The 57,671-nt window shown below is 73.3% G+C and carries 49 protein-coding genes and 3 pseudogenes (2 of these 52 cut by a window edge); 43 read left to right on the forward strand and 9 right to left on the reverse strand.

Features of this window, described 5'->3' with window-relative positions:
• The 4 genes from GA0070564_RS19025 to GA0070564_RS19040 form a co-directional block, all read left to right on the forward strand.
• Positions 1 to 630: the 3' portion of an ABC transporter substrate-binding protein gene (locus GA0070564_RS19025; RefSeq protein ID WP_176730738.1), read on the forward strand. It extends 615 nt beyond the left edge of the window; 630 of the gene's 1,245 nt are visible here — the last part of the coding sequence; the start codon falls outside the window, past its left edge; its stop codon occupies positions 628 to 630.
• 7 nt (positions 631 to 637) lie between these two features.
• Positions 638 to 1,519: a branched-chain amino acid ABC transporter permease gene (locus tag GA0070564_RS19030; RefSeq protein WP_091610001.1), complete on the forward strand. Its 882-nt coding sequence runs from the start codon at positions 638 to 640 to the stop codon at positions 1,517 to 1,519.
• Positions 1,516 to 2,532 (forward strand): branched-chain amino acid ABC transporter permease, encoded by a 1,017-nt coding sequence (locus tag GA0070564_RS19035; RefSeq protein WP_091610003.1) that lies wholly within the window; start codon positions 1,516 to 1,518, stop codon positions 2,530 to 2,532. Before GA0070564_RS19030 ends, GA0070564_RS19035 begins: the two co-directional genes overlap by 4 nt.
• A 77-nt stretch (positions 2,533 to 2,609) precedes the next feature.
• Positions 2,610 to 3,224: a transcriptional regulator gene (locus GA0070564_RS19040; RefSeq protein ID WP_245670105.1), complete on the forward strand. Its 615-nt coding sequence runs from the start codon at positions 2,610 to 2,612 to the stop codon at positions 3,222 to 3,224.
• 45 nt (positions 3,225 to 3,269) lie between these two features.
• Here the strand turns inward: GA0070564_RS19040 and GA0070564_RS19045 are convergent, their stop codons facing one another.
• A complete protein-coding gene (locus GA0070564_RS19045; RefSeq protein ID WP_091610006.1) occupies positions 3,270 to 3,842 on the reverse strand; it encodes a TetR/AcrR family transcriptional regulator in 573 nt (190 codons plus the stop codon).
• Between the two features lie 54 nt (positions 3,843 to 3,896).
• Between GA0070564_RS19045 and GA0070564_RS19050 the strand changes: the two genes are divergently transcribed.
• The 3 genes from GA0070564_RS19050 to GA0070564_RS19060 all read left to right on the forward strand — a co-directional run bounded on the left by GA0070564_RS19050 (position 3,897) and on the right by GA0070564_RS19060 (position 7,328).
• Entirely contained in the window at positions 3,897 to 4,958 is a 1,062-nt protein-coding gene (locus GA0070564_RS19050; protein WP_091610008.1) for an FAD-dependent monooxygenase, read from the forward strand.
• 178 nt (positions 4,959 to 5,136) lie between these two features.
• Positions 5,137 to 6,708 carry an MFS transporter gene (locus GA0070564_RS19055; protein WP_091610010.1) on the forward strand — a complete coding sequence of 524 codons (1,572 nt, stop codon included), beginning with the start codon at positions 5,137 to 5,139 and terminating at the stop codon, positions 6,706 to 6,708.
• A gap of 11 nt (positions 6,709 to 6,719) precedes the next feature.
• Positions 6,720 to 7,328: a TetR/AcrR family transcriptional regulator gene (locus GA0070564_RS19060; protein WP_091610012.1), complete on the forward strand. Its 609-nt coding sequence runs from the start codon at positions 6,720 to 6,722 to the stop codon at positions 7,326 to 7,328.
• A gap of 21 nt (positions 7,329 to 7,349) precedes the next feature.
• On the opposite strand, the gene GA0070564_RS19065 is transcribed toward GA0070564_RS19060, so the two are convergent.
• Both GA0070564_RS19065 and GA0070564_RS19070 read right to left on the reverse strand, forming a co-directional pair.
• Entirely contained in the window at positions 7,350 to 9,269 is a 1,920-nt protein-coding gene (locus GA0070564_RS19065; RefSeq protein WP_091610014.1) for a helix-turn-helix domain-containing protein, read from the reverse strand.
• A 14-nt stretch (positions 9,270 to 9,283) separates the two neighbouring features.
• The gene (locus GA0070564_RS19070) at positions 9,284 to 10,066 is read right to left on the reverse strand and encodes a 3-hydroxybutyrate dehydrogenase (RefSeq protein ID WP_091610016.1); all 783 of its coding nucleotides are present in this window, start codon (positions 10,064 to 10,066) and stop codon (positions 9,284 to 9,286) included.
• Between the two features lie 172 nt (positions 10,067 to 10,238).
• Here GA0070564_RS19070 and ruvC point away from each other — a divergent pair, with 172 nt between their 5' ends.
• The 10 genes and pseudogenes from ruvC (at position 10,239) to GA0070564_RS19115 (ending at position 20,649) form a co-directional block, all read left to right on the forward strand.
• Positions 10,239 to 10,766, forward strand: coding sequence for a crossover junction endodeoxyribonuclease RuvC (ruvC, locus tag GA0070564_RS19075; RefSeq protein WP_091610018.1), 528 nt, complete (start codon positions 10,239 to 10,241; stop codon positions 10,764 to 10,766).
• Positions 10,763 to 11,365, forward strand: a complete 603-nt coding sequence (ruvA, locus tag GA0070564_RS19080) for a Holliday junction branch migration protein RuvA (protein WP_091610020.1) — start codon at positions 10,763 to 10,765, stop codon at positions 11,363 to 11,365. The genes ruvC and ruvA overlap by 4 nt, the downstream gene beginning before the upstream one ends.
• Positions 11,365 to 11,703, forward strand: a pseudogene (locus GA0070564_RS30500) (Holliday junction branch migration DNA helicase RuvB); the annotation flags it as partial. The gene ruvA and the pseudogene GA0070564_RS30500, both read left to right, overlap by 1 nt.
• Before the next feature lie 39 nt (positions 11,704 to 11,742).
• A pseudogene (locus GA0070564_RS30370) lies at positions 11,743 to 12,381 on the forward strand (LAGLIDADG family homing endonuclease); the annotation flags it as partial.
• 69 nt (positions 12,382 to 12,450) lie between these two features.
• Positions 12,451 to 13,437: pseudogene (gene ruvB, locus GA0070564_RS29940) on the forward strand (Holliday junction branch migration DNA helicase RuvB); the annotation flags it as partial.
• Between the two features lie 139 nt (positions 13,438 to 13,576).
• On the forward strand, positions 13,577 to 13,924 hold the full coding sequence (gene yajC, locus GA0070564_RS19095; protein ID WP_091610022.1) for a preprotein translocase subunit YajC: 348 nt from the start codon (positions 13,577 to 13,579) through the stop codon (positions 13,922 to 13,924).
• A gap of 227 nt (positions 13,925 to 14,151) precedes the next feature.
• Complete coding sequence (gene secD / locus GA0070564_RS19100; RefSeq protein WP_176730739.1) at positions 14,152 to 16,107, forward strand: protein translocase subunit SecD; 1,956 nt, start codon at positions 14,152 to 14,154, stop codon at positions 16,105 to 16,107.
• Position 16,108: 1 nt separating this feature from the next.
• A complete protein-coding gene (secF, locus tag GA0070564_RS19105; protein ID WP_091610026.1) occupies positions 16,109 to 17,299 on the forward strand; it encodes a protein translocase subunit SecF in 1,191 nt (396 codons plus the stop codon).
• A gap of 101 nt (positions 17,300 to 17,400) precedes the next feature.
• Complete coding sequence (locus GA0070564_RS19110) at positions 17,401 to 17,967, forward strand: adenine phosphoribosyltransferase (protein ID WP_091610380.1); 567 nt, start codon at positions 17,401 to 17,403, stop codon at positions 17,965 to 17,967.
• Between the two features lie 225 nt (positions 17,968 to 18,192).
• Positions 18,193 to 20,649: a RelA/SpoT family protein gene (locus GA0070564_RS19115; RefSeq protein ID WP_176730747.1), complete on the forward strand. Its 2,457-nt coding sequence runs from the start codon at positions 18,193 to 18,195 to the stop codon at positions 20,647 to 20,649.
• A 60-nt stretch (positions 20,650 to 20,709) separates the two neighbouring features.
• On the opposite strand, the gene GA0070564_RS19120 is transcribed toward GA0070564_RS19115, so the two are convergent.
• Positions 20,710 to 21,537, reverse strand: coding sequence for a peptidylprolyl isomerase (locus GA0070564_RS19120; RefSeq protein ID WP_091610030.1), 828 nt, complete (start codon positions 21,535 to 21,537; stop codon positions 20,710 to 20,712).
• A gap of 60 nt (positions 21,538 to 21,597) precedes the next feature.
• Positions 21,598 to 22,464, reverse strand: coding sequence for a peptidylprolyl isomerase (locus GA0070564_RS19125; RefSeq protein WP_091610033.1), 867 nt, complete (start codon positions 22,462 to 22,464; stop codon positions 21,598 to 21,600).
• A gap of 258 nt (positions 22,465 to 22,722) precedes the next feature.
• Here GA0070564_RS19125 and GA0070564_RS19130 point away from each other — a divergent pair, with 258 nt between their 5' ends.
• The 3 genes from GA0070564_RS19130 to GA0070564_RS19140 all read left to right on the forward strand — a co-directional run bounded on the left by GA0070564_RS19130 (position 22,723) and on the right by GA0070564_RS19140 (position 25,863).
• The gene (locus tag GA0070564_RS19130; protein ID WP_091610036.1) at positions 22,723 to 23,439 is read left to right on the forward strand and encodes an MBL fold metallo-hydrolase; all 717 of its coding nucleotides are present in this window, start codon (positions 22,723 to 22,725) and stop codon (positions 23,437 to 23,439) included.
• 86 nt (positions 23,440 to 23,525) lie between these two features.
• Entirely contained in the window at positions 23,526 to 24,854 is a 1,329-nt protein-coding gene (hisS, locus tag GA0070564_RS19135) for a histidine--tRNA ligase (protein ID WP_091610039.1), read from the forward strand.
• A 70-nt stretch (positions 24,855 to 24,924) separates the two neighbouring features.
• The gene (locus GA0070564_RS19140; RefSeq protein WP_091610042.1) at positions 24,925 to 25,863 is read left to right on the forward strand and encodes an acyl-ACP desaturase; all 939 of its coding nucleotides are present in this window, start codon (positions 24,925 to 24,927) and stop codon (positions 25,861 to 25,863) included.
• Positions 25,864 to 25,867: 4 nt separating this feature from the next.
• On the opposite strand, the gene GA0070564_RS19145 is transcribed toward GA0070564_RS19140, so the two are convergent.
• Entirely contained in the window at positions 25,868 to 26,383 is a 516-nt protein-coding gene (locus GA0070564_RS19145; RefSeq protein ID WP_091610045.1) for a PaaI family thioesterase, read from the reverse strand.
• Between the two features lie 56 nt (positions 26,384 to 26,439).
• On the opposite strand from GA0070564_RS19145, the gene GA0070564_RS19150 reads away from it, so the two are divergent.
• Positions 26,440 to 26,946 (forward strand): winged helix-turn-helix transcriptional regulator, encoded by a 507-nt coding sequence (locus GA0070564_RS19150; protein WP_091610047.1) that lies wholly within the window; start codon positions 26,440 to 26,442, stop codon positions 26,944 to 26,946.
• Position 26,947: 1 nt separating this feature from the next.
• Here GA0070564_RS19150 and GA0070564_RS19155 read toward each other — a convergent pair whose 3' ends face one another.
• Positions 26,948 to 27,850: a GDSL-type esterase/lipase family protein gene (locus GA0070564_RS19155; protein WP_245670106.1), complete on the reverse strand. Its 903-nt coding sequence runs from the start codon at positions 27,848 to 27,850 to the stop codon at positions 26,948 to 26,950.
• 172 nt (positions 27,851 to 28,022) lie between these two features.
• Here GA0070564_RS19155 and GA0070564_RS19160 point away from each other — a divergent pair, with 172 nt between their 5' ends.
• Together GA0070564_RS19160 and GA0070564_RS19165 are read left to right on the forward strand one after the other, a co-directional pair.
• Positions 28,023 to 29,078 carry a S1 family peptidase gene (locus GA0070564_RS19160; protein ID WP_091610050.1) on the forward strand — a complete coding sequence of 352 codons (1,056 nt, stop codon included), beginning with the start codon at positions 28,023 to 28,025 and terminating at the stop codon, positions 29,076 to 29,078.
• Between the two features lie 90 nt (positions 29,079 to 29,168).
• Positions 29,169 to 30,764, forward strand: coding sequence for an MFS transporter (locus GA0070564_RS19165; RefSeq protein WP_091610052.1), 1,596 nt, complete (start codon positions 29,169 to 29,171; stop codon positions 30,762 to 30,764).
• Positions 30,765 to 30,809: 45 nt separating this feature from the next.
• Here GA0070564_RS19165 and GA0070564_RS19170 read toward each other — a convergent pair whose 3' ends face one another.
• Positions 30,810 to 31,403 carry a DUF998 domain-containing protein gene (locus tag GA0070564_RS19170; RefSeq protein WP_091610384.1) on the reverse strand — a complete coding sequence of 198 codons (594 nt, stop codon included), beginning with the start codon at positions 31,401 to 31,403 and terminating at the stop codon, positions 30,810 to 30,812.
• 168 nt (positions 31,404 to 31,571) lie between these two features.
• Between GA0070564_RS19170 and aspS the strand changes: the two genes are divergently transcribed.
• From aspS to GA0070564_RS19190, 4 genes are all read left to right on the forward strand, one after another.
• Entirely contained in the window at positions 31,572 to 33,377 is a 1,806-nt protein-coding gene (aspS, locus tag GA0070564_RS19175) for an aspartate--tRNA ligase (protein WP_091610055.1), read from the forward strand.
• 66 nt (positions 33,378 to 33,443) lie between these two features.
• Positions 33,444 to 34,253, forward strand: a complete 810-nt coding sequence (locus GA0070564_RS19180; RefSeq protein WP_091610057.1) for an SDR family oxidoreductase — start codon at positions 33,444 to 33,446, stop codon at positions 34,251 to 34,253.
• Positions 34,254 to 34,338: 85 nt separating this feature from the next.
• Complete coding sequence (locus GA0070564_RS19185) at positions 34,339 to 34,962, forward strand: ArsR/SmtB family transcription factor (RefSeq protein ID WP_091610058.1); 624 nt, start codon at positions 34,339 to 34,341, stop codon at positions 34,960 to 34,962.
• On the forward strand, positions 34,959 to 36,260 hold the full coding sequence (locus GA0070564_RS19190) for an MFS transporter (RefSeq protein WP_091610060.1): 1,302 nt from the start codon (positions 34,959 to 34,961) through the stop codon (positions 36,258 to 36,260). Before GA0070564_RS19185 ends, GA0070564_RS19190 begins: the two co-directional genes overlap by 4 nt.
• 36 nt (positions 36,261 to 36,296) lie before the next feature.
• Here the strand turns inward: GA0070564_RS19190 and GA0070564_RS19195 are convergent, their stop codons facing one another.
• Complete coding sequence (locus GA0070564_RS19195; RefSeq protein WP_091610063.1) at positions 36,297 to 37,037, reverse strand: GNAT family N-acetyltransferase; 741 nt, start codon at positions 37,035 to 37,037, stop codon at positions 36,297 to 36,299.
• A 138-nt stretch (positions 37,038 to 37,175) separates the two neighbouring features.
• Here GA0070564_RS19195 and GA0070564_RS19200 point away from each other — a divergent pair, with 138 nt between their 5' ends.
• The 16 genes from GA0070564_RS19200 to GA0070564_RS19275 all read left to right on the forward strand — a co-directional run.
• Positions 37,176 to 37,400, forward strand: a complete 225-nt coding sequence (locus tag GA0070564_RS19200; RefSeq protein WP_091610066.1) for a hypothetical protein — start codon at positions 37,176 to 37,178, stop codon at positions 37,398 to 37,400.
• 75 nt (positions 37,401 to 37,475) lie between these two features.
• Positions 37,476 to 38,999: a replication-associated recombination protein A gene (locus tag GA0070564_RS19205; RefSeq protein ID WP_091610068.1), complete on the forward strand. Its 1,524-nt coding sequence runs from the start codon at positions 37,476 to 37,478 to the stop codon at positions 38,997 to 38,999.
• A 2,066-nt stretch (positions 39,000 to 41,065) separates the two neighbouring features.
• A complete protein-coding gene (locus tag GA0070564_RS19210; protein WP_091610386.1) occupies positions 41,066 to 41,764 on the forward strand; it encodes a hypothetical protein in 699 nt (232 codons plus the stop codon).
• A 149-nt stretch (positions 41,765 to 41,913) separates the two neighbouring features.
• Positions 41,914 to 42,375 carry a DUF948 domain-containing protein gene (locus GA0070564_RS19215; protein ID WP_091610070.1) on the forward strand — a complete coding sequence of 154 codons (462 nt, stop codon included), beginning with the start codon at positions 41,914 to 41,916 and terminating at the stop codon, positions 42,373 to 42,375.
• 31 nt (positions 42,376 to 42,406) lie between these two features.
• Positions 42,407 to 42,712 (forward strand): hypothetical protein, encoded by a 306-nt coding sequence (locus GA0070564_RS19220; RefSeq protein ID WP_091610072.1) that lies wholly within the window; start codon positions 42,407 to 42,409, stop codon positions 42,710 to 42,712.
• Entirely contained in the window at positions 42,709 to 45,387 is a 2,679-nt protein-coding gene (alaS, locus tag GA0070564_RS19225; RefSeq protein ID WP_091610074.1) for an alanine--tRNA ligase, read from the forward strand. Before GA0070564_RS19220 ends, alaS begins: the two co-directional genes overlap by 4 nt.
• A 72-nt stretch (positions 45,388 to 45,459) precedes the next feature.
• Positions 45,460 to 45,921, forward strand: a complete 462-nt coding sequence (ruvX, locus tag GA0070564_RS19230) for a Holliday junction resolvase RuvX (RefSeq protein ID WP_091610077.1) — start codon at positions 45,460 to 45,462, stop codon at positions 45,919 to 45,921.
• Positions 45,918 to 47,156 (forward strand): endolytic transglycosylase MltG, encoded by a 1,239-nt coding sequence (locus GA0070564_RS19235; RefSeq protein ID WP_091610080.1) that lies wholly within the window; start codon positions 45,918 to 45,920, stop codon positions 47,154 to 47,156. Before ruvX ends, GA0070564_RS19235 begins: the two co-directional genes overlap by 4 nt.
• The gene (locus GA0070564_RS19240; protein ID WP_091610082.1) at positions 47,153 to 47,965 is read left to right on the forward strand and encodes a shikimate dehydrogenase; all 813 of its coding nucleotides are present in this window, start codon (positions 47,153 to 47,155) and stop codon (positions 47,963 to 47,965) included. Before GA0070564_RS19235 ends, GA0070564_RS19240 begins: the two co-directional genes overlap by 4 nt.
• Before the next feature lie 281 nt (positions 47,966 to 48,246).
• Entirely contained in the window at positions 48,247 to 50,001 is a 1,755-nt protein-coding gene (locus tag GA0070564_RS19245; RefSeq protein ID WP_091610084.1) for a CBM96 family carbohydrate-binding protein, read from the forward strand.
• A 210-nt stretch (positions 50,002 to 50,211) separates the two neighbouring features.
• On the forward strand, positions 50,212 to 52,152 hold the full coding sequence (locus GA0070564_RS19250) for a hypothetical protein (protein WP_245670120.1): 1,941 nt from the start codon (positions 50,212 to 50,214) through the stop codon (positions 52,150 to 52,152).
• A 95-nt stretch (positions 52,153 to 52,247) separates the two neighbouring features.
• On the forward strand, positions 52,248 to 52,796 hold the full coding sequence (locus GA0070564_RS19255; protein ID WP_091610086.1) for an acyltransferase: 549 nt from the start codon (positions 52,248 to 52,250) through the stop codon (positions 52,794 to 52,796).
• Positions 52,789 to 54,510 (forward strand): lipopolysaccharide biosynthesis protein, encoded by a 1,722-nt coding sequence (locus tag GA0070564_RS19260; RefSeq protein ID WP_091610088.1) that lies wholly within the window; start codon positions 52,789 to 52,791, stop codon positions 54,508 to 54,510. Before GA0070564_RS19255 ends, GA0070564_RS19260 begins: the two co-directional genes overlap by 8 nt.
• Before the next feature lie 79 nt (positions 54,511 to 54,589).
• A complete protein-coding gene (locus tag GA0070564_RS19265) occupies positions 54,590 to 55,840 on the forward strand; it encodes an O-antigen ligase family protein (RefSeq protein ID WP_245670121.1) in 1,251 nt (416 codons plus the stop codon).
• Positions 55,837 to 57,426, forward strand: coding sequence for a lipopolysaccharide biosynthesis protein (locus GA0070564_RS19270; RefSeq protein ID WP_091610090.1), 1,590 nt, complete (start codon positions 55,837 to 55,839; stop codon positions 57,424 to 57,426). Before GA0070564_RS19265 ends, GA0070564_RS19270 begins: the two co-directional genes overlap by 4 nt.
• Before the next feature lie 7 nt (positions 57,427 to 57,433).
• Positions 57,434 to 57,671: the 5' portion of a sulfotransferase domain-containing protein gene (locus GA0070564_RS19275; protein WP_091610093.1), read on the forward strand. It continues 665 nt past the right edge of the window; only the first 238 of its 903 coding nucleotides appear in the window; its start codon is at positions 57,434 to 57,436; its stop codon lies beyond the right edge, outside the window.

Genomic DNA, 57,671 nt, shown 5'->3' on the forward strand with positions numbered 1-57,671 from the left:
GGAAAGATCGTCGGCAAGGACGCCACCCCGTTCCCGAACGACAACTTCTCCACCTTCCTGCTGAAGGCGCCGACGCTGAACCCGAAGCCGGACACCCTGGGCACCATGCAGGCCGGCGGTGACCTGGTCAACCTGGTGAAGCAGTACAACGAGTTCAAGCTGCGGGACAAGGGCGTCGGGCTGGCCGTCGGCCTGATGTTCCTCACCGACATCCACTCGCTGACCCCGGCCGCGCTGGCCGGCACCACCTACACCGACGCCTGGTACTGGAACTTCGACCAGCAGAACCGCCAGTGGGCGGACCGGTTCCTGTCCGAGACCGGTACCCGGCCCACCTTCGCGCACGCGGCCAACTACTCCGCCGCCATGCAGTACCTGGAGGCGGTGCAGGCGGCCGGCACCGACGACGCCGACACGGTGGTGAAGGGCCTGGAGGGCAAGGAGATCAACGACGTCTTCCTGCGCAACGGCAAGATCCGCGCCGAGGACCACCGGGTCGTCCACGACGCCTACCTGGCCCAGGTCAAGCCGCAGGCCGAGGTCAAGGAGGACTGGGACTACGTGAAGATCCTCAAGACCATCCCGGCGGCCGAGGCGTTCGCGCAGCCGTCCGGCGACTGCAAGATGTGACGCGACCATGACCGGTTTCCTTCAGCACACGTTCGACGGGCTGGTGAACGGGGCGTTCTACGCCCTGCTCGCCCTCGGCCTGGCGGTCATCTTCGGGATGCTGCGCGTGGTCAACTTCGCCCACGGCGCCTTCTACATGCTCGGCGCGATGGGGGCGTACGTCCTGCTGACCGAGTTCGGGGTGCCGTTCTGGTGGGCGTTGGTGATCATGCCGGTGCTGCTGGGGGCGCTGGGCATGGCGCTGGAGCGGGCCTTCGTGCACCGGTTGGCGCAGCTCGACCCGCTCTACAACTTCCTGCTCACCTTCGGCCTCACCCTCATCCTCCAGGACCTGGTGAAGTCCCGGTACGGCGTGCAGTCCATCCCTTACGCCACCCCCGGCGAGCTGGGCGGCTCGGTCGACCTGGGGCTGTTCGACTTCCCGACCTACCGGGTGTTCGTGCTGGTCTTCGCCGTCGCGATCTGCGTCGGGGTGTGGTGGCTGCTCACCCACAGCCGGGTCGGCATGGTGGTGCGGGCCGCGACCGAGCGTCCGGAGCTGACCCGGGCGTTCGGGATCAACGTGGGACGGTGGGTGACCCCGGTCTTCGGCTTCGGCATCGCGCTGGCCGGGCTGGCCGGGGTCCTCGCCGCCCCGATGCGGGCGGTGAACCCGCTGATGGGCGCCGACCTGATCATCGTGGTCTTCGCGGTGGTGGTGATCGGTGGTCTGGGCTCGATCTTCGGGTCGGTGGCCGCCGGGTTCGGCATCGGCCTGGTCCAGGCATGGGGGGTGGTCTACCTGGCCGACTGGCCGATCCTGTCGCAGACCCTGGTGTTCATCGTGATGGCGGCCGTGCTGATGTGGCGCCCGGCCGGGCTGTTCGGGCGTGAGGAGGCACCGGCATGAGCACTGCGGTCGACAGCGAACCCGGCGCGCGGCAGGGGCCGGCCCGCTCGGGGCTGGTCGCCGTGGCCCGGGCCCCCTGGTGGGTGCGGTACGCGCTGCTCGCGGCCGGGCTGGTGGTGGCCCTCTGGCTGCCCAACGGCCTGTATCCGGCGGTGGCGGTGGACATCCTGTGCTGGGCGCTCTTCGCGGTCTCGGTGGACCTGCTGCTCGGCTTCACCGGGCTGATGTCCTTCGGCCACGCGGCGTTCTGGGGCACGTCGGCGTACGTCGCCGGGATCGTGGCGATCGAGGCCGGCCTGCCGTTCCCGCTCGCGGTGCTGACCGGTGCGCTGGCCGCGGCGGTGATCGCCGTGCCGATCGGCTACCTCGCGGTGAAGCGGACCGGGATCTACTTCGCGATGGTCACGCTGGCCTTCGCCCAGATGATCTACTACGTCGCCAACAAGTGGGGCACGGTCACCGGTGGCGAGAACGGCCTCCAGGCGGTGCCGCGCGAGCTCGGCGGGATGGACCTGACCGACGAGTACTACTTCTACTACGCGGCGCTGCCGATCACCGTGCTCGGGCTCTGGGCCGCCTGGCGGATCGTGAACTCGCCCTTCGGTCGGGTGCTGGTCGGCATCCGGGACAACCCGGCCCGGGCCCGGGCGCTGGGCTACCCGGTGCACCGCTACAAGCTGACCGCGTTCGTGCTGTCGGCGTTCCTGGCCGGGCTGGGCGGCGGGCTCTACGTGATGGGCCACCAGTTCGTCTCGCTGGACGCGCTGCACTGGACCACCTCCGGCAAGGCGGTCGTCGTGGTGGTCCTCGGCGGGATCGGCACCCTCTGGGGCGGGGTGGTCGGCGCGGGACTGCTGGTCCGCCTGGAGGACTGGTTGTCGTTCTCCGGCTTCGAGCAGATCGGCCTGGTGACCGGCGCGATCTTCGTGCTGGCGGTCGTGCTGTTCCGCAAGGGCATCTGGGGCAGCGCGGCGGCCGTGGCCGCCCGGTGGTCGGCCGGTCGCGGCAAGTAGTCACCCGCCGGGCGCATCCGTTCCGCGCCCTCCGGACGAACCCCCTGGTAGTGGTCGTCTACCCGGGGGTACGTCTGGTGCTGACTCTTCCGCTGCCGGCCGAGGCCGCCGAGGCGGCGCGCAAGCGGCTGTCGCTGGCCGCCGAGGACCTGGACGGCAGCCGGGTCGCGGCGGAGGTCCTCGACCTGGCCGCCGGTCACGGCGTGCCGGCGCTCTGGGAGCAGGTCTGCCTGCCGGTGCTGGCCGCCCTGCCCGGGCACACCGGCGGTGAGGTCGCCGTCGAGCACGCGCTCTCCGAGGGGATCCGGGTCGGGCTCGACGTGCACCGCCGCGAGCCCGGCCGGCAACTGCCCACCGGTGGGGTGCTGCTCGCCGGCGCCGAGCAGGAGCTGCACTGCCTGGGCCTGCACGCGCTCGCCGCCGCGCTGCGCGAGCGGGGCCGGGGCTGCCTGCACCTGGGGGCGGCGCTGCCCTGGCCGGCGCTGGCCGACGCGGTGACGAGGGCCCGGCCGCGTACCGTCGTGCTCTGGGCGCAGACCCCGGTGACCGGGCGTGCGCACCGGCTGCTGCGCTTCGCCCGCGACGTTCCCGGGGTACGCGTGCACGCCGCCGGCCCGGGCTGGATCGAGCCCTTCCCGCCGCCGTCGCCCCGACTGACCTCCCTCCCCGCGGCCGTCGCCGCCTGCCTGTAAGGAAGGGCCCCCTCTTAACGCTTTTCGTATAGCAGGGGCCCCTTCTTAACGCCCGGGCCGGTCGGCGGGGAGCAGGCCGCGCAGCAGCGCGCTGATCGCCGCCTCGGGGGCGAAGTCCTCCTCCGGGTACGCCAGCTGGTTGCCGAGCAGCCCGTCGACCAGTGCCAGCAGCATCCGGAAGTGGGCGCCGGGGTCGGCCGAGCCGAGCGCCGCCACCACCGGTACGCCCCAGCGGGCCAGCCGGTCGCGGCCGGCGCCGATCTCCTGCCGCAGCTCGGGGTGGACGGCGGCCTCGACGAAGAGCGCGTGCCGCGCCTGCACCACCACCCTGCCCTCGGTGGTGAGATGGCGGATGAGCCCCCCGAGGACCGTGACGAAGGCGTCCGGGTCGCCGGGCGGCAGCTCGCCGGCGAGCTGGTCCCAGGCGGCCGTCTCCACCTCGACCAGCCGGCCGAAGACCCCGGCGACCAGTGCGTCGCGGGTGCGGAACTGGTTGGACGCCGAGCCCTCGGGGAGCCCGGCCTCGGCGTCCACGGCGCGGTGGGTGAGCTGGCGCAGCCCCCGGGTGCCGAGCACCCGGATCGCCGCGTCCAGCAGCAGCTGTCGTCGGTCGGTCACCCGGTCACACTACAGCCGTAGTCAGTGGCACTACATCCGTAGTAACATGCCGTCATGGGAACTCGGACGGCGGCGGTGGTCGGCGGTGGGATCGGCGGCCTGGCGGTCGCGGTCGGACTGCGCTGCGCGGGGTGGCAGGTCACCGTGCTGGAGCGGGCTGCGGGCCTCCCCGAGACCGGCACCGGGCTGGGCATCTGGCCCGCCGCGTTGCGGGCGCTCGACGCGCTCGGGCTGGGCGAGCGGGTCCGCCGGCGCGGCAGCCGCCAGGCCGACGGGGTGATCCGCCGGCCGGACGGCTCCCGGATCGCCACCATCGACGTCGCCCGGCTGCAACGCCGGCACGGCGAGCCGGTGCACCTGGTCACCCGGCCGGTGCTGCTCGCCGAGCTGGCCGCCGCGCTCCCCGGCGGAGTGGTCCGGTTCGACGCGCCGGTGCCCGACCTGGCCGCCCTCGACGGTTACGACCTGGTGGTCGGCGCGGACGGCATCCGCAGCACGGTCCGCGCCGGCCTGCACGGCGACCGCTACCCGCTGCGCTACGCGGGCACGGTCGCCTGGCGCGGCAGCGCGGCCGTCGAGGTCGCCACCGGCGGTGAGACCTGGGGCCGGGGCCGCAAGTTCGGCGTCACCCCGCAGGGCCCCGGCCGGACCAACTGGTACGCCGCGGTCGCCCTGCCCGAGGGCACCCCGCCGCCCCCCGACGACCTGGCCGAGCTGCGGGGGCTCTTCGGCGGGTGGCACGAGCCGATCCCACGGCTGCTCGACGCGCTCACCGCCGACGGGGTGCTCCGGCACGAGGTGCACGACCTGACCCCGCTGCCGAGCTACGTCACCGACCGGGTGGCGCTGCTCGGCGACGCCGCCCACGCGATGACCCCGGATCTCGGGCAGGGCGCCTGTCAGGCGCTGATCGACGCGGTGGCGCTGGCCGACCGCGTACGGGCCACGGACGATCTGCCCGCGGCGCTGCGCGCGTACGACCGCAGCCGACGTCGCCCGACGCAGCGGATCGCCGCGATGGCCCGGCGGGCCGGGTGGTTGTCCCAGGTCCGGCACGCGCTGCCGACGCGGGACGCCGCGGTGCGGCTCGCCCTGACCTTCGGTCCGCCCGGCTGAGACCCCGGCCGGTCCGGGCCCGGCACGGGGGCGGATCCGGGCCGGTCGGGCGTGACCTCGCCCACAAACGATACGAACCGGTTCCGTATCGAATATCGCTCACCTACGCTCCGGTTGTTACGAGCCTGACCCGTATCGTTTTTCGCGCCACGGGCGGACCGGGGGGAGAACCGGGCACATGGAACCGCACGAGAACACCGGACACCCGAGGAGGTGGGCGATCCTGGGGGTGCTGGTGATCAGCCTCCTCGTCGTCGTCCTCGACAACACCATCCTCAACGTCGCGCTGCGCACCCTCGCCGACCCGGTGCACGGCCTCGGCGCCAGCCAGGGCGAGCTGGAATGGTCGATCAACTCCTACACCCTGGTCTTCGCCGGGCTGCTGTTCACCTTCGGCGTGCTCGGCGACCGCTCCGGACGCAAGCGGTTCCTGGTGATCGGCCTGGTCCTCTTCGGCCTCGCCTCGCTGCTCTCCGCGTACGCGCAGAACCCCGGCCAGCTGATCGCGGCCCGGGCGCTGATGGGCGTCGGCGGCGCGGCCATCATGCCGGTGACCCTGTCGATCATCTCCAACGTCTTCGACCCGCGGGAGCGCGGCCGGGCCATCGGCGTCTGGGCCGGCGCGGTCGGCCTCGGCGTGGCCATCGGCCCGGTGCTCGGCGGCGCCCTGCTGGAGCACTACTGGTGGGGCTCCGTCTTCCTGATCAACGTGCCGGTGGTGGCGCTCGGCGTGGTGCTGGTCGCCACCCTGGTGCCCGAGTCCCGCGACCCGAATCCGGGCCGGGTGGACCTGCTCGGCGTGGTGCTCTCGGTGGTCGGGCTGGTTGCCCTCACCTACGGCATCATCGACGGCGGCGAGCACGGCTTCGACCGGCCGCTGGTCTGGGCCTCGATCGTCGGCGGGCTGGCCGTGCTGGCCTTCTTCGTCACCCACGAGCTGCGCAGCGACCACCCGTCGCTGGACGTCCGGCTGTTCCGGGTGCCCCGGTTCGCCGCTCCGGTCACCCTGATCGGCCTGGTCTTCTTCGCCGCCATGGGCGTGATGTTCTTCAACGCCTTCTATCTGCAACTGGTGCGCGGCTACAGCCCGCTGGAGACCGGCCTGCTCTTCCTGCCCTTCGCCGGCGCGCAGCTGATCTTCGCCCCGCGCAGCGCCGCGATGGTCCGCCGCTTCGGCGGTCGGGCGGTCGCGGTGACCGGCCTGCTGCTGACCACGGTGGCGCTCGGCGCGTTCGTCCTGGTCCAGGCGGACACCCCGATCTGGATGGTCACCGTGCTGACCTTCATCCAGGGCGCCGGCATGGCCAACATCATGCCGCCGGCCACCGAGTCGATCATGTCGGCGCTGCCCCGGGAGAAGGCCGGTGTCGGCTCCGCGGTCAGCAACACCGTCCGCCAGGTCGCCGGCGCGCTCGGCGTGGCGATCCTCGGGTCGGTGCTCTCCGCGGTCTACCGCGACGACATCGCCCCGGCCGTGGCGGCCCTGCCCGCCGCCGCCCGGGACGCCGCCAGCGAGTCCATCTCCGGCGCGTACGCGGCCGCCGGCCGGCTCGGTCCCGCCGGGCCCGCCCTGATCGGCTCCGCCAACGACGCCTTCGTCACCGCCATGCACTGGGCCGCCGGGATCAGCGCCGTGGTCGCCGCGCTCGGCATCCTGGTCGCGCTGCGCTGGCTGCCCGGACCGACCGCCGCCACGCCGACCACCCCCGCCCCGGCCGCGGCCGAGCCGGAGTTGGCCGGAACCGCCTAGGTTCGGGTTCAATGTCTGACATGACTACCACCGCCGATGCTCCGCGGTCGCCCGGGCGACCGCGGAGCGTTCGCGCGGACGAGGCGATCGTCAGCGCCACCCTGGACCTGCTCGCCGAGGGCAGCACCATCGAGGCGCTCTCCATCGAGGCGATCGCCGCCCGGGCCGGCGTCGGCAAGGCCACCATCTACCGCCGCTGGCCCGGCAAGGACGCGCTGCTGCTCGACGCCCTGCGCACCCTCAAGGGCCAGCCGCCCGAGCCGACCGGCCACTCCGTCCGCGACGACCTGGTCCTGCTGGTCGGCGCGATCGGGCAGAACGTCGACCCGCGCGCGGCCCGGATCATGCCCTGCCTGGTGCCCGAGGTGAACCGCAGCCCGGACCACTTCCAGCTCTACCAGAACATGATCGAGCCGCGCCGCAAGCTGATGCGCGAGGTGCTCCAGCGCGGTGTCCGCACCGGCGAGCTCCGCGCCGACCTCGACATCGACGTGGCGATGGCGATGCTCACCGGCCCGATGCTGATGCAGCGGATGCTGCGCTGGCACCCCGAGCTGGACGAGAGGATCCTGCCGGAGCGGGTCGTCGACGGGGTTCTGGACGGTCTGCGGCCCCGCTGACGCGGCCCGGACCGGTTCGGTTCAGCGGGCCGGCTCGCGCAACCGGTGCAGGCGCAGCGCCAGCTGCACCTCCAGCGCCCGCTCCGGGCGCTGCCAGTCCGCGCCGAGCAGCTGACCCACCCGCTCCAGCCGCTGCGTCACCGTGTTGACGTGCACGTGCAGCTGCTCCGCCGCCCGGGCCAGGCTGCCACCCACCCCGAAGTACGCCTCCAGCGTCCGCACCAGCGCCGTGCCCCGCCGCGCGTCGTAGTCCACCACCGGGCCGACCGTGGCGGTCAGGAACCGGGTCACGTCCCGGTCACCGGGGTCGCCCACCGCCCCCAGCAGCAGCCCCACGAAACCCAGCTCGGCCGTGCTCGCCCCCTGCCCGTTGCGGCCCAGCGCGCCCAGCGCGGTCAGGCAGCGGTCCGCCTCGGCGAACGTCGTCGCCAGGGCCTGCGGCCCGGTCGCCGGCCCGCTCGCCCCGGCCGTCACCGGCCGGCCGGTCACCCGGGACAGGTCCCGGGCCACCGCCCGCGCGCTGCCGCCGGCGTCCTGACCGGGCAGCATCAGCACCACCCGGCCGTCACGCGCCGCCGCCAGCCCGCCCCGGGTCGAGGCGTACGTGGTGGCCCAGGAGAGCACCCGCTGCCGCGCCGAACCGGTCGCCGCGATCGCGTCGTCGCCCACCGCCACCAGCACGTGCGGGGCGTCCAGGTCCACCCCGAGCCGGCGGGCCCGGCCGTACAGCGCGTCGGTGTCCCGCGACGGCCGGGCGATCAGGTCGTCGAGCAGCTCACCCCGGACCCGCCCCTCCGCCTCGGCCACGGTCCGGCGGAACAGCAGCAGCAACGCCGTCACCAGCGCGGCCCGCTCGAGGATCCGCTGGTCGGCGTCGACCAGCTCGCCCTCCGGTCGCAGCACCAACGCGCCGAGGTTCTCCGCGCCGGCGACCACCGCGGCGTACCAGAGCGGCCCCCGGCGTACGCTGCGCCCCTCGGTCCGAGACGCGGCCACCGCCTCCACCAGGTCCGCCCGGTCGGGCTCGGCGATCTCGCCCACCCGGGCCAGCCGCCGGCCCTCGGCGTCCAGCGCCAGCAGCGCCCCGCCCAGCACGTCGGTCACCGCCGCCGCCACGTCCTCCATCCCGCCGCCGCGCACCACCAGGCCGGTCATCCGGTCGTGGGCGGCGGCGGCCCGCTCCACCGAGCTGCTGTGCGCGCGGATGGTGCCGTTGGCAGCGGAGAGCTCGGCCAGCGCCGACCGGGTCTCGGCCAGCAGCCGGGCGGTGTCGATGGCCACCGCGGCGTGCGCCGCGAGGGAGACCAGCAGGGACACCTCCTCGCGGGCGAACGGCCGGGCCGACCGGTTCGCCGCGTACAGCACGCCGATCACGCTGGAGCCCAGCCGCAGCGGTACGCCGAGGATGGCCACCAGCCCCTCCTCGCCGACCCCGCCGTCGATCTCCCCGGTGTGCCGGAAGCGCTCGTCCTCCTGGTAGTTCGAGGTGACGTACGGGGTGCCGGTCTGCGCGACGAGGCCACCGAGGCCGTCGCCCATCTCCAGCCGCAGCCGCTGGAACCGGGCCGAGACCGAGCCGTCGGTGACCCGCATGTACGTGTCGCCGCGCTCGTCGTCGTTGAGCGTCATGTACGCCACGTCGGTGCCGAGCAGGTTCCGCGCCCGGTGCACGATGGCCCGCAGCACGTCGTCCAGGTCGCGCAGGCCGGCGAGGTCACTGGCGGTGTCGTACAGGCCGGAGAGCTCGATCTCCCGGCGCCGGCGGCGCTCCAGCAGCCCGCGGACCCGCAGCGCCACCACCTTCGCCTGCTCCAGCTCGGCCAGCCGGTCCGGCGGCAGCCCGGCCGCCCGGGCCGCCACCAGCGGACCCTCGAACTCGACCGGGGCAGCCTCGCGGGCCAGCAGCTCCAGGAACTCCACCGGCGACGACATGAGCGACATTGTGCGCGCGGCCACTAGTTGGCCGTCCAGCCCCCGTCGAGGGCGATCGAGGCGCCGGTGATGAACGCGGCCGGCGGGGCGCACAGGTACGCCACCAGCTCGGCCACCTCCTCCGGCTCGATCAGCCGCTTGATCGCCGCCCGGGCCAGCATGATCTTCTCCACCACCTCGTCCTCGCCGATGCCGTGGGTGGCCGCCTGGTCGGCGATCTGGCTCTCCACCAGCGCCGTCCGCACGTACGCCGGGTTGATGCAGTTGGCGGTCACCCCGTGTGCGGCCCCCTCCAGGGCCACCACCTTGGAGAGCCCTTCCAGGGCGTGCTTGGCCGACACGTACGCCGACTTGTACGGCGAGGCGCGCAGGCCGTGCACCGAGGAGATGTTGACGATCCGCCCCCAGCCGTGGGCGTACATGTGCGGCAGCGACCGCCGGATGATCCGGAACGGCGCCTCCACCATCACCCGGTGGATGTAGGCGAACCGGTCGGTGGGGAAGTCCTGGACCGGCGCGACGTGCTGGAGGCCGGCGTTGTTCACCACGATGTCCACGTCGGCGTCGAGCCGGTCCACCGCACCGGGGTCGGCCAGGTCGATCCCCTCGGCCCGGCCGCCGGCCTCGGCGGCGACCGCCTTGGCCGCCTCCACGTTGCGGTCCACCACCAGGACCGCCGCGCCGGCGGCGGCCAGCCGCAGGGCGCAGGCCCGGCCGATACCGCTGCCACCACCGGTCACCAGGGCACCACGACCGGAGAGGTCGACGTGTACGACGTGGGGGACCGCCACGGGTTCTGCCGTCATGGCGCAAGAAGTTACGAGCTGTGTGGCCGGCGGCACATGGGGCGGCGACACATACTCCGGTCCCGGACTGTGTGGCGTCCACCGCGGTCCGGCGTGTCCGCCCGGGCCGCCGTCGGAGCCGACCAGTAGGGTGTCGAACACACGTACTGCCGGCGGTCGGGGAGGAGGCGGCGTGCGCGTGCTCGGCGTCGATCCGGGGCTGACCCGGTGCGGGGTCGGCGTGGTCGAGGGCGTGCCGGGTCGGCCCTGCACCCTGGTCGCCTACTACGTCGTCTACACCGATCCGGGCGACGACCTGCCGCTGCGCCTGCTGCACCTGGACCGTTCGCTGACCGATCTGGTGGCCGAGCACCGGCCGGACGCGGTCGCCGTGGAGCGGGTGTTCGCCCAGCACAACGTCCGGACCGTGATGGGCACCGCCCAGGCCAGCGGGGTGGCCGTGCTCGCCGGCGCGCGGGCCGGGCTGCCGGTCCAGACGTACACCCCCAGCGAGGTGAAGGCCGCGGTGACCGGCTCCGGTCAGGCCGACAAGAAGCAGATGACCGCCATGGTGACCCGGTTGCTGCGGCTGGCCGAGCCGCCGAAGCCGGCCGACGCCGCCGACGCCCTCGCCCTGGCCATCTGTCACGTGTGGCGTGGCGGCACCCGGTCCAAGCTGGCCGCGGCGGCGGACCGGGCACGACGAGGAGGAACGCGATGATCGCCAGCGTGCGGGGCACCGTGACCGCGACCGGTCCGGATCAGGCCGTGATCGAGGTCGGCGGGGTCGGCCTGGCGGTGCACTGCGCCCCCGGCACCCTCGCCGACCTGCGGGTCGGACAGCCCGCCCGGCTCGCCACCAGCCTGGTGGTCCGGGAGGACTCGCTCACCCTCTACGGCTTCGCCGACGACGACGCCAAGCAGCTGTTCGAGCTGCTCCAGACCGCCAGCGGGGTCGGCCCCCGGCTGGCCCAGGCGGTGCTCGCGGTGCACACCCCGGACGCGGTGCGCAAGGCGATCGCCAACGCCGACACCGCCGCGCTGACCCGGGTGCCGGGGATCGGCAAGAAGGGCGCCGAGCGTCTCGTGCTGGAGCTGCGCGACCGGATCGGCCCGGTGCCGGTCGGCGCCGACGGGGCGGCCGGGGTCACCGGTGGGGCGTGGCCCGACCAGGTCCGACAGGCGCTGGTCGGCCTGGGCTGGACGGCCGCCCAGGCCGAGCAGGCGGTCGCCGCGGTCGCCGAGTCCGTCGACGGGGAGACCCCGCCGGTGCCGGTCCTGCTCAAGCAGGCCATCCGTCTCCTGGGCCGGACCCGCTGATGAGTGACGGCAACGTCGTCTCGGCGTACGTCAGCGACGCGGAGCTCGACGCGGAGGCGACCGTCCGGCCGAAGCGGCTCGACGAGTTCATCGCCCAGCACCGGGTCCGCGACCAGCTGGACCTGCTGCTCAAGGGCGCGATGCGGCGCGGCTCCCCGCCCGACCACATTCTCCTCTCCGGGCCGCCTGGCCTCGGGAAGCCGGTCTCCGTCGACGCCTTGGTGTTGCTCGAGGACGGCTCGCGGCGGCGGTTGGGTGACATCGTGGTGGGTGATCGGGTGATCACCCGCACCGGTGACGCGGCGAACGTCACTGCCGTTCACGAGCAGGGGGAACTCGACTCTGTCCGGATCCGTACGGGCAGTGGGCGGGAGGTCGTGGCCGCGCCGGACCACCCCTTCTGGACCCCGGACGGCTGGGCCAAGGCCGGAGACCTGACCGACCGCGACCTTCTCGCCAACGTCCTCTGCCCGGATCTGATCGCCGTCAGCAACCAGGACACGGCCGAGTACAAGCTCGCCGGGTACCTGATCGGTGACGGGTGCACCACCAATCAGGTGACCTTCACCGGCGGTGACGAAGACGTGCTAGCCGACTTCAGGGCTACCTGCGACGTACTGGGTCATCCGCACAAGACCGGGCCCAACAGCGCCCGAAGTTCGTTGATCAGGATTTCGGGACTCATCCCCTGGTTGGGCGAGCACGGCCTTCTGGGAAAGAACGCCTGGCAGAAGCGGGTGCCCGAGTTCGTCTTCCGAGGTGACAGTTGGCAGATCGCCGCCTTCCTCGGCGCCTACTTCGCCTGTGACGGGACGGTCAGCCGGCGGGGGCGGGACCGGTACGACGTGGTCGTTGAGTTCTACAGCGTCTCGCGGGAACTGCTCGCCGACGTTCAGCACCTCCTCCTCCGGCTCGGCATCCAATCGCGGCTGAAGCTCAAGCGTGGCCGGTACCAGGGCCGTCCCCACGAGTCCTGGCGGCTGAGTGTCACCAGCCAGGATGACGTCGCGCGGTTCGTGGAACGGATCACGGTGATCGGTGAGCGGGGCCGGCGGCTCACGGAGTGGGCGCCGCGCCGCGACCGGTTCGAGGAGCGCCTGGCGGCCGACCGGGTCGTGTCGGTCGAGCAGGCGGGCCTGCACGAGTGTCGCTGTCTGACCGTCGATGGCGACCATACGTTCACGGTCAATGACTTCGTGGTGCACAACACCACCCTGGCCAATATCGTGGCGGCCGAGCTGGGCTCGGGCATCCGGGTGACCAGCGGCCCGGCCATCGAGCGCTCCGGTGACCTGGCGGCGATCCTGACCAGCCTGGCCGAGGGCGACGTGCTCTTCATCGACGAGATCCACCGGATCGCCAAGCCGGCCGAGGAGCTGCTCTACAGCGCCATGGAGGACTTCCGGGTCGACGTGGTGGTCGGCAAGGGGCCGGGGGCCACCGCCATCCCGCTGGACGTGGAGCCGTTCACGCTGGTCGGCGCGACCACCCGGTCCGGCCTGCTGACCGGCCCGATGCGGGACCGGTTCGGCTTCGTCGCCCACCTCGACTTCTACTCCCCGACCGACCTGGAGGCGCTGCTGCACCGCTCGGCGCGGATCCTCGGGGTGCCGATCACCGACGACGGGGCGGTGGAGATCGCCGGCCGGTCCCGGGGCACCCCGCGGATCGCCAACCGGCTGCTGCGCCGGGTGCGGGACTTCGCCGAGGTGCGGGCCGACGGGGTGGTCACCCTGGAGACCGCCCGGGCCGCCCTGACCGTGTACGACGTCGACGCCCTCGGCCTGGACCGGTTGGACCGGGCGGTGCTGACCGCGCTGGTCGACCTGTTCCGGGGTGGGCCGGTCGGCCTCTCCACGCTCGCCGTGGCGGTGGGGGAGCAGCCGGACACCGTGGAGGAGGTGTGCGAGCCGTTCCTGGTCCGGGCCGGGCTGCTGGCGCGTACGCCGCGGGGACGGGTGGCGACGGAGGCAGCCTGGCATCATCTGGGGCGTAATCCGCCGAATGGTACATTTGGTGCGGCGACCGTCGCCGCGCCCGATCTGTTCTCCGCCGCGCCCGAACAGCCGTGATCCGAACGTGATCTGTGCCGCATTCGGCGTTCTCAGGAGCAGGGATTAGACTCGCCGCGGTCTGTACAGGATGTGAAAATCCGCCTCCGCTCCGGCACCCCCTCGTGCCGGGTGGGCGGCCAAGGGAAGGTCGACAAGCGTGTTCTACGCAGCAGCGAGCGGCGGGGGAGCCGGCGGCCTGACGCCGATCCTCATGATCGCTCTGCTCTTCGGCGTCATGTACTTCATGATGATCCGCCCCCAGCAGAAGCGCCGCCGCGAGGCCGAGCAGATGCAGTCGGCCCTGGCCATGGGCGACGAGGTGGTCACCATCGGTGGGCTCTACGGCACGGTCACCGGTGTGGACGACGACACCGTGCTGCTGGAGGTCGCCCCCGGCGTGCAGACCCGCTACGCCCGTCCGGCGATCGCCCGCGTGGTCACCCGGGCCGAGCGCGTCGAGGAGATCGAGTCGGCCGTCGAGGAAGCCGAACCGGTCAAGGAGTGAACCGTCGTCCCGGAAGGGGCAGCGGATTCACCGACACAAGTGGATAGTTGGGTCGGCGTTGCGGCGCCGGCACGCCAGTCACCCGCGCCCGACGCCGCCGCGTCGGGGCCGGCGGGGCGTGCCGGGCCTCGACGCCGGCCAGTCAGAACAGTCGGGCGGACACCCCCGGCCCGACCTTCGTCGCCGCTGCACAAGCGGCGCGACCGTTACAGGGAGACAGGACAGCCGTGGCACCACCTCAGGGACAGATGCGCCCCGGACGGCAGCTCGCCGTGCTCGGGCTCATCTTCGTGGTCCTCTATCTATTGGTGTTCTTCTCGGGCGGCGCCAGCGGTGGCTGGAAGGACCGGTTGGAGCCCCGGCTCGGGCTGGACCTGATCGGTGGCACCCGGGTCGCCCTGGAGGCCACCAACAGCCTCGACGGCAAGGCCCCGACCCAGGAGAACCTGGAGGAGGCCCGGCGGATCATCGAGAGCCGGGTCAACGCCTACGGCGTGGCCGAGGCCGAGGTGGTCACCGAGGGCAACCGGAACATCGTCATCTCCCTGCCCGGTGAGAACCGGGACCTGACCGACGTCGGCACCCCGGCGGAGCTGCGCTTCCGCAAGGTGCTCAAGGCCACCGACGGCAGTGGCGCGACCACCGCCCCGGCCCCGACGCCGACCGCCTCCGGAAGCCCCGCCCCCAGCCCGTCCGGCAGCGCCGCGCCGAAGCCGTCGGCGAGCGCCGCGGTCAAGCCGTCCGCCGGCGCGGCGGTGAAGCCGTCGGCCAGCGCCGCGGCCAAGGCGACCGCCTCCCCGTCCGCCGGCGGCCAGGGTGGTGGCGCCCCCGCGCCGACCGCCAGCGCCACCCCGGCGCCGTCGGCCACCCCGAGCGCCCCGGCCGCGTCGCCGAGCGCCAGCGCCGCCGGAGTGCCGCAGGGCATCGAGGCGCAGCGCAAGGCCGTCGAGCAGAAGGTCGGCCCGGCCGCCTGGGCCGCGGCGAGCGCCCTCCAGGCCCCGGCGGACCTGACCGCCGACCCGTCCCTGGCGGAGAAGCTCAAGCCGTTCGGCACGCTGACCCCGCAGCAGGTCGCGGTCCTGGCGCCGGAGATGCAGTTCAACGTCCCGACGGTCAGCTGCGCCCAGCTGGACGACCGGCCGGCCGGCTCGGTCAAGGACCCGAAGCAGAAGGCGGTCGCCTGCGAGAGCGGCGCGAAGTACCTGCTCGACGTGGCCAAGGTCGAGGGCACCGACGTCAAGAACGCCAGCGCCCAGCTCGACCAGACCAGCTCCTGGGTGGTCAGCCTGAACTTCACCGGTGACGGCCAGAACAAGTGGACCGAGCTGACCCGCGAGTCGTACCAGAACAACGGCAAGACCTGCGACGCCAGCGCGCTCGGCCAGGGCGGCAACTGCCGGGTCGCGGTGGTGCTGGACAACAGGATTGTCTCCTCGCCGGAGATCCAGGCGGTGCTGACCGGTGATTCGCAGATCACCGGCAACTTCACCAGCAAGGACGCCAACGACCTGGCCAGCCAGCTGCGCTACGGCGCGCTGCCGGTGACCTTCGTCCAGCAGGAGGCGCAGAACGTCACCGCAACGCTGGGCGAGAGCCAGCTGCGCGCCGGCCTGCTCGCCGCCGGCATCGGCATGCTGCTGGTCATCATCTACTCGTTCTTCTACTACCGGCTGCTCGGCTCGGTTATCTTCCTGAGCCTGGTGCTGTCCGGGCTGCTGGTCTTCGGCGCCCTGGTGGTGCTGGGCCGGCAGATCGGGTTCACCCTCACCCTCGCCGGCATCGCCGGCATGATCGTCTCGCTCGGTGTGGCGGCGGACTCCTTCGTCATCTACTTCGAGCGGCTCAAGGACGAGATCCGGGACGGACGCAGCCCGCGCAGCGCGGTGCCCCGCGCCTGGGTCCGGGCCCGTCGGACGATCATCTCGGCGAACGCCATCACCCTGATGTCGGCGGTCGTGCTCTACATCGTCTCGGTCGGCACGGTGAAGGGCTTCGCCTTCGCCCTCGGTCTGGCCACCGTGCTGGACCTGGTGGTGGTCTTCCTCTTCCGTCACCCGATCATGACGATGTTCGCCCGCACCCAAGCGTTCCTGTCCCCGCGGGTCAGCGGCCTCGGTCGCGCCCTCCCGGCCCGGTCCACCGAGCAGGCGACCGCCCGCAACGCGCGCGTCAAGGAGGCCTGAGATGGCTAAGAGTGGTCTGGCGTCCCGGCTCTACCGGGGCGAGGCCGGTCTCAACATCGTCGGCCGGCGCAAGCTCTGGTTCACCGTCGCGGCCGCGCTGGCGCTGGTCGCGGTGCTCAGCTTCGCGCTGCGTGGCTTCCAACTCGGCATCGAGTTCGCCGGCGGCACCTCGCTCCAGGTGCCGGCCAGCGTCGGCACCCTGGACGACGCCGAGCGGCAGGTCGACCAGGTGCTGGCGGCCAAGGCTGGCGGCGCCGAGGTGGCCACCGCCCAGAAGGTCGGTGGCAGCGGCGGCGACCTGTACGAGATGCGGACCTCGGAGCTGACCCCGGTCCAGACGAACGAGGTCAAGACCGAGATCGCCAACCGGTTCGGGCTGAAGTTCGACCAGGTCGGCGCCAACCAGGTCAGCGCGTCGTTCGGTGGCCAGGTGACCGAGCGGGCCCTGCTCGGCCTGCTGATCTTCCTGGCCGTGGTGGCGCTCTACCTGGTGGTGCGCTTCGAGTGGCGGATGGCGGTCGCCGCGCTGGCGTCGCTGTTCATGAACCTGATCCTCACCGCGGGCATCTACTCGCTGGTGGGCTTCGACGTCACCCCCTCGACCGTCATCGGCTTCCTGACGATCCTCGGCTTCGCGCTCTACGACGTGGTGGTCGTCTTCGACAAGGTCCAGGAGAACACCCGGGGCATCACCGCGAACAACAACCAGACCTACGGCGAGGCGGCCAACCTGGCGCTGAACCAGTCGCTGATGCGGTCGCTGAACACCTCGGTGGTCGCCCTGCTCCCGGTCGGCGGCCTGCTCTTCATCGGGGCGTTCCTGCTCGGCGCGGGCACCTTGAAGGACCTCGGCCTGGTGCTCTTCGTCGGTATGGCGGTGGCGTTCCTGACCTCCATCCTGCTGGCCACCCCGCTGCTGGTCTTCCTCAAGAACAAGGAGCCGCGCATCCAGGCGCACAACAAGCGGGTGGAGGCCCGCCGGGGCGCGATCGCCCGCGGTGAGCTCACCCCGCGCGGCACCCCGCGCCCCGCCGCCGACGGCGACGAGGCGATCGACCCGGAGGCGGCGGCCCTGGCCGGCAGCGCGCCGAAGGTGGGCGCCCGGCCGGCGGGCAGGCGCCCGACCGGCGCCCGGGGTGGCCGTCCCGCCGGTGGCGGCGGCAACCGCCCGGGTGGCGCGAAACGCCGCTGACCCCGGCCGGGGTGACCCGGTAACCATCGAACCGACGGCGTCCGCCATGCTGTGCGAGCAGCATGCCGGACGCCGTCGTCGTGAAGGGAAACGGGACAGCCGTGACGGAGACCCACAGCAGCGTGGTACGGGGAGACAGCGGCCCGCAGGTCGCCCGGCTGGTCGCCAGCCGGGTGCTGGACGTGCCGGACTTCCCGAAGCCCGGGGTGGTGTTCAAGGACCTGATGCCGCTCTTCGCCGACGGTGCGGTGTTCCGTGAGGTGATCGACGGGATCGTCGCGTACCACGGGCGGGAGTCGTTCGACGCGGTGGCCGGGATCGAGGCGCGCGGGTTCGTGATCGCCGCGGCGATCGCGTACGCCACCGGGGTGGGCGTGGTGCCGGTGCGCAAGGCCGGGAAGCTGCCCCGGGCCACCCACTCCGCCTCGTACGCGCTGGAGTACGGCGAGGCGACGCTGGAGGTGCACCAGGACGCCTTCACGGCCGGGCACCGGGTGCTGGTGGTCGACGACGTGCTGGCCACCGGGGGTACCGCCGAGGCGACCCTGGACCTGGTGGAGCGGGCCGGTGGCACGGTGTCCGGTTTCACGGTGCTGATGGAGCTGGCGTTCCTCAAGGGGCGGGAGCGGCTCGCGCCGCGTCCGGTGCATGCCCTGCTGACCGTTTGACCCGACCGCCGCGCGACGGAGGCGGCGGGGTCCGTCCGGCGGAAGGGCGGGGCACCCTGCGTACGGGTAGCATTGCCCTTTGCCGACCGGTCGGCTGACCGCCGAGGGCCGGCACGCGGAACAGATCCGGCCCCCGGGCCGGTTGGACAGGTACGTCGGCCGCACGGCCGGCGCATTCCCCGGCGAGCGGTGAGGAGGCCGGTGTCCCACGATGTCGTCCCTCCGGTGGAGGGCACGGTGCACCCGACAGGCGACGCGGACGGCTCGGTGACCGAGCGGAACGGCAACCCGCCGGCCCGGGTGACGGGTCCCGGCGAGAGCGGCGCGACCGCCGAGCCGTCGGCCGAGGAGAGTGGCGCCCTGGTGGTGCCGTTCGCCGTCGACGGTGCGGATGACCCGTCCCCGAGCGGTGGGTTCGCCCTGTCCAACGCCCCGACCGGCCGGCGGGTTCGGGCCCGGCTGGCGCGGTTCAACGCCCCCTGGCAGACCTCGCAGGTCAGCGAGGTGCTGGAGCCGCTGATCGCCACCCACCGGGACGCCCACCCCAAGGCGGACGCGCGGCTGCTCCAGCGGGCCTTCGACACGGCGGCGCGCTGGCACTCGGGTCAGTACCGCAAGTCCGGTGACCCGTACATCACCCACCCGCTGGCCGTGGCGACCATCCTGGGCAACCTGGGGATGGATACCACCACGCTGGTGGCGGCGCTGCTGCACGACACCATCGAGGACACGGAATACACCCTCGACGCGATGCGGGCCGACTTCGGTCCCGAGGTCACCCTGCTGGTCGACGGTGTCACCAAGCTGGACAAGGTCAAGCTGGGTGACGCGGCCAAGGCCGAGACGATCCGCAAGATGGTCGTGGCGATGGCCAAGGACCCGCGGGTGCTGGTGATCAAGCTGGCCGACCGACTGCACAACATGCGGACCCTGACCTTCCTGCCCCGCCCGAAGCAGGAGCAGAAGGCGAAGGAGACGCTGGAGATCCTCGCCCCGCTGGCCCACCGGCTCGGTATGAACACGATCAAGTGGGAGCTGGAGGACCTCGCCTTCGGGACGCTCTTCCCGAAGCGGTACGAGGAGATCAACCGGCTGATCGGGGAGCACCAGCCGCAGCGGGAGTCGCTGCTGCGCCAGGTGACCCAGAAGGTCGGCACCGACCTCAAGGCCGCCAAGATCAAGGCGGAGACCACCGGCCGGCCGAAGCACCTCTACTCGATCTACCAGAAGATGATCGTGCGGGGGCGCGACTTCAACGACATCTACGACCTGGTCGGGGTGCGGATCCTGGTCGACACGGTGCGGGACTGCTACGCGGCGCTGGGCGTGATCCACGCGAACTGGCAGCCGGTGCCGGGCCGGTTCAAGGACTACATCGCGATGCCCAAGTTCAACATGTACCAGTCGTTGCACACGACGGTCATCGGGCCCACCGGCAAGCCGGTGGAGATGCAGATCCGCACGTACGCGATGCACCGCACCGCGGAGTTCGGCATCGCCGCGCACTGGAAGTACAAGGAGCACAAGGGCACCCAGATCGTCGGCCCGCCGGCGCACATCGACGAGATGACCTGGCTGCGGCAGCTGCTGGACTGGCAGCGGGAGGCGGCCGACCCGAGCGAGTTCCTCGACGCGCTGCGCTTCGACCTGTCCAGCCAGGAGGTGTACGTCTTCACCCCCAAGGGTGACGTCATCCCGCTGCCGACCGGTTCGACGCCGGTGGACTTCGCGTACGCGGTGCACACCGAGGTGGGGCACAAGTGCATCGGGGCGCGGGTCAACGGCAAGCTGGTGCCGTTGGAGTCGACGCTGTCCAACGGCGACGTGATCGAGATCTTCACCTCGAAGTCGGAGACGGCCGGCCCGACGCAGGACTGGCTGGGCTTCGTCAAGAGCCCGCGCGCCCGCACCAAGATCAGGCAATATTTCAACAAGGAGCGGCGCGAGGAGGCGATCGAGGCCGGCAAGGACGCGATCGTCAAGGCGATGCGCAAGCAGGGCATGCCGTTGCAGCGGATGCTGACCTCGGACGCGTTGATGGCGATCGCCCGGGACCTGCACCTGGCCGACGTGGCGTCGCTCTACGCGGCGGTCGGCGACAGTCAGGTCTCCGCCCAGTCGGTCGTGCAGAAACTGATGGCCACGTACGGCGGCGAGGAGGGGGCGGCCGAGGACATCGCCGAGACCGCCGTCGCGACCCGGCCGCCGCGCAGCCGGCAGAGCAGCAGCGACCCCGGTGTGGTGGTCCGGGGCGTCAGTGACGTCTGGATCAAGCTGGCCCGGTGCTGCACGCCGGTGCCGCCGGACAGCGTCTTCGGTTTCGTCACCCGCTCCGGCGGGGTGAGCGTGCACCGCGACGACTGCGCCAACGCCGAGGACCTGCGTGCCCAGGCCGAGCGGGTGGTGGAGGTCAGCTGGAAGCTCACCTCCGCCTCGACGTTCCTGGTCGCGATACAGGTCGAGGCGTTGGACCGGCACAAGCTGCTCGCGGACGTGACGCGGGTGCTGTCGGAGGAGCGGGTGAACATCCTCTCCGCGACGGTCACCACCACCCGGGACCGGGTGGCGGTGAGCCGGTTCAGCTTCGAGATGGCCGACCCGAAGCACCTGGGTCACCTGCTGGCCGCGGTGCGCAAGGTCGACGGGGTGTTCGACGCGTACCGGGTCACCTCGGGCGCCTGACCTGGATACGGAAGCGCCCGCCGGCTGGTGCCGGCGGGCGCTTCCTCGTACGGGTGCGGATCAGCTCATCGTCAGCTTCTTGATGACGATCTCCTTCTTCGGGTGGCCACCGCCGGCCTGCTGGGCGAAGGCCTTGTCGTCGCCGGCCGCGGCGACCTGCTTGACGATGTCCATCCCGCCGGTGACCGTGCCGAGCACCGTGTACTTCGGGTCGAGCTGCGAGTCGCCGTAGACGATGAAGAACTGGCTGCCGGTGCTGCCCGGGTCGCCGTTGTTCGCCATCGCGATGACGCCCTCCGGGTAGGCGGGCCGCTTGTCGGTGGGCAGGTTCTCCTCGGCGAGCCGGTAGCTCGGGCCGCCGGTGCCGTCGGTGGGCCGCCAGCCCTTGCCGGTGACGCTCGGGTCACCGCACTGGAGCACCTTGATCCCCTCGGTCACCAGCCGGTGGCACTTGGTGTTGTCGAAGAAGTTCTTGCTGGCCAGGTGGGTGAAACTGGCCGCGGTGCAGGGCACCTTGGACCGGTCGACCGTGGCGGTGATCGGACCCAGGTTGGTGTCGAGCGTCATGGTCTGGGTGCCGGTGTCGGGCTGCTGGGTCTTCGGCAGCCCGACGTCCTTGATCTCCTTGGGGCGCTGCTCCTTCGGCACCTCGGTGAAGACGCACTGGGCGGCCCCGGCCTGCTGTGCGGCGGTGTCGGTCTTGTCGTCGTCGCCACCGAGGCTGGTCGCCAGCCAGACGGTGCCGGCGATCACCAGCAGCAGGGCGGCGCCCGCCCCGACGATCGCCTGCGTCTGCCGGCGCTTGCGGGCCTTGGCCGCCCGCTCGGCCATCTTCCGCTCGAGCTGGGCGCGCGCCGCAGCGCGCTGCCGCTCTCTGGTGGACGTCACGCTTCACTCCTTGGGGACTTGCCGGGCGCGGCCGGTGCCGCCGATCGTCGGTGGGGCGGGTCAGCCGGCGCTGGGGCTGGCGCTCGGCGCCGCGGAGGCCGCGCCGCCGGGCGTCGTCGCCGGTGCGCCGGCCGGGTCGCTGACGGTGAGGCTCTGGATCACCACGTCCGTCTTCGGCTTGACCTTCGCCCCGGAACCATTGTCCACGGTCGGCAGGGCGCCGATCTTCTCCACCGTGGCGAGCCCATCGGTGACCTTGCCGATGATCGGGTACGCCGGCTTGGCCGGGTTGAAGTCCTTGAAGAAGATCAGGAACTGGCTGCCGTTCTGCCCCGGCGGGTTGCCGACCATCGCCACGGTGCCCTTCGGGTACGCGGGGGCGGCTCCGGACGGCGCCGGGTTCGGCACGTCCTCGTCGTAGAAGGTGTACGCCGGGCCGCCGATGCCGGTGCCGCTCGGGTCGCCGCAGCGCAGCGCGCCCTCGGTGGTGATCTCGTGGCACTTGGTGTTGTCGTAGAACGCCTTGCTCGCCAGGTGGGCGATGCTGGCGCCGGCGCACGGCGCGGCGGCCAGATCCAGCTCGGTGGTGACCGGGGCGCCCTGGTTGGTGGTGACGGTCATCGTCCGGGTGCCGGAGGTGGGCAGGCCGGTCGTGTTCGGGGTGCCGACGTCCTTGAGGTTGGGGTTGCCCTCGGCGTCCTGCGGAGTCCAGAGGCAGACGTCCTCGGCGGCCTTGTTCGCCTTCGGGTCCTTGTCGAAGGCGCCCAGCCCCCAGGCCGCGCCCACCACCACCAGGACGAGCACCACGGCGGCGCCCACACCTGCCTGGATCTGCCGGCGGCGTCGGGCGACGGCGGCCCGCCGGGCCAACTGCCGGTCGAGCTTCTCCCGCGCGAGCTTGCGCTGCCGGTCCCTGCTGGAAGCCACCCGTGCTCCCCTTCCTCTACCCTGGTCGTCACCGGCGGACGGGCGCCCGCGCCCGTCGGGCGCCGAGTGCGCCATGCCACACGCCCGCCAGAGTGTACGGGTAGCCGCTGGGAAAGTGGTGTACGAGGTCAGTGCCGCGTTATCGGGGGGCGTCACTGCCCCGACCGGCGTAGCGTCCGGCGTGCGGGCCGGTGCGTCCGGCCGGCCGGATAGGCTGCTGGTCGCAGACGACAAGCTCGACACGGAAGGGGAGCTGACGTGCTCGTGGCCGGCTTTCCCGCGGACGCCTTCGGCACCAACTGCTACGTGGTGGCCACCGCGCCGGGGGAGCAGTGCGTGGTGGTCGACCCCGGCATCGGGGTGCTCGACCGGCTCGACGCGGTCCTGGCCGAGCACCGCCTGCACCCGGCCGCCGTGCTGCTCACCCACGGTCACCTGGACCACACCTTCTCCGTCGCGCCGGTCTGCGGCGCCCGGGGGATCACCGCGTACCTGCACCCGGCCGACCGGGAGATGCTGGCCGACCCGGCCAAGGCGCTGTCGATGGACCTCACGCAGCTCTTCGGTGGTCGCCTGCCGTACACCGAGCCCGACGACGTGGCGGAGCTGACCGACGGCGCGGTGCTGCGGATGGCCGGCCTGGAGATCACCGTCGACCACGCCCCCGGCCATACCGGCGGGTCGGTGATGTTCCGGATGCCCGGTGCGGGTTCGCCGTGGGAGGCCGAGCAGCTCTGCCTCTCCGGTGACGTGCTCTTCGCCGGCTCGATCGGGCGCACCGACCTGCCGGGCGGCAGCAACGAGGCGATGCTGGCCAGCCTCCGGGACAAGGTCCTCCCGCTGGCCGACGACACCGTCGTGCTGCCCGGCCACGGACCGGCCACCACCATCGGCCGGGAGCGTGTGCGCAATCCGTACCTCGTCGAGGTGGCGGGCTCGGGCGACGCGCGACCGGCACCTGCCCGCGGCCTGTAGCCGCGCCACGACCTTCCCCCGCGCGGTCGCCGCGCGGGCCCCAGCAGACCCGGCCGCGCCCGGCGCGGCTGCCGAGGGAGTACGCCATGAGCAAGCCCACGCCCATCTCCGGCTTCCCGGAGTGGACCCCCGCCCAGCGGATGATCGAGCAGTTCGTGCTGGACCGGATCCGCGCCACCTTCGAGCTGTACGGCTTCGCGCCGCTGGAGACCCGGGCGGTCGAGCCGCTGGACCAGCTGTTGCGCAAGGGTGAGACGTCCAAGGAGGTCTACCTGCTGCGCCGGTTGCAGGCCGACGCCGACGGTCCGGCCGGTGACGACTCGCTGGGCCTGCACTTCGACCTGACCGTGCCGTTCGCCCGCTACGTGCTGGAGAACGCCGGCAAGCTCCAGTTCCCGTTCCGCCGCTACCAGATCCAGAAGGTGTGGCGGGGTGAGCGTCCGCAGGAGGGGCGCTACCGGGAGTTCCTCCAGGCCGACATCGACATCGTCGACCGGGACACCCTGCCGGCGCACTACGAGGCGGAGATGCCGCTGGTGATCGGCGACGCGCTGCGGTCGCTGCCGATCCCGCCGGTGCGGATCCAGGTCAACAACCGCAAGATCTGCGAGGGCTTCTACCGGGGCGTCGGGCTGACCGAACCGGAGGCCGTCCTGCGGGCGGTGGACAAGCTGGACAAGATCGGTCCGGCGAGGGTGGCCGAGCTGCTGGCCGAGACCGCCGGGGCGAGCGAGGCGCAGGCCAAGGCGGTGCTGGCGCTGGCGGAGATCTCCGCGCCGGACGCCTCCTTCGCCGACGCGGTACGCGCGCTCGGGGTGGACGACCCGCTGCTCGACACCGGCGTCGCCGAGCTGACCGCGGTGATGGAGACCGCGGTCGCGCACTCGCCCGGCCTCTGCGTGGCCGACCTGCGGATCGCCCGGGGCCTGGACTACTACACCGGCACCGTCTACGAGACGCAGCTGGTCGGCTACGAGCGGTTCGGTTCGGTCTGCTCCGGCGGCCGCTACGACAATCTGGCCAGCTCCGGCACCGTCCGCTTCCCCGGGGTGGGCATCTCGATCGGGGTGACCCGGCTGCTCGGCCTGCTCTTCGGCGCCGAGGCGCTGTCGGTCTCCCGCAGCGTGCCGACCTGCGTGCTGGTGGCGGTCGGCGCCGAGGAGGACCGGGCGGCGAGCAACGCGGTGGCCGAGGCGCTGCGCTCGCGGGGCGTCCCGACCGAGGTGTCGCCGAGCGCGGCGAAGTTCGGCAAGCAGATCCGGTACGCCGAGCGGCGGGGGATCCCGTACGTCTGGTTCCCGGGCGCCGAGGGCGCGGGTGACGAGGTGAAGGACATCCGATCCGGTGAGCAGGTCGCCGCGGCGGCGGGGGAGTGGATGCCGCCCCGGGCGGACCTGAAGCCGCTGGTCAGCTGACCCGCATTACTCGCGCGTACGACGGATTCGACCTACGGTGGCGTAAGTTACGCCACCGTAGGGAGAACCGATGACCGCCCCGTTGAGCCAGACCGCCCTGCTCCTGGAACTCGAAGCCGTGGTGGAGAAGAACCTCGACCGGCACCTGTCGATGGCCAAGGAGTGGTTCCCGCACGAGTACGTCCCGTGGAGCGAGGGCCGCACCTTCGACGGCCCGCTCGGCGGCCAGGCGTGGTCCGAGGCCGACTCGGCCATCCCCGACGTGGCCCGCACCGCCCTGATCGTCAACCTGCTCACCGAGGACAACCTGCCCTCGTACCACCACGAGATCGCCACCCTGTTCGGCCGGGACGGCGCGTGGGGGAACTGGGTGCACCGGTGGACCGCCGAGGAGGGCCGGCACGGCACCGCCATCCGGGACTACCTGACGGTGACCCGGGCGGTGGACCCGGTGGCCCTGGAGCGGGCCCGGATGACGCACATGTCCGCCGGCTACGTCAACGCGCACGGCGACGAGGTGCTGCACTCGCTGGCGTACGTCTCGTTCCAGGAGCTGGCCACCCGGATCTCGCACCGCAACACCGGGCGGGTGACCGGCGATCCGGCGTGCGAGGCGCTGCTGGCCCGGGTGGCCGCCGACGAGAACCTGCACATGGTCTTCTACCGCAACCTGCTGGCGGCCGGCTTCGAGCTGGCGCCGAGCCAGGCGATGCGGGCGGTGGCCGACGTGCTGGCCGACTTCCAGATGCCCGGCGCCGGCATCGACGGCTTCGCCCGCAAGTCGGTGGCGATCGCGCTGGCCGGCATCTACGACCTGCGCCAGCACCGGGACGAGGTGGTCGCCCCGGTGCTGCGCCAGTGGGACGTCTTCGAGGTGTCCGGCCTGGACGCCGACGGTGAGGCCGCCCGCGACCAGATCGCCGCCCACCTGGACGCCCTGGAGACCGCGGCCGCCCGCTTCGAGGAGAAGCGCGACGCCCGCGCCGCCCGGCTCGCCGCCGCCCGCTGACCGATCAGGCCGGGGTGTCGAGCGGGAAGAGCAGGCAGGTGGAGGTGGCGTGGGCGATCAGCCGGTCCTTCGCGTCGGTCAGTCTCGCCTCGGCCAGGGCGGTGCGCCGGCCGCGTTGCAGCACGGTGCCCTCGCAGCGCAGGGTGCCGCTGGCGACGGTGACCGGGCGGAGGAACTTCACGTTGAGGTCCAGCGAGGTGTAGCCGACGCCGGCCGGGAGCGTGGTGTGCACGGCGCAGCCGGCGGCGGTGTCCAGCAGGGTGGAGAGCACCCCGCCGTGCACGGTGCCGAGCGGGTTGTAGTGGAACTCCTGCGGCACCAGCTCGACGGCGACCCGCCCCTCGTCGGCCTCCATCCGGGCCATGTCGATCAGGTGCATGATCGGCGGTGCGGCCAGCTCGCCGGCGATCATCGCGCGGAGCAGCTCCAGGCCGCCGCGCCGGCCGATGTGGGCCGCGCCCGCCACCGGGTCGGACCAGGTGAAGGTACGGCTGCGCGCCGGTTCCTGCGTCTGCGTCATGGACCCAGCCTGGCAGCGCGTTGCTGAGTCTGTCAATCAGACCTAGCCTGGTCGGCATGAGACCCGCGGCACTGGACTGGTCGGTCGAGAACTGCACCATCACTCGCGCGATGGAGATCCTCGGCGAGCGGTGGACGCTGGTCGTGCTCCGCGAGGTCTTCACCGGCGTACGCCGCTTCGACGACATGCGGGTGCGCACCGGCATCCCCCGGCAGGTGCTCACCAACCGGCTCGCCGCCCTGGTCGAGCACGGGCTGCTCCGGCGCGAGCCGTACCGGGAGCCGGGTGCCCGGGAGCGCCACGAGTACCGGCTCACCGACAAGGGCCTCGACCTGTGGCCGGTGCTGGTCGCCGTGCTCGGCTGGGGCGACCGCTACCTCGCCGACCCGGAGGGCTCCCCGGTCAGCGTCGGGCACCGCGACTGCGGCGCCGAGGTGCACGTCGAGCTGCGCTGCGCCGCCGGGCACGAGCTGGCTACCCCGCGCGACGTGGTGCCCCGGCCGGGGCCGGGCGCGCGCCGGCGCGCGGGCGAGGACCGCCCGCGCGCCGCCGGGGAACGCTGACCTACCAGCCGAACCCGCTGGCGTACGAGATGTTGGCCAGCACCGCCTGGCCGCTGGTGTTCGGGTGGAAGTAGTCCCAGGTGGAGACCTGGCTCAGCGCGAACGGGTAGTTGAACACCGCGTTGTCGTCGAAGTCGCAGTTCACGCCGTACGCGAGGCAGGCCTGGGCGAGCTGGGTGTTGTAGTCGACCACCCGCTGGCGTACCCGGGCCCGGCGGTCGACGTCGGTCTGGCTGGTGGAGGTGGGGTTCGCCAGCATGGACTGGCAGATCCCGAAGAGCGACCAGGTGGACCGGGCGCTGCTGCTGTCCTTGCCGACGTACCAGAGGCGGTAGATGTCCGGCACGCTGATCACGGCGACCCGGGCGGTGGGCAGCCCGGCCTTGATCCGGTTCAGTGCGCTGTCGATGTTGGCCCGGTAGGTGCTCACCGGGGTCATCGTCGACTCCGAGCCGGTGCAGGCGTCGTTCGCGCCGATCAGCATCGTGACGTACTCGACGCCCTGGCTCACCGCGCTGCCCGCCTGGCCGTACATGTCGGCGGACTTGGCGCCGGTCCGCGCGTCGTTGTGGGTGCGGCCCTGGATCGTCGGGTTGACCGCCCGGATGCGCAGGTAGTGGCTGTTGACGCTGGAGTAGTCGCCGGTGCTGAACGACCGGGAGGTGCAGTCGGAGTACCAGCCGCAGGCGTTGAAGCCGCGGGTGATGGAGTCACCCATGCTGGCCATCGAGTTGGGCGCGGGGGTGGTGGCGGCCGGGGCGGGGCCGGCGGCGAGCAGGACGAGGGCGGTGGCGCCGGCGAGTGTGGCGAGCGCGCGTCGGACGAGGGTGATGGTGGCCTCCGGATCGCGGGTGCCGGGAAGCAGCGGTGACCTCAGCGTATGGACATGCGTCGTTGTCCACAATGTTGCGGATCGGTTTCATCGGACGGCTGGGTGAATTCGGGCAAACAGAGGTCTTGCTCACGATCTTAAATGTATGAATACTTCAGTCACTCGTCCGGTTCCCCAGGTCGGTCGGGTAGCCCGAGGCTCGGCCGAACGACCGGGCCCCCATCCCCACCCGGGAGGCTGTTACATGCGACCCACGAGGTCATCGCTCCGCCGCGCCGCCACCGCCGCCGTCGCCGGAACCCTGGTCGTCGGCTCGCTGCTGGGCGCCCCCGCCCAGGCCGCGCCCACCGCAGCCGCGTCCCCCGACGCCGCCGCCACCCTGGCTGCCAAGCTGGGCGACCGCGCCGCCGGCACGTACGCCGACGCCAGTGGCAAGATGGTCGTGGCCGTCACCGACGCCGCCGCCGCCCGCCAGGTCCGGGCCGCCGGCGCCACCCCCAAGCTGGTCACCCGCGGCGCCGCGCAGCTGGCCAGGGCCACCGCCGAGCTGGACCGCTCGGCGAAGATCCCCGGCACCGCCTGGTGGACCGACCCGGCCACCAACCAGGTCGTCGTCTCCTACGACAGCACCGTCACCGGCGCCAAGCTGGCGAAGGTGAAGGCCGCCGCGGCCCGCACCGACGGCGCGGTCCGGCTGGTCTCCGAGGGCGGCGTACTGAGCAAGCGCATCTCCGGCGGCCAGGCCATCTACACCGGTGGCTACCGCTGCTCGCTGGGCTTCAACGTCCGCAGCAGCTCCGGCGTCTACTACTTCATCACCGCCGGGCACTGCACCAACCTCGGCACCAACTGGTACTCGAACTCCAGCCAGACGACCCTGCTCGGCACCCGGGCCGGCACCAGCTTCCCCGGCAACGACTACGGCATCGTCAAGTACAGCAACCAGAGCACCGCCCAGCCGGGCAACGTCTACCTGTACAACGGCAGCTACCAGGACATCACCACCTCGGGCAACGCGTACGTCAACCAGTCGGTGAAGCGGTCCGGCAGCACCACCGGCGTGCACAGCGGCACGGTGACCGCCACCGGCGCCACCGTGAACTACGCCGAGGGCAGCGTCTCCGGCCTGATCCGCACCACGGTCTGCGCCGAGGGTGGCGACAGCGGCGGCTCGCTCTTCGCCGGCAGCACCGCCCTGGGCCTCACCTCCGGCGGCAGCGGCAACTGCTCCTCCGGCGGCACCACCTACTTCCAGCCGGTCACCGAGGTGCTCAGCGTCTACGGCGTGAGCGTCTACTGATCGACCCCTCGCGAGCGGGCCGCCGGGCGACCGGCGGCCCGTTGCGCGTACCCGGGACTGGGCGGCCCGCGCCGGGGTACGTTCCCGGCGGTGAGCGCCTCCGAGAAACCGACCGCCGAAGCGTCCGCGTGGGCGCCGCTGCGGATCGCCGCCTTCCGCAGCCTCTGGATCGCCGTGCTGGCCAGCAACATCGGCACCTGGATGCAGACCGTCGGCGCCCAGTGGCTGCTGGTCGACCAGCCAAACGCGCCCACCCTGGTCTCCCTGGTGCAGACCGCCAGCATGCTGCCCGTCCTCCTGCTCGCCCTGCCCGCCGGTGCGCTCGCCGACACCTTCGACCGGCGCCGGCTGCTGATCGGCGTGCAGCTCTTCCTGGCCACCGTCGGCGTGCTGCTGACCGTGCTGACCGCCGCCGGGCGGATGCCGCCGGCGCTGCTGCTCACCCTCACCTTCGCCCTCGGCGTCGGGCAGGCGCTCACCCTGCCGGCCTGGCAGGCGGTCATCCCCGAGCTGGTGCCCCGGGCGCAGCTGGTGCACGCCTCCGCGCTCGGCTCGATCAGCGTCAACCTGGCCCGCTCGGTCGGCCCGGCGGTCGCCGGCGTGCTGGTCGCCCAGGCCGGCGTCGCGGTGGTCTTCGCCGTCAACGCCGTCTCGTTCGTGGTCTTCTCGATCGCGTTGCTGCGCTGGCGTCCCGACCGGCCGGACGACGACGCCATGCCGGAACGGTTCACCGCCGCGCTGCGCGCCGGCGGTCGGTACGTGCGGCACTCCCCGGTGGTCCGCCGGATCCTGCTGCGCGCCGCGCTCTTCGTCGTGCCCGGCAGCGCGCTCTGGGCCCTGCTGCCGCTGGTCGCCAACCGCCGCCTCGGCCTGGGCTCCGGCGGGTACGGCCTGCTGCTCGCCGCCCTCGGCGTCGGCGCGGTGGCCGGCGCGCTGGTGCTGCCCCGGATCCGCCGGGCGCTCTCCGGCAGCCAGCTGCTGCTGCTCGCCGGGCTGGTCTACGCCGCCGTGCTGCTGGTGCTCGCCCTGGTCCCGGCGCCCGCGCTGGTGATCGCCGCGCTGGTCCCCGCCGGGCTGGCCTGGATGACCGTGATGTCCAGCATCAACGCCGCCATGCAGCTCTTCCTCCCCGGCTGGGTACGCGCCCGCGGGCTGTCGGTCTACCAGATGGTCTTCGCCGGCGGGCAGGCGCTGGGCGCGGTCGCCTGGGGCGCGCTCGGCGAGCTGGCCAGCCTGGTGGTGGCGCTGGCGGTGGCCGGCGTGGTGATGGCCCTCGGCGCGTTGAGCGTGCTGCTCTGGCCGCTGCGCGACACCCGTGGCGTCGACCGGGACCCTGCCGTCTACTGGCCGGAGCCGCACCTGGCGCTGGAGGCCCACCCGGCCGGCGGCCCGGTGCTGGTCACCGTCTCCTACACCGTGGCGCCCGAACGGCAGGCCGAGTTCGTCGAGGCGATGCGGGCCGTCGGCCGGTCACGACGGCGTACCGGGGCGATGCGGTGGGGACTGTTCCGGGCGGGGGAGCGGGCGCACGGCTTCGTCGAGGTCTACCAGGTGCCGTCCTGGGAGGAGCACCTGCGCCAGCACGGCGGCCGGCTCACCGGCGCCGACCGGGCGGTGGAGGAACGCGCCCGGGCCCTCGTCGACGGCGACGTGCGCGTCCACCACCTGCTCCCCGCCGAGATGTAAGCAGGGGCCCCCTGTTAACGCCTCCGGTAGAGCAGGGGCCCCTTCTTAACGCCGCGCTCGGCGCAGGAGGAGCACCACGAGCAGCGGACAGAGCGCCTCGGCGCCGGCCGCCACCCGCTCGGCCAGGCCGATCCGGTCACCGCCGCCGACCAGTTCCGCGGTGAACCAGCCGACCAGGAGCAGCAGCACCGCCGCTGCGGTCGTACCCGTGCGGGGGGAGAGTCCGACGGCCTCGGCGGGCGCGCGGCGGCCGGTGCCGGCGAGCGCCGGCCAGAGGGCCAGGGCGCCGAACGCGAGCGCGGCGGCCGTCGCGTGCGGCGCCGACGAGCCGCCCCCGGCCGGCAGCGGTAGGGCCGCCACCGCGAGGGTGGCCGCGCCGCCGAGGGCGAGCAGCAGCCGACCCGTCGGGCGTGCGGGCCGCAGCCCGGCCGCCGTGACGAGGTGGCACAGGCCGAGACCGGCCAACGCCGCCGTCATGATCCACCGGTCGGTCGCGCCGTGCGCGGCGAGGGCGCTGATCGTGCCGGTGACCGCATCGAAGCCGCCGGGCTGGCGGGCGGCCGCCAGCGTCCAGCCGCCGACCAGCAGCGTCGGGGCGGCCGCGGCGGAGGTCAGGGCCCACGGGGGTACGGCGTGCACCCGCACACCGTACGCGTGCCGGCGCGGCGCTCGGCGCGGTGTTAACAGGGGACCCTTCCTATACCGGAGGCGTTAAGAGGGGGCCCTTCCTTACCCAGCGACCGGGCGGGTGGGGCGGCTGACAGAATGCGGAGGGAAGACGTAGCAGCAGACGAGGAGACGCAAGCCGTGATCCGTACCCACAATGCCGGAAGCCTGCGCGCGGCGGACGCCGGCTCGACGGTGACCCTCGCCGGTTGGGTGGCCCGCCGGCGCGACCACGGCGGTGTCATCTTCGTCGACCTGCGGGACGCCTCCGGCGTCGTCCAGGTCGTGTTCCGCGAGGAGGACGCGCACGCGCTGCGCAACGAGTTCTGCGTGAAGGTCACCGGTGAGGTGACCCGCCGCCCGGAGGGCAACGAGAACCCGGAGCTGCCGACCGGCGAGGTCGAGGTGACTGCCACCGACCTGGAGGTGCTCTCTGAGGCCGCGCCGCTGCCGCTGCCGGTGGACGACCAGGTCGAGGCCGGCGACGACATCCGGCTGAAGTACCGCTACCTGGACCTGCGGCGCAGCGGCCCGGCGAAGGCGCTGCGGCTGCGCTCGCGGGCCAGCCAGCTCGCCCGCACCGTGCTGCACGAGCGGGACTTCCTGGAGATCGAGACCCCGACGCTGACCCGCTCCACCCCGGAGGGCGCCCGCGACTTCCTGGTCCCGGTCCGCCTCCAGCCGGGCAGCTGGTACGCCCTGCCGCAGTCCCCGCAGCTGTTCAAGCAGCTGCTGATGGTCGGCGGCATGGAGCGGTACTACCAGATCGCCCGCTGCTACCGGGACGAGGACTTCCGCGCCGACCGGCAGCCGGAGTTCACCCAGCTCGACATCGAGATGTCCTTCGTCACCGAGGACGACGTGATCGACCTCGGTGAGGCGATCGTCGCGTCGCTCTGGAAGGACCTGGCCGGCCACGAGATCACCCGGCCGATCCCGCGGATCACCTGGCACGACGCGATGGCCCGGTACGGCTCGGACAAGCCGGACCTGCGTTACGCCCTGGAGCTGACCGAGCTGACCGACTACCTGCGCGGCACCGAGTTCCGGGTCTTCGCCGGCGCGATCGACGCGGGCGGCTACGTCGGCGCGGTCGTCATGCCGGGCGGCGCAGCGCAGACCCGCAAGGAGCTCGACGGCTGGCAGGACTGGGCCAAGGCGCGCGGCGCCAGGGGCCTGGCCTACGTGGTGCTCGACGCCGAGACCGGCGCGCCGCGCGGGCCGGTGGCGAAGAACCTCTCCGAGGCGCACCTGGCCGGGCTGGCCGACGCGGTCGGCGCGAAGCCGGGCGACGCGGTCTTCTTCGCCGCCGGCGCGCACGCCCGGGAGGCGCAGGAGCTGCTCGGCGCGGCCCGGATCGAGATCGCCAAGCGGGCCAAGCTGATCGACGAGAGCGCCTGGGCGTTCTGCTGGGTGGTCGACGCGCCGATGTTCGAGAAGACGGACGAGGGCGGCTGGACCGCCGTGCACCACCCGTTCACCTCGCCGAACGCCGAGTGGGTGGACCGGTTCGAGGAGGCGCCGGACCGGGCGCTGGCCTACGCGTACGACATCGTCTGCAACGGCAACGAGATCGGCGGCGGCTCGATCCGTATCCACCGCGGCGACGTGCAGCAGCGGGTCTTCGACCTGCTCGGCATCACCCCCGACGAGGCGCAGGACAAGTTCGGCTTCCTGCTGGAGGCGTTCAAGTACGGCGCCCCGCCGCACGGCGGCATCGCCTTCGGCTGGGACCGGGTCTGCATGCTGCTCGCCGGCGCGGACTCGATCCGCGAGGTGATCGCCTTCCCGAAGACCCGGGGCGGCTTCGACCCGCTGACCGGCGCCCCGACGCCGATCACCGGCCAGCAGCGCGCCGAGGCGGGCATCGACGCCAAGCCGAAGGCGCCCACCGGCCCGCACGCCGGCACCGCCGGCCCGGCCGCCCCGGTGGCCGACCCGGTCTGATCCCTGGCCTCACCGAACGGCCCGCGTCATGATGACGCGGGCCGTTTCGGTCTTCGGGGGGATGTCATGACGTTGCTCGTGGTGGGGGCCAGCGGGTTCCTCGGCGCCGAGGTGTGCCGGCAGGCGGTCGCGGCGGGGCGGCGGGTGGTCGGCACGTACCACTCGAACCCGAACGCGGCGCCGGGGGTCGAGGCCCGCCGGCTGGACGTCACCGACCGGGCCGCGGTGCGTGCGCTGCTGACCGGGGTACGCCCCGACGCCGTTGTCGCCACCCCCTACCGGTACGACGACTGGCGGGTCACCGCGGACGGGGCGGCCCATGTGGCGTACGCCGCCGCGCAGGTGGGGGCCCGGCTGGTGCACCTGTCCAGCGACGCGCTGCACGCCGGGCGGCCGACGCCCTACCGGGACGACGACGTGCCGACGCCGATCCACGCGTACGGCGCGGCGAAGGCGGCGGCGGAGACGGCGGTGCGGGCGATCGACCCGGCGGCGGCGCTGGTGCGGACGTCGCTGATCCTGGGGGAGGGGAGCAAGCAGATCCAGCTCTGCCGGGACGCCCTCGCCGGTCGGGCGGTGCTCTTCACCGACGAGCTGCGCTGCCCGGTCGACGTGTCGGACCTGGCCGCCGCGGTGCTGGAGCTGGTGTCCGGCGACCACGCCGGGCTGCTCAACGTGGCCGGTCCGGAGGCGGTCAGCCGGGCGGAGCTGGGGCTGCTGGTGGCCCGCCGGTTCGGCCTGGACACCGCCGCCCTCAAGACCACCACCACGACCGCCGCCGGCCCGCCTCGGCCCACCGACGTACGCCTGGACTCCTCCCGCGCCGCCGGCCTGCTCCGGACCCGGCTGCGCGGGGTCACCGAACTGCTCGGCTGAGCCGGCGCGTCTGCTTCCGGACTGGTGCACACTTTCTGTGCACAACTATTGTGCACAGAAAGTGTGCACACCTATTGTGGATGCCATGGAGCACGAGAAGAAGCCCCCGCCGCGGAAGGTACGCATCGACCACCGGCAGGTCCGGGTGCTGGCGCACCCGATCCGGATGCGGGTGGTGGGCGCGCTGCGGGTCAACGGCCCGTCCACCGCCACCGCGCTGGCCGAGCTGCTCGCCACCAACACCGGCGCGACCAGCTACCACCTGCGGCAACTCGCCGAGGTGGGGCTGGTCGTCGAGGACCCGAGCCTGGGCACCGGGCGGCAGCGGTTCTGGCGGGCCGCGCACGACGTCACCAGCTGGGAGCCCAGCGACTTCGACGACGACCCGGACGCCCGGGCCGCGATCGAGTGGATCGAGGACGACCAGTTCCGGTACCTGACCCAGCACGCCGAGCAGTGGTTCGCCCACCGGCACGAATGGTCCCCACAGTGGCGCGACGCGTTCGGCATGGGCGACGCCTTCCTGACGCTGCCCGCCGACCGGCTGGTTGCCCTCAGGGAGGAGATGTGGCAGGTGCTCATGCGCTACCGCGACGAGTCCGACCCCGCCGTACCCGGCGCTGAGCAGGTGCAGATCTACCTCACCACCCTGCCGATGCTCAACGGTTCGCGGCTCGCCGTTCCGCCATCCGCCGAGGAGCAGCCGTGAGCGTCCTGTCCGTACGCCAGGTCCGGTTCCGCTACCTCACCCTCTACGGCCTGCGCTGGCTGCCCAGCGGCCTGACCATCCCGGTGATGATCCTGCTGATGCGGGAGCGCGGCCTCACCCTGTCCCAGATCGGCCTGGTCTCCACCGCGCAGGGCCTGGTCGTGCTGACCCTGGAACTGCCCACCGGCGGGCTCGCCGACGCGCTGGGCCGCAAGCCGGTGCTCGCCGCCGCCTGGATGGTCGCCCTGGTCTCCCTGGCGCTGTTCGCGGTGGCCGACTCGTTCTGGCTCTTCTTCCTGGTCTGGGCCCTGCAAGGGATCTACCGGGCGCTGGACAGCGGCCCCCTGGAGTCCTGGTACGTCGACGCCACCCTGGCCGCCGACCCGGACGCCGAGTACGAACGCGGCCTCGGCTGGGCCGGTACCGCGATCGGCGTCGGCATCGGCGCCGGCGCGCTGCTCGCCGGTGGTCTCGTCGCGCTCGGCCCGGTCGGCCCGGTCAGCGCGCTGACTCTGCCGGTGCTGGCGGCCATCGTGCTCCAGGCGGTGTCGCTGGTCGCGCTGCTGCTCCTGCTCCGGGAGGCCCGACCGGCTCGGGGCGCGGGCGCGCTGCGCGCCTCCGTGGTCGAGGCGCCCCGGATGGTCGGTCAGGCGCTCGGCCTGCTGCGCCGCTCCCGGGTGCTGCTCGCGCTGGTCTGCGTCGAACTGTTCTGGGGCTTCGGCATGGTCACCTTCGAGTCGCTGCTGCCGGTCCGCCTCGCCGAGGTGGTCGGGGACACCGACCGGGCCGCCGCCCTGCTCGGCCCGGCAAGCTCGGTCGCCTGGCTGGCCAACGCCGCCGGTGCCGCGCTGACCCCGTTCCTGCTGCGCCGGCTCGGCGCAGCGCCCGCCGCCGCGCTGCTGCGGATCCTCCAGGGTGTGACGGTCGCCGGGATGGGGCTGCTCGCCGGCCCGGTCGGGGTGCTGGCCGCCTACCTGGCCTGCTACACCGTGCACGGCGCGTCGAACCCGCTGCACTACGGACTGCTGCACCGCCAGGTCGACGGCCCGTACCGGACCAGCGTGCTGTCGCTGAACTCGATGATGTCCCAGCCCGGCGCGGCGGTCGGCATGGTGGCGCTCACCGCCCTGGCCGACGCCACCAGCATCAGCGTCGCCATGCTGGTCGGCGCGGTGGTGCTGGCCGTGGCCGCCCCGCTCTACCTGCCGGCCTGGCGGGCCGCCCGCAAGGCCCCCGCCACCCCGTCCGTACCCGACCCGGCGCCCGCCGCCGACCGGCCCGCCGTACCGGCCCCGTGACCCGCATCCGACGACCCGGGTCCGGGTCGGGGGCGCTCAGTCGATCCGTACCGAGTTCAGCTCCACCGTGCCGGTGAAGCCGAGCCTCCGGTACAACCGGATCGCCCCCACGTTGTCCAGGTAGGCGCCGAGTGCGACCTGGTCGTAGCGGGCGAACAGGGCCCGGGCCATCCCGACGGTCAGCGTGGCGCCCAGCCCCCGCCCCCGGCGGGCGGGATCGACGGCCAGCCCGGCCAGGAAGCCCACGTCACCCCGGCTGCGGTCCGCGCCGCAGGCCACCAGCCGGCCGCCGTCGCGGATGCCGTACCAGTCGACGATGTGCGCGTCGCCCGGGCGGGAGGTGCTGGCCGGGAAGGCCGCGTCGATCAGCGCGGTCAGCTCCGGGTGGTCGGCCTCGGTGAGGCGTACCACCCGCTCCTCGCCGTCGTGCCGCGGTGGCGGGGTGGACATGAAGAGGTAGTCCCAGCTGGTCTGCACGCTCAGCGGCGGCCAGCCGGCCAGCTCGTCGACGATCGCGCGCGGCAGCGGCAACCGGACGCCGCCGGGCAGCTCGCCGGTTGCGTAGCGGGAGCGGAGCAGGTCGGCCGCCGGGCCCGCCGGGCCGACCGCTCCGGCCGCGGGCCAGACACCGGGCGGCGCGAGCCAGACCACCGCACCGTCGCGCAGCCAGCCGCGCTGCTCGTCGCCCCGGGCCAGCGCGTGCCGGGCGTACGGGTGGTGGCCGGTGGCGTGCAGGACGGCGTCCCGGCCCACCAGCGGCTGGTCGGCGTTGATCATGCGCCCAGCCTAGAACCGGCCCGGCGCGCCGCGCCCGGCCACCCCGGGGTCCTCGCGGTCCACGGTGGAGATTGACCGACGGTCCGATTGGGTACATCCCGCGCCGACCTACTGGTACCCCCCACCGGAGGACCTCCCATGCTCGCCATTCTCGCGGCCATCGTGTTCGGCTTCGCGCTGCTGATCGACTTCATGAACACGAACTTCGGCGCACCCGATCTCTTCAACGTGCACACCCTGACGGTGCTCGGCCTGCTGCTGCTCTCGCTCTATCTGGCCGGGGTGGGCTCGGGCCCGCGCGGCGGTGGCGGTGGCGGCGGCCGTGGCCGCTGGTACCGGGGCCGGCGCCCGGGCCGGGGCTGACCGGAACCGATCACCATGGTCCTGGCCCGCGGCGCGATTCCCGCGCCGCGGGCCGGGCCCGGTAATGTCTTCGTGATGGAGTCCGACACCCTCTTCTCCCTCGGCGAACCCGCCGGGGCGCAGCGCGCCCCCGCGGACGCCGGTGGTGTCGCCGACTTCGCCACCGTCGGGGCCGATTCGCCCCTGCCCGTCCGGATGCGTCCCGCCAGCCTCGACGAGCTCGTCGGCCAGGGGCACCTGCTCGCCCCCGGCGCGCCGCTGCGCCAGCTGGTCGGCGGCGGGGCGCCGCTGTCGGTGATCCTCTGGGGGCCGCCGGGCACCGGCAAGACCACCATCGCCCACCTGGTGGCGCAGGCCACCGACCGCACCTTCGTCGCCATGTCGGCGCTCAACGCCGGGGTCAAGGACGTCCGGGCGGTGATCGAGACCGCCCGCCGGCAGCGCCGGTCCGGCGGCGCGCAGACCGTGCTCTTCATCGACGAGGTGCACCGGTTCAGCAAGACCCAGCAGGACTCGCTGCTCGCCGCGGTGGAGGACCGGACGGTCACCCTGCTGGCGGCCACCACCGAGAATCCGTACTTCTCGGTCATCTCCCCGCTGCTGTCCCGGTGCGTGCTGCTCACCCTGCAACCGCTGGACGACGACGCCGTACGCGGGCTGCTGCGCCGCGCGGTGACCGACCCGCGCGGCCTGGGCGGCGCGCTCACCCTGGCCGCCGAGGCCGAGGAGCACCTGGTACGCCTCGCCGGAGGTGACGTCCGCAAGGCGCTCACCGCGCTGGAGGCGGCGGCCGCCTCCGCCCACGCGCTCGGCACCGGGCTGATCGACCTGGCCACCGCCGAGCAGGCGGTCGACGTGGCGGCGGTGCGCTACGACCGCGACGGCGACGCCCACTACGACGTGACCAGCGCCTTCATCAAGAGCATGCGCGGCTCCGACGTGGACGCGGCGCTGCACTGGCTGGCCCGGATGCTGGTGGCCGGCGAGGACGCCCGGTTCATCGCCCGCCGCCTGGTGATCTTCGCCAGTGAGGACGTCGGCATGGCCGACCCCACCGCGTTGTCCGTGGCGACCGCCGCCGCCCACGCCGTGGAGTACGTCGGCCTGCCCGAGGCGCAGCTCAACCTCGCCCAGGCGGTGATCCACCTGGCCACCGCCCCGAAGTCCAACTCGGCGACCACCGCGATCGGCGCCGCCATCGCCGACGTACGGGCCGGTCGGGGCGGGGCGGTCCCGCGGGGGCTGCGCGACGCCCACTACGCGGGCGCCCGGGGGCTCGGCCACGGCACGGGCTACCGCTACCCGCACGACGACCAGCGTGGGGTGGTCACCCAGCAGTACGCTCCGGACGACCTCGTCGGGGCGGACTACTACCGACCCAGCGGGCACGGCGCCGAACGGTCCGTCGCCGCCCGGTTGCCGGTGCTGCGCCGGATCGTGCGCGGACTGCCGGCGCCACCGGCCCGACCGGAACCGGTGGCGCCACCCGCACGGCCGGAACCGGCCGCGCCGGGGTCCGGCCGGCGCTCGCCGGACGCGGAGAACGCCAGCGCGGCGGAGGACGGCGGCTCGGACGCCGCCAGGGAGGCTCAGCAGTGAATCCTCGTGGTTCGGAGCGACCGGAGGACGGCCCGGAGGAGCGGCGGGACGCCCGCGCCAAGGGTCGCCGCTGGGGGCGGGGCAGGTCCGACGCCGAGCCAGAGGCCACCTCGGGCGGCGAGGACTTCGGCTGGATCGACGACCTCCGTACGGCGAAGCAGGAGCGCTCGGAGCTCGGCCCCGGCGGTGCGGCTGCCGGTGGTCCCGGTCCGGTGCCGCCGGCCGTACCGCCGGTCCGTCCCGCCCCCGGCACGCCCTCGGCCCGGCCGGCGCCGGGCACGCCGCCCGCGGCCCGGGTCCCGGGTTCGGCCGGTCCGGTCCCAGGGTCCCCACCACCGGCCCGACCGGCACCCGGTTCGGCGCCGTCCGGTCGGTCCGGACCGGCCGCGCCGCCCGCCGCGCGACCCGGACCGGCCGCGCCGCCCGCCGCGCGACCCGGACCGGTGCCCCCGCCCGCTCCGAACCGCCCGGACGACGGCTGGAGCGGTCCGCAGCCGCCCCGCCGTGCCATGGACGCCGCCGCGCAGTCCCGACCGCCGCGCCGCGAGGCGACCGACCCCGGTCGGGTGCCGCCACCGGCCGGCCGGGTCGCCGACGCCGACGACCCCGCCCGCCGCGCCGGCCGCGCCCGGCCGCTGAACCGGACGCCGGGTGACGCCACCGACCCCGGCCGCCGGGACCCGGGCGCACCCGTCCCGCCACCGACCGACCCCGCGCGGCGCGGTCCCGAAGCCGGAGCGCGTACGCCGCCGGGCGCGACGGATCCCGGCCGCCGGGGCGGAGTCCGTCCGCCGAACGACCCGGCCGCCCCGCAGCAGCGCACGACCGCCCGGGACGACGGCGACCGGTCGCCGACCGGCCGGACCGGCGCCGACGGGCCGGACCCGCGCGTCGGACGGCGGCGGGCCGCCGAGGACGACGCCCCGGTCGTGCCCCGCTCCGGCAACGCCCCACCCCTGCCGTCGGCGGCGCGGACCGGACCGGCGTCCGGGCGTGGTCCCGCGGCCGGACCGGTGGACCCACCGACCGGCGCCGGGCACCGGGCCGTCACCGAGGCGGGCGCCGAGCGCCCGCAGCGCCCGGCGGACTGGCTGCGCCAGGCCGGCCGGGCTCCGCACACCGACCCCGCCATGCCGGCGGCCGGCCGCTCCGGCCCGCCCGCTCCGGCCGGCCCCGCCCGTCCGCCCGCTCCGGCCGGCCCCGCCCGTCCGCCCGCTCCGGCCGGCCCCGCCCGTCCGCCCGCTCCGGCCGGCCGCGGCGGCGACGCCCGCCGAGGCGCGCCGGCCGGTGAAGCCGGGCCCGTCTCCGGCGTACCGGGCCGCGCCGAGCAGCCGGGACCGGCGCCGCGGCCCGGTGACCCGGTGGCCGGTGCCCCCACCGCGGACCACCCCGGGCGTACCCCGAATCCACGGCCGGGCACCGGTCGCCCGCCGGCGCCGGACCGGCCGGAGCAGCGCGGCACCGCCCGCCCCGGTGCCGGCGCCGGGACGGCCGCAGTGGCCCGGGCCCACGTCGGCCCGCCGGCCGACGCCCCCGCCACGCCGCGCGGTGCGGCCCGTCCAGGCGGCCCGGGCGCCCGGCCCGACGGCCCGGCGGCGCCCGGACCGGTCTACGGCACCGCTCGTCCCGGCCAGCCGGCCGCCCCGCCCCGGGGACCGGAGCGCGCGGGCACCGACGATCCCGCTGCCCCGCCGGCGCCCGGTGACGGCCGGGGCCCGGCGCCCCGACCGGACACCGATGCGGACCGGCGACCGAGCCGCCCCCCGGTGGCCCGCGCCGCCGTGGCCCCGCCCTCCGTGGCCGCCGGGGCCGGCCCGCGACCTGCCGGACCGGCCACCCCGGTGAGCGGCCCTGGTGCGCCGACCGGTGGTCCGGCCAGCACCGTCGCCGGTCCGCACGGACCCGGCGCGTCGAACGGGCCGGTGGAGCCGACCGACCGGCAGCCCGCGCGGGCCGGCGTCCCGGTGCCGCGTCCCGCCGAACCGCCGGCGGTGGCCCGGGCGGCCGTCGCCGTCGGCCCCGCCGACCCGGCCGGCCCCCGGCCCGACCCGACCAGCGGCCCGCCGCTGCGACCCGGCGCCGAGCCGGACGCCCCCGACGCGCCCCCGTCCGGCGGCGCCCGCTCCGAACTACGCCGCCGGATCCGCGAGCGCCGGCGCCTGCGGGCGGGCATCCTGGCCCTGGTCAGCCTGGTCATCCTCGGCGCGGTGCCGCTCTACTTCGGCATCCGCACCCTCGCCCACGACCCGGTCTTCGACTCCCTGGACCAGCTCGGTGTGCCGGAGTGGGCGGCGGCGAAGACCGTCGACGACGTCAGCGGCAGCCGCTGGTGCCTGCTCGACTGCCGGCTGCGGGAGCGCACCGTGGAGTCGCAGCGCGCACCGAAGGAGACCGCCCAGGTCTACGAGCGGGCGCTGACCGACGCCGGCTGGCGGCCGTGGAAGGTCACCCGCTGCCCCGAGCAGCCCGCCAAGGGGCGCTACACCTGCTGGCGCCGCGACGAGCTGACCCTCGACCTGTGGGTACGCGAGCCGACCTGCGTACCGCCGCCGGTCAACGGCGAGCCGGCGATCCCGCCGTCGCCCGTGGCGAAGCCCGCTGCGGGCAAGTGCACCGGATCGTTGGTGTCGGTGAAGGTGCGCAACGCGATCGACGACGAGCGGACCCGGCCACAACCGAGCACCGATCCGTCACTCACCGGTGAGGATCCGTTCCCCACCATCACCGACGATCCGCTCGGGGAACTGACACCTTCACCGTCCTGAGCCGCTTTTCATCACGGACGGTAGGGTCTGGGGCTGGCGTACCCCGCCACCCGCCCACGGCCGATCGCGGACCGGGCGCCGGCGCGGGTACGACGGTCGCGTGTTCCGAGGACGTCCGGTCCCGGAACCCTGCTTGAGGAGGACATGGCGTGGATGGTGGACAGATCGCTGCGCTGATCGCGGCCGGCGCGTTCCTGATGCTGGTGCTCGTGCTGGCGGTGCCGATCCTGCGGCTGCGACACACCGTGGACGCGACCACCCGCATGATCACCGACCTCAACGAGCGGACCACGCCGCTGCTCGGCGACGTCAACACCACCGTGAAGAACGTCAACGTGGCGCTGGAGCAGGTGCAGACCTCGCTTGACGGGGTGAACCTCCAGCTCGCCAAGGTGGACACCATGACCTCCCACGCGCAGAACGTCACCGCCAACGTGGCGAACCTGGCGACGGTGGTCTCCGCCGCCGCGGCCAACCCGCTGGTGAAGGTCGCCTCGTTCGGCTACGGCGTGCGCAAGGCCGCCGCGGCCCGCCGGCACGCCGAGACCGAGCGTGAGGTGCGCGACACCATCAAGCAGCAGCGTCGGGCCGCCAGGCGCGGCAACCGCTGACCCGGTCGGCGCGAGCAGGAGGATTGGGAACATGAGGCGACTGTTCTGGCTGGGCATCGGCCTGGCCGTCGGTGTGGTGGTGGTCCGCAAGGCCACCCGCACCGCCCAGGCGTACACGCCGGCCGGGATCGCGAGCGGCCTGTCGGAATCCGCTGGCGGCCTGATCGAGTCGCTGCGTAGCTTCGTGGAGGACGTCCGGGTCGGGATGGCCGAGCGCGAGCAGGAGATCAACGCCGCGTTCGCCCGCGGCGAGGCGTTCGACGACCAGTTCGCCGAGCTGCGTGAGGACCCGCGCATCGGCGACCGAGAGATCTTTCCGGAGGAGCACCAGCGATGAAGACGGCGGAGATCAAGCGGCGGTACCTCGCCCACTTCGAGGCGAACGGCCACGCCGTGGTGCCGTCCGCTCCGCTGCCCGCCATCAGCGACCCGAACCTGCTGTTCGTCAACGCCGGCATGGTGCAGTTCGTCCCCTACTTCCTCGGCCAGCAGGCGCCGGCGTACACCCGCGCGGTGAGCGTCCAGAAGTGCATCCGGACCCCGGACATCGACGAGGTCGGCAAGACCAGCCGGCACGGCACGTTCTTCCAGATGAACGGCAACTTCTCCTTCGGTGACTACTTCAAGGACCAGGCGATCCCGTTCGCCTGGGACCTGGTCACCAAGCCGGTCGCCGAGGGCGGCTTCGGGCTGGACGCGGAGCGGATCTGGCCGACCGTCTACCTCGACGACGACGAGGCGTTCGCCATCTGGCGCTCGGTGGGCGTGCCGGCCGAACGGATCGTGCGCCGGGGCAAGAAGGACAACTACTGGTCGATGGGCATCCCCGGGCCGGCGGGTCCGTGCTCCGAGCTGTTCTACGACCGCGGCCCCTCCTATGGCCGCGAGGGTGGTCCGGAGGTCGACGAGGACCGCTACATGGAGTTCTGGAACCTCGTCTTCATGCAGTACGAGATCGCCGACGTCCGCAGCAAGGAGGAGTTCCGGATCGTCGGCGAGCTGCCGGCCAAGAACATCGACACCGGCATGGGGCTGGAGCGGATGGCCTCCATCCTCCAGGGCGTCGACAACCTCTACGAGATCGACGAGGTCCGGCCGATCCTGGCCAAGGCCGCCGAGCTGACCGGCAAGCGGTACGGCGCCCACTCCGGCCACGTGGCCAGCGAGTCGCACCCGGACGACGTCCGGCTGCGGGTGATCGCCGACCATGTGCGGACCGCCCTGATGCTGATCGGTGACGGGGTCACCCCCTCCAACGAGGGGCGCGGCTACGTGCTGCGCCGGATCATGCGCCGGGCGATCCGCGCCGTGCGGCTGCTGGGCTGGCAGGACCGGGCGCTGCCCGAGCTGCTGCCGGTGGCCCGGGACTGCATGTCCCCGTCGTACCCGGAGCTGTCCGCCGAGTTCGACCGGATCTCCCAGTACGCGTACGCGGAGGAGGACGCGTTCCTGGCGACGCTGCGCTCCGGTACGACGATCCTGGACACCGCGATCGCCGAGACCAAGTCGGCGGGGAAGCCGGCGCTCTCCGGTGACAAGGCGTTCCAGCTGCACGACACCTACGGCTTCCCGATCGACCTGACCCTGGAGATCGCGGCCGAGCAGGGCCTCCAGGTCGACGCGGAGGGCTTCCGCCGGCTGATGGCCGACCAGCGCAACCGGGCCAAGGCCGACGCGCGGGCCCGCAAGACCGGGCACACCGACGTGTCGGCGTACCGGTCGGTGCTCGACGACGGCGGCGAGGTGCTCTTCACCGGCTACACCGAGCTGAACCGGGAGTCCCGGGTCCGGGCGCTGATGTCCGGTGGCGCGGCGGTCGGCGCGGCGGTCGAGGGGGACACCGTCGAGCTGGTGCTCGACGTGACCCCGTTCTACGCCGAGGGCGGTGGCCAGCAGCCCGACCAGGGTCTGATCACGGTCGGCGGCGGGCAGGTCGAGGTCTTCGACGTGCAGCAGCCGGTGCCGGGGCTGATCGTGCACCGGGCGCGGGTGCTGCGCGGCGAGGTGCGCGCCGGCGAGACCGGGTACGCCGAGATCGACGCGTCCCGGCGGCGGGCGATCTCCCGCTCGCACACCGCCACCCACCTGGTGCACCAGACCATGCGCAACTTCCTCGGCGAGTCGGCCACCCAGGCGGGTTCGCTGAACGCCCCGGGCCGGCTGCGGTTCGACTTCAACACCCCGACCGGGGTGGCGCCGAGCGTGCTGCACGACGTGGAGCAGCAGGTCAACGAGGTGCTCCTGGCCGACCTGGAGGTGCACGCCTTCATCACCACCCAGGAGGAGGCCCGCCGGATCGGCGCGATGGCGCTGTTCGGTGAGAAGTACGGCGAGCGGGTCCGGGTCGTCGAGGTCGGCGACTACGCCCGGGAGCTGTGCGGTGGCACGCACGTGGCCCGGTCGGCCCAGCTCGGCCTGGTGAAGATCCTCTCCGAGGCGTCGGTCGGCTCCGGTGTCCGGCGGATCGAGGCCCTGGTGGGGATGGACGCGTTCGGCTTCCTGGCCCGCGAGCACCTGCTGGTCTCCCGGCTGGCGGAGCTGTTCCGGGTGCCGGGAGAGCAGGTCGGCGAGCGGGTGGAGCAGACCGTGACCCAGCTGCGCGACGCCGAGAAGGAGCTGGAGAAGCTCCGGGCCCAGCTGGTGCTGGGCGGCGCGGCGGCGCTCGCCGGGCAGGCCAGGGACGTGCGCGGGGTCGCGTACGTCGGCACCGAGGCGCCGGAGGGCGCGGCCGGCAACGACGTGCGGACCCTGGCCCAGGAGATCCGTGGCAAGATCGACCCGGCCCGGCCGGCGGTGGTCGCGGTCGCCGCTCGGGCAGGCGGCAAGGCGTCGCTGGTGGTGGCCGTGAACGCGGCGGCCCGCGGTCGTGGTCTTGCCGCGAACGACCTGGTGAAGGCGGCCTTCTCCGGTCGGGGCGGGGGCAGCCCGGACGTCGCCCAGGGCGGCGGCCTGCCCGCGGCCGAGGCGCCGAACCTGCTGCTCACGGTCGAGAAGGCGATCGCCGACGCGTGAGAACGTCGCGGATTGCCCAGGGCGGACCGACCCGGTCCGCCCTGGCTCGTCGTTGCGGGGGAGTGTCCGGTTGTGAGTGAGCTGTCCCGAGGCGTCCGGCTCGGCGTGGACGTCGGTCAGGTCCGGGTCGGGGTGGCCCGGTCCGACCCGCACGGCGTGCTCGCCACCCCGGTGGTCACCCTGGCCCGGGACCTGACCGCCGCGCCGGAGGCGGTGCCGGGCGACATCGCCGAACTGGCGGCGCTCGTCGCCGAGCACGAGGCGGTGGAGGTGGTCCTCGGTCTTCCGGTCAACCTTGCCGGAAAGGACGGGCCCGCGGCCGTACACGTGCGGGCGTACGCCGACCGTTTGGCCCATGTAATAGCGCCGGTTCCGGTAACGCTCACCGACGAGAGGATGTCGACGGTGGTCGCCTCTCGTAGGCTTGCCGAGCGCGGCGTCCGAGGGAAACGCCAGCGCGCGGTGGTCGACCAGGCCGCCGCGGTCGAGATCCTGCAGAGCTGGCTGGAAGCGCAGCGGAGGCGGACGCGATGATCGACGATCTGGACCTGGGGTTCGACGACGAGCCGGACAGGGGGGAGAAGGGGCGCCACCGCAAGGGCTTCGTCGCCAAGCGCAACGGCGGGTCGGGCGGCCGGGGCAGGACGTTCTTCGCCCTGTTCATGGCGCTGGTGCTGCTGGGCGGCATCGGCGGCGGCGCGTACGTCGGCTTCGACCGGATCCGTAACCACTTCGTCACCCCCGACTACGACGGCGCGGGCAGCGGCGAGGCGCAGGTCGAGGTGAAGCGCGGCGACACGGCCACCGACATCGGGGTCAGCCTCTACGACGCGGGCGTGGTGAAGAGCGTCAAGGCGTTCATCAACGCCGCCGACGAGAACTCCCGCAGCAAGAACATCCAGGTCGGCCTCTACAAGGTCCGCAAGCAGATGAAGGCCAGCGAGGCGCTGACCATGCTGTTGGACCCGAAGAACCGGGTGGTCAGCGGGGTCACCATCCCCGAGGGCACGATCACTCTGGCGATCTACGACAGGCTCTCCAAGCAGACCAAGATCCCGGTGGCCGAGTTCAAGGCGGCGGCGAAGGACCCGGTGGCGCTGGGCGTCCCGGAGTTCTGGTTCAAGCGTTCCGACGGCAAGAAGTCGCCGCGCAGCCTGGAGGGCTTCCTCTTCCCGGCGACGTACGAGATCCCGCCGAAGGCGACCGCCGAGCAGATCCTGTCGTTGATGGTGGAGAAGTTCCTCGCTGTCACCGAGGAGATGAAGTTCGTCGAGACGGTGCAGAGCAAGCGGGGTGGCATCACGCCGTACGAGGCACTGGTCACGGCCTCCATCGCCGAGGCCGAGTCGGTCAACCACCAGGACATGGGCCGGGTCGCCCGGGTTCTCTACAACCGGGTCTACACCGACGACTACCACTGCCACTGCCTGGAGATCGACAGCGCGCTCAACTACTGGAAGCGGCTGCAGGGGTTGGACCCGAAGGACTCCGACGTCATCAAGCGCAGCGAGTTGTTCGACCCGAAGAACCCGTACCGCACGCACGGGCCGGGCTCGGACGGGCTGCCGATCACGCCGATCAGCAACCCGGGTGAGGCGGCCCTCAAGGGCGCGATGGACCCGCCGAACACCAAGGACCTCTTCTTCATGACCGTGGACAAGAAGGGCACCATGGGGTACGGCCGCACCGCGGCCGACTTCGACCGGTTGCAGAAGCAGATGTGCGACAACAAGGTGCTCACGGGATCGAACTGCGCCCGGTTCCAGTGAGGGCGGCGGTCGTCGGGAAGCCGATCGCCCACTCGCTCTCCCCGGTGCTCCACAACGCCGGCTACGCGGCTGCCGGGCTGACCGGCTGGTCGTACACCCGCTTCGAGTGCGCCGCCGACGAGCTGGCGGCCCTGGTCGCCGGCCTGGGCCCGGAGTGGGCCGGGCTGTCGGTGACCATGCCGGGCAAGGAGGCCGCGCTCGCGGTGGCCGACGAGGTCTCGCCGGTCGCCGCCGCGGTCGGCGCGGCCAACACGTTGGTACGCCGACCCGACGGCACCTGGTACGCCGACAACACCGACGTGGCCGGCATGGTGGAGGTGCTCACCGGCGCCGGGGTGGGCCGGGGCGCGACGGTGACCGTGCTCGGCGCCGGCGGCACCGCCCGGGCGGCGCTGGCCGCGGCGGCCCGGCTCGGCGCGGCCGGGGTGACCGTGGTGGCCCGCCGTCCCGAGGCGGTGACCGAGCTCGAACCGGTGGCCCGCGCCGTCGGCGTCGCGCTGGCCGGCGCGCCCTGGCCGGCGGCCCCGACCCTGGTCGACGCGGACGTGGTGGTCTCCACCGTGCCCCGCGGCGTCGCCGACCCGCTGGCCGGCGGGCTGCGCTGGCGCTCCGGCACGGTCTGTTTCGACGCGCTGTACGACCCGTGGCCCACCCCGCTGGCCGCGTCGGCCGCAGCGGCCGGTTGCCCGGTGGTCTCCGGTCTCGACCTGCTGCTGGCCCAGGCGGTCGGCCAGTTCGAGCAGTTCACCGGGGTGCCCGCACCCCGGGGGGCGATGGCGGTCGCCCTGGCCGCGGCCGGCCGCCCCTGACCTCCGTGGTCCGGATCTGCGTCACCCCGCGTTGCGGCGAGTCGGCCGGTCCCGGGGCGCGGACCCGCCGTTTTGCGGCAAGTCGGTCTGCCCCCGAGGCCCGGTCGGGGGTGTCGCATGGGGACGGTGGCGTCCGGTAATCGGGCGTTCGCCCCTGGTTTTCTTAGCCTTCGCTTAAGAAACGTTGACGTCCGGCTGTCAGGTTGGTCGCGTACCGTGACCGGTCGATAGGCTCCGGCACGGCTCCACCCCGCCGCCTCAGTAGACCCAGGGGGTCCTCCTTGAGCAGGCACGGACTGCACCGCCTCACCCGCCACGTCGGGCCACGCCGCAAGGCGTTGGTCCTCGGCGTCCTCGGCGCCGGCGTCGCCATCGGGCTGACCGCGTCGATGATGCCGTTGCTGGCCGGTGACGACGCGTCGGTGCGCCCAGTCGCCGACACCACCGCCACCGCGGTCGTCCAGGACGGCGACAACGCCGCGAAGACGACCCTGGCGACCTGCCCCGCGCCGTGCGAGGGCAATCCGCGTGGCAGCCGGCAGGCGGTGCTCGCCTTCACGGTGAGCACCCTGCCGGCCAACGCGGTCAACGTCCGGGCGCGGCTGCGGGTGCATGCCTGGCAGGCGTTCACCGCGACGGTGACCGCCCGGGCGTCCGGGCAGGACGCCGCCGCCCCGCGCCCCGCCCCGCTGACGACCGGGGCGACGCTGGACAGCAACGCGGGCGTGGTCCGCGGCTTCAACGAGTGGGACGTCTCCGCCCTGGTGACCCGCAACGGCACCTGGACCGTCGCGCTGGAGCAGACCGGGCTGGCCAGGCGGATCTACTGGGCTTCCCGGGAGAACCGGGACTCCTCGCTGCGCCCCCAGCTCGTGCTCGACTACGACGTCGCCAGCCGGCCCACCGCGTCGCCGAGCACGGCGGTCCCGACCACGGCCGTACCGTCGCCGACCGTGGCCCCGTCGCCCACCCGCAGCCCGTCGCCGACCCCGTCGCCGACGGCCACGGTGCGGCCCTCGCCCACGGCGAGCCCCACCCCGACCGCGACCCCGAGCCGGACCGTCGCCGCGCCGAGCCCGACGGCGGGCACCGGCTGCGGCCGGGTGTCGACCAAACTGGTGCCCTCCTGCGGCGCCTGGTGGGGTATGTACTCCCCGGCCGGTCCGCAGGACGGCTGGGACCACGGGGGCGCGATCACCGACCTCGAGGCCCAGGTGGGTCGCCGGTTCGACATCGTGCACCGGTACCACGACTTCTCCAACACCGGCAGCAACGGCGCCTTCCCGGACCAGTACGAGCAGGAGCTGATGCGTGACGGTCGGCTGATGTTCTTCGCCTGGGAGTCCCGCGTCTTCTCCAGCGGCACCACGCTGACCTGGAGCGACGTCTACAGCGGACGGTACGACGCGACGATCGACGCGGTCGCCGGCCGGATCCGGGCCACCGGCACCCCGGTCTTCATGGGCTTCGACCACGAGCCGGAGGACGCACCGGCCAAGGGCAGCGACGCCGACTTCGTGCGGGCCTGGCGGCACGTGCACGACCGGTTCGTCCGGGCCGGCGCCACCAACGCCGTCTGGGTGTGGACGATGATGGGCTGGTCCGGCCACTACGACCGGTACGCCGCGCTCTACCCGGGTGACGGCTACGTCGACTGGGTGGCCTACGACCCGTACAACTTCTACGCCTGCAACGGCAACCCGACCTGGAAGAGCCCGTGGACCACGGTGGACGGCTTCTACCGCTGGCTCGACGAGCACGGCATCGGCGCCGGTAAGCCGCGGATGCTCGCCGAGTTCGGCACGAACCTGAACCCGTCCGACCGGGACGCCAAGCGGCGCTGGTTCGAGGAGTTCCCCAAGGCGCTGAAGGACCACCCGAAGATCAAGGCGGCGGTCTACTTCAACTCGGCGGGCATGACCAGCTTCGCCGGCAACTGCGACATGACGATGGACCGGGAGGCCTCGGCGCTGGCCGGCTACACCCGGGCAGGTCAGGACGCGTACCTCCGACAGCCGACGAGGCCGATCGGCTGATAACGGGGTATCGGGCCCGGGACCGGCTTCCGGTCACCGGGCCCGACCCGATACGGTCGCTGTGCGTCGTCCTGCCGACTCCGTCACCGACCAATCGGCGGATGTCATCCGGATCCCCTCACAAGGCAGGCTACGCAGGTCCATTCCCCTTGGAGGCGCAGCGTGCCCGTCCCCCCGTTCCCGCGGCGATCCGCCGGAAGATCCCGCGTGCTGACCACGGCCGTCGCCGCCCTGGTGGCCGGCGCCGGCGTGCTGGTCGCCGCCACCCCGGCGTCCGCACAGGTCGTGCCGGCCCCCGCGTCGGCGACCCTGGTCTCGGCGAACCCGTCCAACCTCACCCCGCACGCCAGGGACGGTGAGACCCGCGCCTTCGCGCAGGTCGGCGACCTGGTCGTCGTCGGGGGCAGCTTCACCCAACTGCGCCAGACCGCCACCTCCGCCTGGGTCACCCAGAACTACCTCTTCGCGTACGACCGCACCACCGGGGCGATCTCCTCGACCTTCCGGCCGGTGCTCGACGGCGCGGTCAACACCCTGGTCGCCGGTCCCAACGGCACGGTCATCGTGGGCGGCGCCTTCAAGACCGTCAACGGGGTGGCCCGGAAGAACCTGGTCGCGCTCAACCCCTCCACCGGCGCGATCGTGGACAGCTGGGTCGGCCGCTCCGACGGCGGCGCGGTCCGTGACCTCGAGCTCAACGGCAACTGGCTCTACGTCGCCGGCGCCTTCAACTGGCTCAACGGCACCGCGCACGCCGGGCTGGCCCGGGTCAACGCCACCACCGGTGCCATCGACCCCGCGTTCAACGTGAACATGAGCGTCGGGCGGAACACCACCTCGCCGTACGTGTGGTCCATCGACGTCACCCCGGACGGCAGCACCATGGTCGTCGGCGGCAACTTCATGTATCTCAACGACCTGCCCCGCAACCAGATCGCGCTGGTCGACCTGTCGGGCACCCCGACGGTGCTCGACTGGAGCACCCAGAAGTACGTTCCGCCGTGCGCCGCGCCCACCACGTTCATCCACTACGTGCAGGACGTGAAGTTCGGCCCCGACGGCAGCTACTTCATCGTCGGCAGCAACGGCGGCGGCGGCTGGCCGGCGGCGTACTGTGACGCGCTGGTCCGCTTCGAGACCGCGGCCCGCGGCGACAGCCAGCTGGCCACCTGGGTCGACTTCACCGGCAACGACACGATCACCTCGGTGGAGGTGGCCGACGGGATGATCTACCTCGGCGGGCACTTCCGCTGGCTGAACAACCCCAACGCCAGCGACGCCGCCGGCCCCGGCGCGATCGACCGGCTCGGCATCGCCGCGGTCACCCCGGCCACCGGCCTGCCGGTGAACTGGAACCCCCGGCGCAGCGCCTCGACGCTGCCGGCCGGCACCAGCTCGTGGGGCTCCGCCGTGCCGGTGCTGTGGCGTGGCACCGACGGCATCTACTTCGGCCAGAACTCCGACGCGATGGGCAACGAGTACCACGGCCGGCTCGGCATGTTCCCGCTCGCCGGTGGCCGCACCGTCGCCCCGAAGAACCCGACCACCGCGGAGGCCGGGCACCTCTACCTGGAGACCGCCGACGGCGAGCTGAGCAAGGCGCCGTTCGACGGCGCCGCCGTGGCCGCGCCGACCGTGCAGAGCCAGCCGAACTACGCCGGCGCCGGCGCGACCTGGGGGCTCGGTGACCGGATCTACTGGGCGCACACGGTGGCCGGCACCCCCACCGGCAGCCGCATCGACATCTCGCTGTTCAACGGCACCACCGTCGGCGCCCCGTGGGAGGCGTCCGGCTACAACGACTGGTACAACCCCGCCGCGCTGACCGGCGCGTTCTACCTCAACGGCCGGCTGTACTACACCCGGTCCGGCGGCACCGGCCTCTACTACCGGTACTTCGAGGTCGACGGCAACTACCTGGGCGCGACCGAGTTCACCGCGCCCACCAGCGGAGTCGCCTGGTCCTCGGTCCGGGGCATGGCCTGGGTCGCCGGCAAGATCGTGTACGGCTCGACCGACGGCAAGCTGCGCTCGGTGCCGTTCGACCCGACCGCCGCCCCGGTGGTGGACGGCGCGACGGCCACCATCGTCGCCGAGCCGACGGCCGAGCTGACCTGGTCGAATCCGGCGCTCTTCTTCACCGCACAGTGAGGTGAACGACGCGTGACGCAGGACCGGTAGATTGTTCACGTTGGGTCGGCGGCGGAGCTCCCGTCGCCGGCCCACGAGAGCGTGGGGGAGGGACCGTGAACGGCACCGGTGGGGCCCGGGGGCGGGCGGTGCGTACGGTCTTCGCCGTCAAGCGCGCCTGGTACCGGCTGCGTTACCCGCGGCTGACGTTGGGCCGCGACGTCGAGATCCGCGGCCGGATCCGGCTGCGTCGGGGCGTGCGGGTCACCATCGGCGACCGCACCCGACTGAACAAGCTGGTCCGGTTCTCGGGCGGCGGTGAGATCCGGGTGGGCGCGGACTGCCTGGTCAACGCCACCTGGATCGGCAGCTGGACCTCGGTGACGGTCGGTGACCGGTGCCTGTTGTCGGACTGCGAGATCTTCGACAACGACTTCCACAACCTGCCCCCGGAGCAGCGGCACGACCGGCCCACGCCGGTCACCCGCGCCCCCGTCGTCATCGAGGACAATGTCTGGATCGGGGCGCACGCCCTGGTCATGAAGGGCGTCCGGATCGGTCGGGACAGCGTGGTCGGTGCCGGTACGGTCGTCCGGTCCGAGGTCCCACCCCGCGTCGTGGTGATCGGCAACCCCCAGCAGACGGTGAAGAAGTTCCATGACTGACCAGACTCCGGCCTCCTGGGCCGCCGAGGGCTGGGCCGCCGGCCCCGCCTCCCGCACCGTCACCCTCGGCGACCTGCTCCGCGTGCCGCTGCACCGGCTCCGCCTGATCGGCGTGACGGCCCTGGTGGGGCTCCTCGGCGCGCTCGGCTACGTGCTGCTCGCCGGTGCCTCGGTCACCGCCAACGCGGTGGTCGCCGTCCGGCCGGTGGTCACCGACGCGTTCAGCCCCAGCGGGGCGGGCGCCGACCGGTCGGTCAACATGAACGTCGAGAGCGGCATCGCCACCGGCACCGACGTGGTCAGCGCGCTGTCCCGGGCCACCGGGGAGGACCCGGTCGTGGTCCGGGAGCTGCTCCAGGTCGAGGTGCCCACCGGTGGCCAGATCCTGCGCTTCACCTACCAGGGCGACGGCGCCGACGAGGCGGTGGACGCGGTGAACCTCGCCGCGCAGACCTACCTCGACGTTCGGCGGCAGATGTACGAGAAGCAGCGGGCCGACATGCTCCGCTCGTACGACGACAGCATCGCCAAGGTGGCCAAGCAGCAGGCCAGCCTCCAGAAGCGGGTGGGCGGCGCGAAGGGCAGCGCCGCGGCCGACGCCGCGGTGGCCGAGCTGGCCGGCATCAACAACCAGCTCACCCAGCTGAACTCGTCGCGCACCGAGATCGCGGCGGTGGACGTCAACCCGGGCTGGATCACCCAGCGGGCCGAGCCGGCCCTGGTCACCAGCGACGGCAAGGGCGCCCTGCTGCTGGTCGCCGGCCTGCTCGGCGGCGTGCTGCTCGGTGTCGTGCTGGCCTACGCCTGGGAGGCGATGGACCGGCGGGTCCGTTCGGTGGCCGACGCCCGCGACGCCACCGGCCTGCCGCTGCTCGGCACGGTACGCCGCCGGCGCTTTCGCGGCCGGGCCCAGCCGGTCGACGCCGACGTGCGGTACGTGGCGATGGCCGTCGCCGAGCGGGTGGGCAAGCCGGCCCGGGTGGCCCTGCTAGCCGCCCGGGAGGACACCACCGTGCTCACCGCCGGTCTGGCGGTGGCGCTCGCCGCCGGGGGCCGGGAGGTCTTCGTGGCCGACGACAGCGGACGGCTGGACCGGTTGCGGGGCATCGTGCAGACCGACCGCGGCCGGCTGCCGGTGCCGATCCCGGGCCGCTCGTCGGTTCCCGCGTCCCGCCCGTCGGCGGAGGACGACGCCACCGCGGTGATCCCGATCGCCGGTTCCGCCCGGCGGCCGTCCCCGCACCCGAGTCCCGCTCCGGCGTCCACCGACCCGGATGCGACGCTGACGCTGCCGCGGATCGCCACGGCCAAGACCGGCACCGCCAAGGTCGGCACCGTCAAGACCGCCACCGCCACCGCCACCGGCACCGGCACCGGCGGCAGTGGCTCCAGCAACGGCATCCCCGTCGCCGGCGGCGCGGGTGGCGCCAGCCGCAACGGCCGGGCGATCGACCCGGACAGCCTCGTCGTCGGCACCGGCCGGGTCGGCTTCGGCACCTGGCGGCAGGCGGCCGACCAGAAGCTGGTGCTCTTCAACGCGCCGCCGGCCGAGGCCGACGAGCGTGGCGTTTCCGCCGCCCGGCAGGGCACCGCGGTGGTCGTCGTCGAGCGGGACCGCACCCGGCAGAGCGACCTGCGCCGGCTGGTGGAGCGACTGCGGGCGGCCGGGGTGACTCCGCTGGGCTTCGTGCTCAACCGCAGCGGCCGTGGCTGACGGCGCCCCGGCGGCTCCGACCCAGCCCGCCCCGGTCGTGGGCGCGGCACCCCTGCTGCCGCTCTGGCCGCTTGGCGCGATGTTCGGCCTGGTCCCCGTCTGGTGGGTACTCGGCCTGTTCTACCTTGGCTGGCCGCTGCTCGGTGCGGTCCTGCTGGCCCTGCTGCTGGTGCGTGGCCGGGTGCCGTTGCCGCCCGGCTCCGGGGTCTGGCTGCTCTTCCTGGCGATCGTGCTGGTCAGCGCCACCCAGTTGGCCCAGCTGTCCTCGCTGGTCTCGTTCGGGCTGCGGCTGGGCTTCTACCTCACCGCGCTGGTTGTCGGCTGCTACGTCTACGCCTCGGCCCGGGAGCGCGGTCCCACGGCGGCGCTGCTGGTGCCGATCTGCGCGTTCTGGATTGGCCTGGTGCTGCTGGGCTGGTTCGGGGTGGTGGCGCCCCGGTTCGAGATGACCACGCCGGTCGAGGCGGCGCTCCCCGGCGGGCTGGCCGGCAACCCGTTCGTCAAGGACATGGTGCACCTGCACACCAGCGAGTTCAGCCGCCGTTCACTCAACCCGATCTACCGTCCGGCCGCGCCGTTCAGCTACACCAACGCCTACGGCAGCTCGTACGCGATGACGTTGCCCTGCGTGGTGGCGTTCACCATGCTGCGCCGCCGTGGCCTGCTGCGCTGGGCGCTGCTGGCGTCGCTGCCGTTCTCCCTGGTCCCGGCGTTCCTCACGCTCAACCGGGCGATGTTCCTCAGCCTCGGCGCGGGCCTGGCCGTGCTGGGCGTACGCGCCAGTCTGCGCGGCAACATCCGGATCGCCGCGTCGATCGTCGGGCTGGTCGCGGTCGCCGCCACGGCCACCCTGTTCATCCCGGTCACCGACCTGATCAGCAACCGGGTCGACAACAGCGACACCAACACCGACCGGTTCTCCCTCTACGCGGAGGTGCTGCGCCGGGTGCAGGAGTCGCCGCTGCTCGGCTACGGCGGCCCGGTGAGCGCTGACACGGTCACCGCGCAGGCGCCGGTCGGCACCCAGGGCCAGCTGTGGATGGTGCTGTTCAGCCACGGGGTGATCGCGCTGGCCTGCTTCCTCGGCTGGTTCGTGCTGGCCGCCGTGCGTACCGGCCGGGCGTCGTCGCCCGCGGGGCAGTGGCTGGCGGTGATCCCGGTGATCTGCCTGGTGCAGATCCCCTTCTACGGCATGGCCAACCCGAACCTCGCCGTGGCCTTCTTCATGATCTGCTTCGCGCTGGCACTGACCGAACGGGAGCGGGCGGGAACCGGGCCGGGCGGCACCACGCCGGACGGCGTACCCAGGACGGCGGTGGTAGCGGCATGACCACGACCACGGCTGCGCCCGCCTCCGGCGGGTCGGCCGACGAGGCAGCCGAGACCCGGCGCAGCGCCCGCAGCGGCGTGGCCGGGCTGATCGGCGCCGCCACCAGCGGCCTGTTCGGCTTCGTCCTCGCGGTGGTGATCACCCGCAGCTACGGCACGGTCGGCTCGGGCGCCTTCTTCGCGGCGATCGGCGTGGTCACGGTGGCCGCCGGGGTCTCCTCGCTCGGCGCGGAGACCGGCACCATGTGGTCGCTGCCGCGCCGGCGTACCGGCCCGGACGGTGACGCGGCGCGGGTGCTGCCGGTGGCCCTGCTGCCGCCGCTGGTGGTGGCGACGTTGGTCGCGGCCGTCGGGATCGCCGCGTCGGACCGGCTGGCGCCGCGCCTGCTGACCGGTTCCGGGGCGGCCGGCCCGCCGCTGCTGGCGCTGACCTTCGCGGCGGTGCCGGTGGTGGTCGCCACGACCGTGCTGCTGGCGGCGCTGCGTTGCGTACGACCGATCCGGGCGTACGTCGCGGTGCAGTTCTTCCTGCTGCCGGTGGCGCGTCCGGTGCTGGTGGGCGTCGCGGCGCTGGTCGGTGGTGGGCTGCTGGCCGGCATGACCGGCTGGCTGGTGCCGGCCGCGGTGGCCCTGATCGCCTGCCTGGCCCTGGTCGCCGGGCCGCTCGGGGTGGCCCGGGGCGCGCGGCTGCGACCGGACGCGCGGGACTGGCGGACGTTCTGGGGCTTCGCGCTGCCCCGGGCCGCCTCGGCGGCGATCGACGCGGCGAGCATGTGGGTCGGGGTGCTGATGACCGCGGCCCTCGCCGGGCAGGCCGACGCGGGCGTGTTCGGCGCGGTGGGGCGCTACATCCTCGCCGGCCAGCTGGCCATGCAGGGGCTGCGGGTGGCCGTCTCGCCGCAGCTGTCCCGGCTGCTCGGCCGGGGGCAGCCGGGTGCCGCCGCCGCGGTGCACCGCCACCTGACCACCTGGGGGTTGGTGCTGTCCTGGCCGGTCTACCTGCTGCTCGCGGTCTTCGGGCTGGCGTTCCTGCAGCTGTTCGGGCCGGAGTTCACCGCCGGCTCGACGGCGATGACCGTGCTCGCCGTGGCCATGCTGGTGAACACCGGTGTCGGCAACGTGCAGAGCCTGTTGCTGATGGGGGGCCGCAGCGGCCTGCACCTGGCGGCGACGGTGGCCGGTTTGGCCGTCAACGTGACGCTCGGGCTGCTGCTCATCCCCGGCCACGGCGCGACCGGCGCCGCGGTGGCCTGGGCCTGCGGCATCGCCACCGAGAACCTCACCGCCGCGGCGTGCGCCCGGGCCGTCTTCCGGCAGCCCCTGGTGGACCGGGCGATGGCGCGGGCCGCCGCCGTCACGGTGGCCGGGGTGGGCGCGGCCGCGCTGGTCGGCGTCCTGGCCGGCGGCCGGGGGATCCCGGGGCTGCTGGTGGCGGTCGCCGTGCTGGCCGTCGGTTGCGTCGGGATGTTGACCGTTGCCCGGGTCCGGCGGGGGCTTCGGGAAATCATGGACCAGATCCGGGGACGGGACACCGGGCCGGCGCCGGCCGCCGGGGCCGCCCCGACGTCAACTCCAAGGGGTAGGTGATCGTTCCGTGTCGTCCGTCCGCAACCGGATGAAGCAGCTCGTGCCCACGCAGGTCTCCGATCGCATCAAGGGCGGCCTGGTCGACTACGGCGTACGCACCAGCGACCGTCGCCCACTGCCGGACTTCCTGATCATCGGCACGAAACGCGGCGGAACGACCTCGCTGTGGAACTACCTCATCCAGCACCCGTTGGTGCCCCGGCTCTTCCCGGCCTGGAACACCAAGGCCACGCACTACTTCGAGG

The organism is Micromonospora mirobrigensis, assembly GCF_900091555.1.
GTDB lineage: Bacteria > Actinomycetota > Actinomycetes > Mycobacteriales > Micromonosporaceae > Micromonospora > Micromonospora mirobrigensis.

Excerpts from the sequence above, each read along its gene's own strand:
- GA0070564_RS19030 (WP_091610001.1), top strand. The coding sequence starts at position 638 with ATGACCGGTTTCCTTCAGCACACGTTCGACGGGCTGGTGAACGGGGCG.
- GA0070564_RS19035 (WP_091610003.1), top strand. The coding sequence starts at position 1,516 with ATGAGCACTGCGGTCGACAGCGAACCCGGCGCGCGGCAGGGGCCGGCC.
- GA0070564_RS19050 (WP_091610008.1), top strand. The coding sequence starts at position 3,897 with ATGGGAACTCGGACGGCGGCGGTGGTCGGCGGTGGGATCGGCGGCCTG.
- GA0070564_RS19055 (WP_091610010.1), top strand. The coding sequence starts at position 5,137 with ATGGAACCGCACGAGAACACCGGACACCCGAGGAGGTGGGCGATCCTG.
- GA0070564_RS19060 (WP_091610012.1), top strand. The coding sequence starts at position 6,720 with ATGTCTGACATGACTACCACCGCCGATGCTCCGCGGTCGCCCGGGCGA.
- GA0070564_RS19065 (WP_091610014.1), bottom strand. The coding sequence starts at position 9,269 with ATGTCGCTCATGTCGTCGCCGGTGGAGTTCCTGGAGCTGCTGGCCCGC.
- GA0070564_RS19070 (WP_091610016.1), bottom strand. The coding sequence starts at position 10,066 with ATGACGGCAGAACCCGTGGCGGTCCCCCACGTCGTACACGTCGACCTC.
- ruvA (WP_091610020.1), top strand. The coding sequence starts at position 10,763 with ATGATCGCCAGCGTGCGGGGCACCGTGACCGCGACCGGTCCGGATCAG.
- secF (WP_091610026.1), top strand. The coding sequence starts at position 16,109 with ATGGCTAAGAGTGGTCTGGCGTCCCGGCTCTACCGGGGCGAGGCCGGT.
- hisS (WP_091610039.1), top strand. The coding sequence starts at position 23,526 with ATGAGCAAGCCCACGCCCATCTCCGGCTTCCCGGAGTGGACCCCCGCC.
- GA0070564_RS19140 (WP_091610042.1), top strand. The coding sequence starts at position 24,925 with ATGACCGCCCCGTTGAGCCAGACCGCCCTGCTCCTGGAACTCGAAGCC.
- GA0070564_RS19145 (WP_091610045.1), bottom strand. The coding sequence starts at position 26,383 with ATGACGCAGACGCAGGAACCGGCGCGCAGCCGTACCTTCACCTGGTCC.
- GA0070564_RS19150 (WP_091610047.1), top strand. The coding sequence starts at position 26,440 with ATGAGACCCGCGGCACTGGACTGGTCGGTCGAGAACTGCACCATCACT.
- GA0070564_RS19160 (WP_091610050.1), top strand. The coding sequence starts at position 28,023 with ATGCGACCCACGAGGTCATCGCTCCGCCGCGCCGCCACCGCCGCCGTC.
- GA0070564_RS19180 (WP_091610057.1), top strand. The coding sequence starts at position 33,444 with ATGACGTTGCTCGTGGTGGGGGCCAGCGGGTTCCTCGGCGCCGAGGTG.
- GA0070564_RS19185 (WP_091610058.1), top strand. The coding sequence starts at position 34,339 with ATGGAGCACGAGAAGAAGCCCCCGCCGCGGAAGGTACGCATCGACCAC.
- GA0070564_RS19195 (WP_091610063.1), bottom strand. The coding sequence starts at position 37,037 with ATGATCAACGCCGACCAGCCGCTGGTGGGCCGGGACGCCGTCCTGCAC.
- GA0070564_RS19200 (WP_091610066.1), top strand. The coding sequence starts at position 37,176 with ATGCTCGCCATTCTCGCGGCCATCGTGTTCGGCTTCGCGCTGCTGATC.
- GA0070564_RS19205 (WP_091610068.1), top strand. The coding sequence starts at position 37,476 with ATGGAGTCCGACACCCTCTTCTCCCTCGGCGAACCCGCCGGGGCGCAG.
- GA0070564_RS19220 (WP_091610072.1), top strand. The coding sequence starts at position 42,407 with ATGAGGCGACTGTTCTGGCTGGGCATCGGCCTGGCCGTCGGTGTGGTG.
- alaS (WP_091610074.1), top strand. The coding sequence starts at position 42,709 with ATGAAGACGGCGGAGATCAAGCGGCGGTACCTCGCCCACTTCGAGGCG.
- GA0070564_RS19235 (WP_091610080.1), top strand. The coding sequence starts at position 45,918 with ATGATCGACGATCTGGACCTGGGGTTCGACGACGAGCCGGACAGGGGG.
- GA0070564_RS19260 (WP_091610088.1), top strand. The coding sequence starts at position 52,789 with ATGACTGACCAGACTCCGGCCTCCTGGGCCGCCGAGGGCTGGGCCGCC.
- GA0070564_RS19265 (WP_245670121.1), top strand. The coding sequence starts at position 54,590 with ATGTTCGGCCTGGTCCCCGTCTGGTGGGTACTCGGCCTGTTCTACCTT.
- GA0070564_RS19270 (WP_091610090.1), top strand. The coding sequence starts at position 55,837 with ATGACCACGACCACGGCTGCGCCCGCCTCCGGCGGGTCGGCCGACGAG.